Source organism: Nonomuraea sp. NEAU-A123 (assembly GCF_018603905.1).
In the GTDB taxonomy this organism is placed as follows: Bacteria; Actinomycetota; Actinomycetes; order Streptosporangiales; family Streptosporangiaceae; genus Nonomuraea.
In genome coordinates this window covers 1-57,455 of sequence record NZ_JAHFZZ010000020.1, presented here as the reverse complement: position 1 = coordinate 57,455, position 57,455 = coordinate 1, and the positions used below count along the sequence as shown (strand labels likewise).

54 protein-coding genes and 1 pseudogene (1 of these 55 running past the window's edge) are annotated in these 57,455 nt (G+C 68.4%); 41 read left to right on the top strand and 14 right to left on the bottom strand.

The annotated features are described in order from the left end of the window. From KLK06_RS43590 to KLK06_RS43565, 6 genes are all read left to right on the top strand, one after another. Positions 1–22, top strand: the final stretch of a protein-coding gene (locus KLK06_RS43590; protein ID WP_214641600.1) for a [protein-PII] uridylyltransferase. It extends 2,204 nt beyond the left edge of the window; the window shows 22 of its 2,226 coding nt (coding positions 2,205–2,226); its start codon lies off the left edge, out of view; the stop codon is at positions 20–22. A 133-nt stretch (positions 23–155) separates the two neighbouring features. Beyond that, positions 156–3,080, top strand: coding sequence for a nitrate- and nitrite sensing domain-containing protein (locus KLK06_RS43585; protein ID WP_214641599.1), 2,925 nt, complete (start codon positions 156–158; stop codon positions 3,078–3,080). 25 nt (positions 3,081–3,105) lie between these two features. Then, positions 3,106–3,528, top strand: coding sequence for a roadblock/LC7 domain-containing protein (locus KLK06_RS43580; RefSeq protein ID WP_214641598.1), 423 nt, complete (start codon positions 3,106–3,108; stop codon positions 3,526–3,528). A 26-nt stretch (positions 3,529–3,554) separates the two neighbouring features. Further along, positions 3,555–3,917 carry a DUF742 domain-containing protein gene (locus KLK06_RS43575; RefSeq protein WP_214641597.1) on the top strand — a complete coding sequence of 121 codons (363 nt, stop codon included), beginning with the start codon at positions 3,555–3,557 and terminating at the stop codon, positions 3,915–3,917. Then, positions 3,898–4,476 (top strand): ATP/GTP-binding protein, encoded by a 579-nt coding sequence (locus KLK06_RS43570; RefSeq protein WP_214641596.1) that lies wholly within the window; start codon positions 3,898–3,900, stop codon positions 4,474–4,476. Before KLK06_RS43575 ends, KLK06_RS43570 begins: the two co-directional genes overlap by 20 nt. A gap of 8 nt (positions 4,477–4,484) precedes the next feature. Continuing rightward, positions 4,485–5,237 carry a hypothetical protein gene (locus KLK06_RS43565; RefSeq protein ID WP_214641595.1) on the top strand — a complete coding sequence of 251 codons (753 nt, stop codon included), beginning with the start codon at positions 4,485–4,487 and terminating at the stop codon, positions 5,235–5,237. A gap of 130 nt (positions 5,238–5,367) precedes the next feature. Here KLK06_RS43565 and KLK06_RS43560 read toward each other — a convergent pair whose 3' ends face one another. Further along, positions 5,368–6,138, bottom strand: a complete 771-nt coding sequence (locus KLK06_RS43560) for a TetR/AcrR family transcriptional regulator (protein WP_214641594.1) — start codon at positions 6,136–6,138, stop codon at positions 5,368–5,370. 79 nt (positions 6,139–6,217) lie between these two features. Between KLK06_RS43560 and KLK06_RS43555 the strand changes: the two genes are divergently transcribed. Together KLK06_RS43555 and KLK06_RS43550 are read left to right on the top strand one after the other, a co-directional pair. Next, positions 6,218–7,141 carry an ATP-binding cassette domain-containing protein gene (locus KLK06_RS43555; RefSeq protein ID WP_284735312.1) on the top strand — a complete coding sequence of 308 codons (924 nt, stop codon included), beginning with the start codon at positions 6,218–6,220 and terminating at the stop codon, positions 7,139–7,141. 25 nt (positions 7,142–7,166) lie between these two features. After that, on the top strand, positions 7,167–7,982 hold the full coding sequence (locus tag KLK06_RS43550) for an ABC transporter permease (RefSeq protein WP_214641593.1): 816 nt from the start codon (positions 7,167–7,169) through the stop codon (positions 7,980–7,982). Between the two features lie 27 nt (positions 7,983–8,009). Here KLK06_RS43550 and KLK06_RS43545 read toward each other — a convergent pair whose 3' ends face one another. From KLK06_RS43545 to KLK06_RS43530, 4 genes are all read right to left on the bottom strand, one after another. Further along, entirely contained in the window at positions 8,010–8,945 is a 936-nt protein-coding gene (locus KLK06_RS43545; protein WP_214641592.1) for an ABC transporter substrate-binding protein, read from the bottom strand. 63 nt (positions 8,946–9,008) lie between these two features. Continuing rightward, complete coding sequence (locus tag KLK06_RS43540; protein ID WP_214641591.1) at positions 9,009–9,977, bottom strand: ABC transporter substrate-binding protein; 969 nt, start codon at positions 9,975–9,977, stop codon at positions 9,009–9,011. Next, complete coding sequence (locus KLK06_RS43535; protein WP_214641590.1) at positions 9,974–11,887, bottom strand: proline/glycine betaine ABC transporter permease; 1,914 nt, start codon at positions 11,885–11,887, stop codon at positions 9,974–9,976. Before KLK06_RS43535 ends, KLK06_RS43540 begins: the two co-directional genes overlap by 4 nt. Further along, positions 11,884–12,945, bottom strand: coding sequence for a glycine betaine/L-proline ABC transporter ATP-binding protein (locus KLK06_RS43530; RefSeq protein WP_214641589.1), 1,062 nt, complete (start codon positions 12,943–12,945; stop codon positions 11,884–11,886). The genes KLK06_RS43535 and KLK06_RS43530 overlap by 4 nt, the downstream gene beginning before the upstream one ends. Positions 12,946–13,292: 347 nt before the next feature. Here KLK06_RS43530 and KLK06_RS43525 point away from each other — a divergent pair, with 347 nt between their 5' ends. From KLK06_RS43525 to KLK06_RS43510, 4 genes are all read left to right on the top strand, one after another. Continuing rightward, positions 13,293–15,857 carry a nitrate- and nitrite sensing domain-containing protein gene (locus KLK06_RS43525; protein ID WP_214641588.1) on the top strand — a complete coding sequence of 855 codons (2,565 nt, stop codon included), beginning with the start codon at positions 13,293–13,295 and terminating at the stop codon, positions 15,855–15,857. Beyond that, the gene (locus tag KLK06_RS43520) at positions 15,854–16,276 is read left to right on the top strand and encodes a roadblock/LC7 domain-containing protein (protein WP_214641587.1); all 423 of its coding nucleotides are present in this window, start codon (positions 15,854–15,856) and stop codon (positions 16,274–16,276) included. The genes KLK06_RS43525 and KLK06_RS43520 overlap by 4 nt, the downstream gene beginning before the upstream one ends. Before the next feature lie 67 nt (positions 16,277–16,343). Next, the gene (locus tag KLK06_RS43515) at positions 16,344–16,658 is read left to right on the top strand and encodes a DUF742 domain-containing protein (protein ID WP_250906943.1); all 315 of its coding nucleotides are present in this window, start codon (positions 16,344–16,346) and stop codon (positions 16,656–16,658) included. Then, a complete protein-coding gene (locus KLK06_RS43510; protein ID WP_214641585.1) occupies positions 16,639–17,217 on the top strand; it encodes an ATP/GTP-binding protein in 579 nt (192 codons plus the stop codon). The genes KLK06_RS43515 and KLK06_RS43510 overlap by 20 nt, the downstream gene beginning before the upstream one ends. A 7-nt stretch (positions 17,218–17,224) precedes the next feature. Here KLK06_RS43510 and KLK06_RS43505 read toward each other — a convergent pair whose 3' ends face one another. Together KLK06_RS43505 and KLK06_RS43500 are read right to left on the bottom strand one after the other, a co-directional pair. Continuing rightward, a complete protein-coding gene (locus tag KLK06_RS43505; protein WP_214641584.1) occupies positions 17,225–18,187 on the bottom strand; it encodes an SIS domain-containing protein in 963 nt (320 codons plus the stop codon). Then, positions 18,184–19,335, bottom strand: a complete 1,152-nt coding sequence (locus tag KLK06_RS43500; protein WP_214641583.1) for a hypothetical protein — start codon at positions 19,333–19,335, stop codon at positions 18,184–18,186. The genes KLK06_RS43505 and KLK06_RS43500 overlap by 4 nt, the downstream gene beginning before the upstream one ends. Before the next feature lie 150 nt (positions 19,336–19,485). Between KLK06_RS43500 and KLK06_RS43495 the strand changes: the two genes are divergently transcribed. The 4 genes from KLK06_RS43495 to KLK06_RS43480 are packed head-to-tail and all read left to right on the top strand — an operon-like array spanning position 19,486 to position 23,299. Next, the gene (locus KLK06_RS43495) at positions 19,486–20,607 is read left to right on the top strand and encodes a spermidine/putrescine ABC transporter substrate-binding protein (RefSeq protein WP_214641582.1); all 1,122 of its coding nucleotides are present in this window, start codon (positions 19,486–19,488) and stop codon (positions 20,605–20,607) included. 32 nt (positions 20,608–20,639) lie between these two features. Continuing rightward, positions 20,640–21,479 carry an ABC transporter permease gene (locus KLK06_RS43490; RefSeq protein ID WP_308168710.1) on the top strand — a complete coding sequence of 280 codons (840 nt, stop codon included), beginning with the start codon at positions 20,640–20,642 and terminating at the stop codon, positions 21,477–21,479. Further along, positions 21,472–22,251, top strand: coding sequence for an ABC transporter permease (locus tag KLK06_RS43485; protein WP_214641581.1), 780 nt, complete (start codon positions 21,472–21,474; stop codon positions 22,249–22,251). The genes KLK06_RS43490 and KLK06_RS43485 overlap by 8 nt, the downstream gene beginning before the upstream one ends. Continuing rightward, positions 22,238–23,299: an ABC transporter ATP-binding protein gene (locus KLK06_RS43480; protein WP_214641580.1), complete on the top strand. Its 1,062-nt coding sequence runs from the start codon at positions 22,238–22,240 to the stop codon at positions 23,297–23,299. Before KLK06_RS43485 ends, KLK06_RS43480 begins: the two co-directional genes overlap by 14 nt. On the opposite strand, the gene KLK06_RS43475 is transcribed toward KLK06_RS43480, so the two are convergent. Continuing rightward, on the bottom strand, positions 23,281–23,898 hold the full coding sequence (locus tag KLK06_RS43475; protein WP_308168709.1) for a TetR family transcriptional regulator: 618 nt from the start codon (positions 23,896–23,898) through the stop codon (positions 23,281–23,283). The two genes, KLK06_RS43480 and KLK06_RS43475, sit on opposite strands and share 19 nt — an antisense overlap. A 119-nt stretch (positions 23,899–24,017) precedes the next feature. Between KLK06_RS43475 and KLK06_RS43470 the strand changes: the two genes are divergently transcribed. The 6 genes from KLK06_RS43470 to KLK06_RS43445 all read left to right on the top strand — a co-directional run bounded on the left by KLK06_RS43470 (position 24,018) and on the right by KLK06_RS43445 (position 31,573). Beyond that, positions 24,018–25,301: a glycosyltransferase gene (locus tag KLK06_RS43470; protein ID WP_214641579.1), complete on the top strand. Its 1,284-nt coding sequence runs from the start codon at positions 24,018–24,020 to the stop codon at positions 25,299–25,301. After that, the gene (locus tag KLK06_RS43465) at positions 25,294–26,691 is read left to right on the top strand and encodes an aminobutyraldehyde dehydrogenase (RefSeq protein ID WP_214641578.1); all 1,398 of its coding nucleotides are present in this window, start codon (positions 25,294–25,296) and stop codon (positions 26,689–26,691) included. Before KLK06_RS43470 ends, KLK06_RS43465 begins: the two co-directional genes overlap by 8 nt. A gap of 174 nt (positions 26,692–26,865) precedes the next feature. Then, positions 26,866–30,168 carry a nitrate- and nitrite sensing domain-containing protein gene (locus KLK06_RS43460; RefSeq protein ID WP_214641577.1) on the top strand — a complete coding sequence of 1,101 codons (3,303 nt, stop codon included), beginning with the start codon at positions 26,866–26,868 and terminating at the stop codon, positions 30,166–30,168. After that, positions 30,165–30,587, top strand: coding sequence for a roadblock/LC7 domain-containing protein (locus KLK06_RS43455; RefSeq protein WP_246650111.1), 423 nt, complete (start codon positions 30,165–30,167; stop codon positions 30,585–30,587). Before KLK06_RS43460 ends, KLK06_RS43455 begins: the two co-directional genes overlap by 4 nt. A gap of 22 nt (positions 30,588–30,609) precedes the next feature. Further along, positions 30,610–31,014, top strand: a complete 405-nt coding sequence (locus KLK06_RS43450; RefSeq protein ID WP_214641576.1) for a DUF742 domain-containing protein — start codon at positions 30,610–30,612, stop codon at positions 31,012–31,014. Next, positions 30,995–31,573: an ATP/GTP-binding protein gene (locus tag KLK06_RS43445; protein ID WP_214641575.1), complete on the top strand. Its 579-nt coding sequence runs from the start codon at positions 30,995–30,997 to the stop codon at positions 31,571–31,573. The genes KLK06_RS43450 and KLK06_RS43445 overlap by 20 nt, the downstream gene beginning before the upstream one ends. A 94-nt stretch (positions 31,574–31,667) precedes the next feature. Here the strand turns inward: KLK06_RS43445 and KLK06_RS43440 are convergent, their stop codons facing one another. From KLK06_RS43440 to KLK06_RS43420, 5 genes are read right to left on the bottom strand one after another with little or no spacing between them, the layout of a single operon-like run. After that, on the bottom strand, positions 31,668–32,435 hold the full coding sequence (locus KLK06_RS43440; RefSeq protein WP_214641574.1) for an ABC transporter ATP-binding protein: 768 nt from the start codon (positions 32,433–32,435) through the stop codon (positions 31,668–31,670). 22 nt (positions 32,436–32,457) lie between these two features. Continuing rightward, positions 32,458–33,915, bottom strand: a complete 1,458-nt coding sequence (locus KLK06_RS43435) for a dihydroorotase family protein (RefSeq protein WP_214641573.1) — start codon at positions 33,913–33,915, stop codon at positions 32,458–32,460. A 9-nt stretch (positions 33,916–33,924) separates the two neighbouring features. Continuing rightward, complete coding sequence (locus tag KLK06_RS43430) at positions 33,925–34,701, bottom strand: ABC transporter permease (RefSeq protein WP_214641572.1); 777 nt, start codon at positions 34,699–34,701, stop codon at positions 33,925–33,927. Then, the gene (locus tag KLK06_RS43425) at positions 34,698–35,507 is read right to left on the bottom strand and encodes an ABC transporter permease (protein WP_214641571.1); all 810 of its coding nucleotides are present in this window, start codon (positions 35,505–35,507) and stop codon (positions 34,698–34,700) included. The genes KLK06_RS43430 and KLK06_RS43425 overlap by 4 nt, the downstream gene beginning before the upstream one ends. After that, positions 35,504–36,493, bottom strand: a complete 990-nt coding sequence (locus KLK06_RS43420) for an ABC transporter substrate-binding protein (protein WP_214641570.1) — start codon at positions 36,491–36,493, stop codon at positions 35,504–35,506. The genes KLK06_RS43425 and KLK06_RS43420 overlap by 4 nt, the downstream gene beginning before the upstream one ends. Positions 36,494–37,051: 558 nt before the next feature. Here KLK06_RS43420 and KLK06_RS43415 point away from each other — a divergent pair. The 19 genes from KLK06_RS43415 to KLK06_RS60610 all read left to right on the top strand — a co-directional run bounded on the left by KLK06_RS43415 (position 37,052) and on the right by KLK06_RS60610 (position 56,871). After that, a complete protein-coding gene (locus tag KLK06_RS43415) occupies positions 37,052–39,772 on the top strand; it encodes a nitrate- and nitrite sensing domain-containing protein (RefSeq protein ID WP_214641569.1) in 2,721 nt (906 codons plus the stop codon). After that, complete coding sequence (locus tag KLK06_RS43410; RefSeq protein WP_214641568.1) at positions 39,769–40,191, top strand: roadblock/LC7 domain-containing protein; 423 nt, start codon at positions 39,769–39,771, stop codon at positions 40,189–40,191. The genes KLK06_RS43415 and KLK06_RS43410 overlap by 4 nt, the downstream gene beginning before the upstream one ends. A 65-nt stretch (positions 40,192–40,256) precedes the next feature. Next, on the top strand, positions 40,257–40,604 hold the full coding sequence (locus KLK06_RS43405; protein WP_214641717.1) for a DUF742 domain-containing protein: 348 nt from the start codon (positions 40,257–40,259) through the stop codon (positions 40,602–40,604). After that, positions 40,585–41,175, top strand: coding sequence for an ATP/GTP-binding protein (locus KLK06_RS43400; RefSeq protein WP_214641567.1), 591 nt, complete (start codon positions 40,585–40,587; stop codon positions 41,173–41,175). The genes KLK06_RS43405 and KLK06_RS43400 overlap by 20 nt, the downstream gene beginning before the upstream one ends. A 149-nt stretch (positions 41,176–41,324) precedes the next feature. Next, positions 41,325–42,869, top strand: coding sequence for a signal recognition particle protein (ffh, locus tag KLK06_RS43395; protein ID WP_214641566.1), 1,545 nt, complete (start codon positions 41,325–41,327; stop codon positions 42,867–42,869). 220 nt (positions 42,870–43,089) lie between these two features. Continuing rightward, positions 43,090–43,536, top strand: coding sequence for a 30S ribosomal protein S16 (gene rpsP, locus KLK06_RS43390; protein WP_214641565.1), 447 nt, complete (start codon positions 43,090–43,092; stop codon positions 43,534–43,536). A gap of 2 nt (positions 43,537–43,538) precedes the next feature. After that, positions 43,539–43,784: an RNA-binding protein gene (locus tag KLK06_RS43385; RefSeq protein ID WP_020546537.1), complete on the top strand. Its 246-nt coding sequence runs from the start codon at positions 43,539–43,541 to the stop codon at positions 43,782–43,784. Positions 43,785–43,852: 68 nt separating this feature from the next. Next, a complete protein-coding gene (rimM, locus tag KLK06_RS43380) occupies positions 43,853–44,353 on the top strand; it encodes a ribosome maturation factor RimM (protein WP_214641564.1) in 501 nt (166 codons plus the stop codon). Further along, a complete protein-coding gene (trmD, locus tag KLK06_RS43375) occupies positions 44,353–45,132 on the top strand; it encodes a tRNA (guanosine(37)-N1)-methyltransferase TrmD (protein ID WP_214641563.1) in 780 nt (259 codons plus the stop codon). Before rimM ends, trmD begins: the two co-directional genes overlap by 1 nt. Positions 45,133–45,268: 136 nt before the next feature. After that, positions 45,269–45,631 carry a 50S ribosomal protein L19 gene (gene rplS / locus KLK06_RS43370; RefSeq protein ID WP_214641562.1) on the top strand — a complete coding sequence of 121 codons (363 nt, stop codon included), beginning with the start codon at positions 45,269–45,271 and terminating at the stop codon, positions 45,629–45,631. Between the two features lie 141 nt (positions 45,632–45,772). Further along, positions 45,773–46,633, top strand: a complete 861-nt coding sequence (gene lepB / locus KLK06_RS43365) for a signal peptidase I (RefSeq protein WP_214641561.1) — start codon at positions 45,773–45,775, stop codon at positions 46,631–46,633. After that, positions 46,633–47,223 (top strand): signal peptidase I, encoded by a 591-nt coding sequence (gene lepB / locus KLK06_RS43360; protein ID WP_214641560.1) that lies wholly within the window; start codon positions 46,633–46,635, stop codon positions 47,221–47,223. The genes lepB (KLK06_RS43365) and lepB (KLK06_RS43360) overlap by 1 nt, the downstream gene beginning before the upstream one ends. A gap of 53 nt (positions 47,224–47,276) precedes the next feature. After that, positions 47,277–47,945 (top strand): ribonuclease HII, encoded by a 669-nt coding sequence (locus tag KLK06_RS43355; protein WP_214641559.1) that lies wholly within the window; start codon positions 47,277–47,279, stop codon positions 47,943–47,945. 39 nt (positions 47,946–47,984) lie between these two features. Further along, a complete protein-coding gene (locus KLK06_RS43350) occupies positions 47,985–48,308 on the top strand; it encodes a DUF2469 domain-containing protein (protein WP_026215037.1) in 324 nt (107 codons plus the stop codon). 949 nt (positions 48,309–49,257) lie between these two features. Continuing rightward, positions 49,258–49,611 (top strand): YraN family protein, encoded by a 354-nt coding sequence (locus KLK06_RS43345; protein ID WP_214641558.1) that lies wholly within the window; start codon positions 49,258–49,260, stop codon positions 49,609–49,611. Position 49,612: 1 nt separating this feature from the next. After that, positions 49,613–51,148, top strand: coding sequence for a YifB family Mg chelatase-like AAA ATPase (locus KLK06_RS43340; RefSeq protein WP_214641557.1), 1,536 nt, complete (start codon positions 49,613–49,615; stop codon positions 51,146–51,148). Between the two features lie 508 nt (positions 51,149–51,656). Further along, positions 51,657–53,171: a DNA-processing protein DprA gene (gene dprA, locus KLK06_RS43335; RefSeq protein WP_250906923.1), complete on the top strand. Its 1,515-nt coding sequence runs from the start codon at positions 51,657–51,659 to the stop codon at positions 53,169–53,171. Between the two features lie 1,078 nt (positions 53,172–54,249). Continuing rightward, positions 54,250–55,113, top strand: coding sequence for a tyrosine recombinase XerC (locus tag KLK06_RS43330; protein WP_214641715.1), 864 nt, complete (start codon positions 54,250–54,252; stop codon positions 55,111–55,113). A gap of 1,494 nt (positions 55,114–56,607) precedes the next feature. Beyond that, a complete protein-coding gene (locus tag KLK06_RS60610) occupies positions 56,608–56,871 on the top strand; it encodes a hypothetical protein (protein ID WP_250906922.1) in 264 nt (87 codons plus the stop codon). A 47-nt stretch (positions 56,872–56,918) separates the two neighbouring features. Here the strand turns inward: KLK06_RS60610 and KLK06_RS63285 are convergent. Next, positions 56,919–57,308: pseudogene (locus KLK06_RS63285) on the bottom strand (murein hydrolase activator EnvC); the annotation flags it as partial. Positions 57,309–57,455 lie beyond the last annotated feature (147 nt).

Sequence of the window (57,455 nt, the reverse complement as noted above, 5' to 3'; positions counted from 1 at the left end):
GGTGCTTGCGGCACTTCGATAACCAACAGCACACACGAGCTACGGGTATGTTTGCAGCGATGTGCCCGTTTTGCCTGGAAGTCGGGTGCTCTTTACCTTATGAACGCGGCCTGGACCCGCCGACGGAACGGGATGATTGAGGGGTAGCGGAAGCAGTGACTACGGGGAACTCCGAAAGCGGCCACGCCGCGAGGCAGGGCCGCGGAAAGCGGACGCTGCCCCGGCTCGGGCTGCGCAACTGGCGGGTGAGATGGCGCCTCACCGCGCTGGTCCTGGTTCCTACCATGGCGGGAGTCGTGCTCGGGGGAGCGCGCGTGGTGAGCTCGGTGCAGAGCATCGGCGACTACGACCGCACGGCACTCGCCGCGGAGCAGGCCGGCCGGATCCGCGACCTGGTGCAGGCACTCGGCCTGGAGCGTGACACCGGAGGCTGGATGGCCGCCTCCGCCAAGGTGCGCAAGAAGCTCACCGAGCCGTACAAAGAGCGCAAGCAGCGGGTCGACACGCTGGTCAAGGCCGTGCAGGCCGACATGGCGGTGATGGACGAGTCCTACGGCGACCGCGTGCTCAACGCCGTCAAGCGGGCCCGCTACGACTTCAACGTCCTGAACAGGACCCGCAACGAGGGCCAGAAGGACACCACTCGCTACGACTCGCTGCTCGACACGCTGCTCCGGCTGCACGACGAGCTGAGCCTGCTCAGCGACGACTCGCAGATCATCGGCCAGTTCCGCGCGCTGAGCGCGCTGGCGCGCGCGAAGGAGGAGGTGTCCAGGCAGCGCGTTCAGCTGCTCAAGGGCTACTACAACTCCGCCAGCGTGGACGCCAAGGAGGTGGAGCGATTCATCGCCTCCAACGCCCGGCAGCGCTCCGAGGTCGCGGCCGTCGGCCAGGAGGCCGGGCCCGTCGTCGGCCTCGCGCTGGCGAAGGCGATGACGGCGCCTGAATACTTCAACACCGAGCTGACCAAGGCCCGCGCCATCACGCTCGCCGCCGGCAAGGCGCCGGGCGTGCGGATCCGGGACAACCTGCTCGCCCAGACGGACCCCGCCAAGCCGGCACCGGACCAGTGGTTCGACGACAACGCCGTCACCATCGACATCCTGCACTCGATCGAGAGCGATCTGAACCAGAAGGTGGCGCTGCGCAGCCAGGAGCTCCGCGACTCCGAGACCCGCAACGCGATCATCGCCGCCGTGCTCATCGTAGCGCTACTGCTGCTCGTCCTGCTGTTCACCGTCGCGATCGCCCGCTCGATGGTGGCGCCGCTGCGCCGGCTGCGCGCCGAAGCCCTGGAGATCGCCGGGTTCCGCCTGCCCGATGTGGTGCGCAAGCTGCGCGTCACCGGTGACGCGCCCGCCGACATCCGCCCGATCGAGGTCGAGGGCGACGACGAGATCGGCGACGTGGCCAGGGCCTTCGACCAGGTGCACCGCCAGGCCGTACGGCTGGCGGGCGAGGAGGCCGACCTCCGCAGCAACATCAGCTCGATGTTCGTCAACCTTTCGCGCCGCACCCAGACGCTGGTGGAGCGGCAGATCTCGCTCATCGACGGCCTGGAGAAGGGCGAGCAGGACGGCGGCCGGCTGGCCGACCTGTTCAAGCTCGACCACCTGGCCACCCGCATGCGGCGCAACTCCGAGAACCTCCTGGTCCTGGCCGGGCACGAGGCCGCCCGCAGGCGCAGCCAGCCGGCCAAGCTGGTCGACGTGGTCCGCGCGGCGCTGTCGGAGGTCGAGGGCTACGAGCGCGTACAGGTCAAGGTGCACCGGACCACCTCGGTGCTCGGCAGCGCGGCCAACGACCTGGTCCACCTGGTGGCCGAGCTGGTCGAGAACGCCATCCAGTTCTCGCCGAACAACACCCATGTCGTGGTGTCGAGCAGCCTCATCGAAGGCGGCGGCGCGCTGCTGTCGGTGAACGACGTCGGCATCAGCATGACCGAGGACGAGCTCGCCGAGGCCAACCGCCGCCTGGCCGAGCCGCCGGTCGTGGACGTGTCGGTGTCGCGAAGGATGGGCCTGTTCGTGGTCGGCCGGCTGGCGCTGCGTCACGGCATCCGGGTCCAGCTCCGCAAGGGCGACGGCGCCGGGCTCATCGCCATGGTGCTGCTGCCGCCGTCGCTGATCCCCGACGGCAACCGGGCGCCGCTGCCCCAGCGGCCTGCCTTCGGGGGCCCGCCTCCGAACGGGATGCCTCCGAACGGCATGCCTCCGAATGGGATGCCCGCGAACGGGATGCCCGCGAACGGTGCGCCTCCCGCCACGCCGCCCAACGGCGTTCCCGCGCCGAACGGCACGTTCCGCTCGTTCGCCACCTTCGACTCCTTCGACGCCGGCTCCGGGCCGTCTCAGCCCTTCACCGCCGACACGGACGGCGGCGCCCACCGGCCGTCCTTCGACTCGGGCGGCTACCCGTCGTACCCGAACCAGGCCCCCTCGTATCCCGACCCGGGCCAGGCGACGCAGCCGCCCGGCCGGACGCAGCCGGGGCACCGGGCGCCGATGTACCCGAGCCAGCCCCCGTCGTACCCGGGCCAGGAACGCACCGGCGCCTTCCCCTCCTTCCCCGGGCCCGTCGGTCCCGGCTCGGATGGTGCCTTCCAGACGCCTTACACCACAGGTGAGGTGCGCCGGCCGGAGTCGCCGCCGTCGGTGGACGTCTCGCCCATGGAGCCCGGTCAGGAGGAGTTCCTGCCGATCTTCGCCGCCGTGGAATCCGCCTGGTTCCGCAGGCCGCCGGAAGAGCAGCCGGGGGAATCTTCGAGCCGGGATGAGTCAACCCCCCCACAAGCCGTACTCTCTGGGGAGGAATCGTGGCGAAACGCCGCTGACGCCGGTTGGCGGGCGGCTGCCGCCGCGAGCGATCCCAGCCTTGGGGGCACCACGTCCTCAGGGCTACCCAAGCGCACTCCCAAGGCGAACCTGGTTCCTGGCACGGCCGGCCAACCGCAGCAATCGCAGCGGCAGGCCCCGATGCCGCCGGTCTCCGCCGACCGGGCGCGCAGCAGGTTGGCCAGCTTCCAGCAGGGAGTACGGCGGGGTCGTGCGGAAGTACGTGGACAGGAGGAACAACAGTGATTGAGCGTCCTGCCGGGGAGGGCGAGTGACCACCCTTAGCCATGAAGCCCACAGGTTCGACTGGCTGATCACCGACTTCGTGCGGAACACGCCCGGAGTCGCGCATGCCGTCGTCGTCTCCGCCGACGGCCTCTGCCTGGCCAGTTCCGAGGGCTTCCCACCCGACCGCGCCGACCAGTTGGCGGCGGTGTCCGCGGGCCTGCTGAGCCTGACCGTGGGCGCGTCCAGGGTGTTCGAGGGCGGCTCGGTGTCGCAGACCGTCGTCGAGATGCAGCGCGGGCTGCTCGTCGTGATGGCGATCAGTGACGGCTCCGTGCTCACGGTGCTGGCCGGGATCGACTGTGACATGGGACTGGTGGCGTACCAGATGACGCTGCTGGTCGACAGGGCGGGCCAGGCGCTGACGCCGGCCCTGCGCGCGGAACTGCAGGCGGCCAGGACGCGGTGATGCAATGGAACTGATGGGGGAGGGCCGTGTACGGCATTGACGGAACCGGGGACGATGAGCCCCTGTTCCGTCCGTACGCGGTGACCGGCGGTCGCTCAGAGCCGCGCTACCACCTTGCGATGGAGACGCTGATCTCGTCGATGTCCATACCGGATGACGAGATGTTGATGCTCACTCCCGAGCAGGAGTCCATCATGCAACTCTGTCGCACGTTCCGGTCGGTCGCCGAGATCTCGGCCCTGCTCCGTGTCCCGCTGGGCGTGGCCCGAGTGCTCGTGGCGGACATGTCCGACGAAGGACTTGTCCGCCTGCACCAGCCACGTCTCAGCGAGGGACAGCCAGACCTCAATATGCTCGAAAGGGTGCTCAGTGGACTTCGCAGGCTCTAGCCCCGGCCTCACGTCGACGAAGATCGTCGTCGCGGGCGGGTTCGGCGTCGGCAAGACGACGTTCGTGGGGGCGGTGTCCGAGATCCTGCCGCTCACCACGGAAGCGGTCATGACCGACGCGTCCGCGGGCATCGACGACCTCGGCATGACGCCGAACAAGCAGACGACGACCGTGGCCATGGACTTCGGGCGCGTGTCGCTCGACCGTGACCTGATTCTCTACCTGTTCGGCACGCCCGGACAGCACCGGTTCTGGTTCATGTGGGACGACCTGGTGCGCGGCGCGATCGGCGCCGTGGTGCTGCTCGACACGCGGCGGCTGGCCGACAGCTTCCCCGCGATCGACTACTTCGAAGAGGCCAAGCTGCCGTTCGTGGTCGGCATCAACGGCTGGGACGGTCAGTTCCAGCACTCGGACGACGAGGTGCGCGAAGCGCTGGCGCTCTCGTCGAACGTGCCGATCGTGCGTACCGACGCGCGGCACCGCGAGTCGGTGAAGGGGACGCTGATCTCGCTCGTGGAGCACGTCGTACGCCTGCGTGCGGCGCCCGTCTCCTAGCAGGCAGCATGTGGATCGCGCTCGCCGCCGCCGTGGTGATCGGCGTGGCCGTCTGGTGGTTCCGCCGTGACGCGGCCGACGGTGGGCCGGCGGCCGAGCGCAGGCCGGGCTGGGAGGCGCGGCTGGGGGACGAGGGCGCGACCGCGTTGCTGGAGGGGCTGAGGGCCTTCGCCGACGCGGGGACGCCGGTTGACCTCGGCGGGGAGTCCGGGGTCCTGACCGTGTTCGAGCCGCCGCGGCTCATCTCGCTCGACCTGCTCGCCGACCGGTTCGCCGCCCGCGGGCAGGCGGCCATGCACGATCCGCAGACCACGGTCGGTGAGCTGATGGCGGAGTTCCTGGCCGCCGAGGAGCCGGGCGTGCTGCATCTGCGGGCAGGTTGGGCGGACGGCGGGCGCTTCGCCGACGAGGTGCGCGAGATCGTCTGCCCTCAGGGAGCGGCGGGCATCGGCGCCTGGTCCGATGCCGGTGGCCTGGGTGCGCTGGAGGTCGCTGTGCTGGGCGACGGGCTGCCGGGCACCACGATGCTGCTCGACCTGGCCCGGATCCGCGACCAGTACGACGAGTCGCGGGCGCGGCAGCCGGGGGCGCCCGGCGAGGTGGTGCTCCGCAGCCTGCTGACGAGCGTGATCGCCAACGGCGGGGCTGGACTGACCTGGACCGTGCCGCCTACGGAGCGGCAACTCGGCATCGCGCTCGCCGCCGCGGGGCCGCCGGAGCTTCGTCGCCCGTCCTCCGTCAAGGAAGTGGCCGACCGCTAGTCCCGGTACGACTGCCCCATGTATCCGCACTTCCCGCCGTACTTCGGCTGGGGTCCTTCTGGGGAGGGGGCGGCGATCGCTGGGGTCCTTCTGGTGGTGGGGGGTAGCGGTGTCGGCAGGGCGGGGGTTGTCAGGCTGATGCGGATCGGTGGCTGATCAGTGTGTCGATGCCGTCGAGGATGCGTTCCAGGCCGAATTCGAAGGCGTGGTCGGCGCTGTACGCGCTGCCCAGGGCTTCGGCTGCGGCCTGGCCGACGCGGGAGGCCGTTGGCCACTGCGATGCGTCGGCGATCCGGCTGAGGAACGGCGCGTGCGCCGCCCACCACTGCTCGTCGGTCAGCCCGGTCTGGCTCTCCGCCTGCGCGGCCTCCACCGCCCCCCTGGCCGTGCCGTGCACGAACCCGGTCACCAGGGTGATCACCGAGTCCATCTCCACGTCCGTCAGCCCGATGCCGTCGACGGCACGCAGCTCGTAGTCGTACTTGGCCGTGACGTTCGGCCCCAGCACCGGGCGGCTGGTCGCCACCTGCAGGAGCCAGGGGTGGCGCTGGTAGAGCGCCCAGTTCTCCCTGGCGACCAGTGTCAGCCTGGGCCGCCAGCCGCCTGGCACGTCCTCCGGCCTCGCGGTCTCGCCGTAGACGGTGTCGAGCATGACGTCGAGCAGCTCCGGCTTGCCCGGCACATACGTGTAGAGCGACATCGTGCCGACCCCGAGCCGCTCGGCGACGCGGCGCATCGACAGCGCCTGGAGGCCTTCGGCGTCGGCCACCTCGATGGCGGCGCGCACGATCCGGTCGACGCTCAGGTCGGGCTTGCCCCTGCGGCTGGTCCGCTCGCTGGTGCGCCAGAGCAGCGCCAGGCTGCGCGCCGGGTCGCCCTTGCCGGAGTACTCGATCGTCACACTCGTACGGTACACCGTACGGTTGCGTTTCTCGAACCGTATGTTGTACGGTACGCCGTACGGAATTAGAGGAGGCGCAATGGCGGCGGTACTCGCACAGGGGCTGCGCAAGACGTACGGCAAGAAGACGGCCCTTGACGGCTTCGACCTCGAGGTCGCCGAGGGCACGGTCTGCGGCCTGCTCGGCCCGAACGGCGCGGGCAAGACCACGGCCGTCCGGATCCTCACCACGCTCCTGCGCCCGGACGGCGGCCGCGCGGAGGTGGCGGGGTTCGACGTGGCGGCCCGCCCCCGGCTCGTACGGCGGAGCATCGGCCTGGTCGGCCAGCACGCGGCGGTGGACGAGGTGCTGACCGGCACACAGAACCTGGAACTGTTCGGCCGCCTCTACCACCTGGACGCCCGCGCGGCCCGAGCCAGGGCCGCCGAGCTGCTGGACACGTTCGGCCTGGAGCATCCGGGCCCGGTCAAGGAGTACTCGGGCGGCATGCGGCGCCGGCTCGACCTGGCGGCCAGCATGATCCTCTCTCCGCCCGTGCTCTTCCTCGACGAGCCCACCACGGGGCTCGACCCGCGCAGCCGCGGCGAGGTGTGGAAGGCGGTGCGCGCCCTGGTCTCCACCGGCACCACGGTGCTGCTCACCACCCAGTACCTGGAGGAGGCCGACCAGCTCGCGGACCGCGTCTCGGTCATCGACACCGGCAGGGTCGTCGCCGAGGGCACGCCGGGCGAGCTCAAGTCCAAGCTCGGCGGCGACCGGCTCGACGTGGTCGTCAGGGACGCGGCGCGGCTGTCCGAGGCCGCCGGGATCGTCGGCAGGGTGGCCGCCGCGCCCGCTGAAGTCGATCAGGACACCCGCCACGTCAGCGCGCCGGTGGTCGAGCGGGTCCAGGCGCTCACGGAGGTCCTGGCGGCGTTCTCGGCCGCGGACATCGAGGCCGAGGACATCGCGCTGCGCAGGCCGACGCTCGATGAGGTCTTCCTGAGCCTCACCGCCGCGTGAATCCCATCAACGACAGGAGTGCGACATGACCGAACTGACCATGGACCCGCCGTTCACCCGGCTGCGCTGGGCGCTGGCCGACGGCTGGTCGGTCGCCCGGCGTGACCTGATCCACTGGATCGCCCAGCCCATGACGATCGTGTTCGGGGTCGCCTTCCCCGTGGTGATCGCCTTGGCGTTCGGCTACCTGTTCGGCGGCGCGGTGGACGTGCCGGACGGGGCCGACTACTTCGCCTTCCTCATGCCCGGCATGTACGGCATGACGATGCTGTTCGGACTGGGCGCCACCATGGTCGCGGTCACCACGGACCTCTCCCGTGGCGTGACCGACCGGTTCCGGTCCATGCCGATGGCCCCGTCGGCCGTCCTGATCGGCCGGGCAGTCGCCGATCTGCTCAACTCGGTGCTGGTCCTGGCGGGCATGCTGGCTTGCGGGTTCGCGGTGGGCTGGCGCCCGGCGAGCCTGGGCGGGGCGCTCGGGGCCGTGGGGCTGCTGCTGTGGCTGCGCTTCGCCCTGTTGTGGGCGGGGATGTACCTCGGGCTGGTGGCCAAGGATCCGGGGGCGGTGACGGCCATCCAGACGCTGGAGTTTCCGATCGGCTTCCTGTCGAACGCCTTCGTCGCCCCGGGCACCATGCCGGGCTGGCTGGGCGCCGTCTCCGAGTGGAACCCCCTGTCGTCGACCGTCGCGGCGGCGCGGGAGCTATTCGGCAATCCCGGCTGGGGCGGCGACTCGTGGGTGGCCCAGCACGCGGTGACGATGGCGATCGTCTGGCCGCTGGCGATCACCGCGGTCTTCTTCGTCCTGTCGGTCCGCCTCTACCAGCGCCTGGACCGGTGACCCCCGGGGGTCGGCCGGGCGGCCGGCTCAACGGGGGATCCAGTCCTGCCACACGATCTTGTTCTCGTCGACCCACTTCTTGGCGGCCTGGTCGGCGGTCATCTTGCCGTTGATCATGTCGCTGGCGACCGCGTTCTGGTTGTCGTTGGTCCAGGTGAAGTTGCGGACCAGGTCGTACGCCCGGCCGCCGGTCGCGGCGAAGCTCCTGCTCACGATCTTGTCGAGCAGGTACGGCGGGTAGTCGCAGGCGACCTTGGCCGCGACGGCGTCGCAGCCTATCGAATAGGCGGGCAGGTTGATCTTGACGAGTTTGACCTTGGTGAACAGCCACTGGGGTTCGTAGAAATACATCAGCACCGGCTTCCTGTTCTTGGTCGCCGTCTGTGCCGCCTTGATCAACGCGTCTTCGCTGCCGGAGTAGACGACTCGGTAATCGAGACCGAGGTTCTTCACGAGCGCCTCGTCATAGGTGACGAACGACGGATCGCCATCGAGTACCTGACCGGAATTTCCAGATTTAGCGGTCCGAAAAAGGCTCGAATACTTGTTCAGGCTCCGCCAGTTGGTGATGTCCGGATATTGCTTGACCATCCACTGGGGGACGTACCATCCGATCACCCCTTTGTTTCCGGTGAGACCCGCCGAGATCGCGACCTTCTCGTCCTCGATGTACTTCTTCTTAAGATCATTGTGGCCCCAATTCTCGACGATCACGTCGACCTTGCCGGTCCCGAAGTCTTTCCAGGAATCCTCCTCTTTCATCTTGCGCTTCTTGACGTCATAGCCCAGCTCGTGTTCGAGCAGGTAGGCCAGCACGGCGGCCTGGGCCTCGTAGCCGACCCACCCGTGGATGTCGATGTGCACCGTGCCCTTCGACCCTGGGGCGGGCGACGGCTCTCCACTGGAACAGGCCGTCAGCAACAGGGCCGCCACCAGCGGCCCCGCGATCGTGTTGGTTCGCATGAGAGGCTCCACGACCGCGGCCCGCCGGGGGCCGCGGTCAGAGGGGGTCACGGTCAAGAGGGGTTACTTGGGGATCCACGCCTGCCACTTGGCGGTGTTGGCCTCGATCCACTTCTTGGCGGCCTGCTCGCCGGTCATGCCGCCGTTGGTCATGTCGTTGGCGACGGCGTTCTGGTCCTCGTTGGTCCAGTTGAAGTTCTTGACCAGGTCGTAGGCCTTGCCGCCGGTGTCGGCGAACTTCTTGCTCACGATCTTGTCGAGGTCCAGCTCCGCGTAGTCGCAGGCGACCTTCTTGGCGTCGGCGTCGCAGCCCGCGGTGTAGGCGGGCAGGTTCACGCGTACGAGATCGACCTTGTCGAAGAGCCAGTGCGGGGTCCAGAAGTAGAACAGCAGCGCCTTCTGCTGCTCCTGCGCCTGGGTCGCCGACTTGAGCAGGGCCGCCTCGCTGCCGCCCGTGACCACCTTGAAGTTCAGTTTGAGGTTCTTGACCAGGGCCTCGTCGTTGGTGACATAGCTCGGGTCGCCGTCGAGGAGCTGGCCCTTGCCGCCGGACTCCGACGTCTTGAACAGGCCGGCGTACTTGTTCAGGTGCTTGTAGTCGGTGATGTCCGGGTACTTGTCGGCCATCCACTTGGGCACGTACCAGCCGATGACGCCCTTGTTGCCGGTCGAGCCCGCGGACTGGGCGACCTTCTTCTCGTCGATGAACTTCTTCACCAGGTCCGGGTGGCCCCAGTTCTCGATGATGACGTCCACGTCGCCGGTCTCGAAGCCCTCCCAGGCGAGCTGTTCCTTGATCTCCGGGAGCTGGACGTCGTAGTGGAGCTCGTTCTTCAGCAGGTAGGCCACCACGTTGGCGCTGGCCTCGTAGCCCACCCACGGATTGATCGCGATCTTGACGGTTCCGGCGCTCGAGGCGCTGCCCTGGGCTTGCGGCGCGGCGGAGCCGGCCGGCTCTTCGACCTTGGCGCCACCGCATCCCGCGGCCGCGAGCCCGAGCGCGAGAAGGCCTGCGAGCAGGCGAATCTTCATGTGGTCTTCCTTCTTTGGGGGGAAGGGCGCCTGTCGGCGCCCTGCGTGATGCGGTCGAGCATGACCCCGAGCAGGACCGTCGCGATGCCGGCGATGAACCCCATGCCGAAGTCGGTCCGCTGGGAGAAGCCCACGACCACGTCGTAGCCGAGGGCGCCGGCCCCGACCAGGCCACCCACGACGACCATGGCCAGGGTCATCACGATGCCCTGGTTGGCGGCCAGCAGGATCGCCCGCCGGGCCATCGGGAGTTGCACCTTCCACAGGAGCTGGCCCGGGGTGGACCCGGCGGACGCGGCCGCCTCCACCACGGTCGCGGGCACCGCCCTGATGCCGTCCTCGACCAGGCGCACGACCGGGGGCACCGCGTAGATGACCGAGGCGAAGATCGCGGTGAACCTGGTGGTCTCGAACAGGGCGAGCGCGGGCAGCAGGTAGACGAAGGCGGGCATGGTCTGCGCGGCGTCGAGTATCGGGCGCTGCACGGCCGAGTATCGGGACGACCGCGCGGCCGCCACGCCCAGCAGCAGGCCGATGGCCAGGGTGACGAGCACCGCGACCGCGACGGTGGTGAGTGTCTGCATGGCGTGCTCCCAGACACCGAGCAGCGCGATCGCCAGCAGGCAGCCGAGTGCCGTGAGCGCCGGCCGTAACCCGCTCACCCGCCAGGCCAGCAGCAGCGCGGCGGCGGCGATCAGCCACCATGGCGCCGAGGTGAGCAGGCCCTCCAGCGGGTTGAGCAGGAGGCTGGTCGTGACGTCCTTGACGAACGTCGTGACGCCGTACCAGCTCGTCTCGGCCCAGTGCACCGCGTCGTTGACCTGGACGACGAAGTTGACCGTCCAGCCGTCGGGCCACTCGGCGGGCAGCAGCGGGGTCAGGGCCAGCCCGGCGATAGCCAGCGCGGCGGCGCCGATGAAGCGGGCCCGGCCGATCCAGCTGTGTGGATCTTTACGCGCCAAGGCGACCATCATCCGGTCGAGCAGCACCGCCATGACGACGATCGCGATTCCGGCCGGGAGCATGATGCCGACCTGCGCGCGCGACAGGCCCCGGATGATGTCGCCGCCCAGGCCCGGCGCCGAGATGAGGTTCGCGATGACGACCATCGACAGCGCCATCATGATGGTCTGGTTCACCGCCAGCGCCATCGTCGATCTGGCCAGCGGCAGGTAGACCTTGAACAGGGTCTGGCGCCCCGTGGCCCCCAGCGACGCCGACGCCTCGACGGCGGTGGGGGAGACCTGCTCGATGGCCAGCGCGGTGATGCGGATGGCCGGCGGGATCGAGTAGATCATCGTCGCGATGGCGCCGGCGGGCGCGCCGATGTGGAAGAACAGCACGAGCGGCGCCAGGTACGCGAACGTCGGCATGATCTGCATGACGTCGAGGACCGGGGTGATCGCCTTGCGCGCCCCGCGCGAGAGGCCCGCCCAGACGCCCAGCGGGATCCCGATCGCCAGCGACAGCAGTACCGAGGCCGCGACCAGGGCCAGCGTGTCGACGCTCGACTGCCAGAGGCCGAGCACCCCGAACGAGCCGACCCCGGCGACTGCCGGCAGCGCGATCCGCCACCCGCCCGCCAGCCAGGCCAGCGCGCCCATCACGCCGATGAGCCCGGGCCAGCCGAGCGCGTACAGCACGCTCTGGAAGGCCGTGTAGACCGACCCGACGAAGATCCGGATGTAGTTCAGGAAGTACAGGAACAGCGGGTTGGAGTTCCGGTGGTCGTCGATCCACTCCCGCAGGTCGGTGATCGCCAGGAACTGCGGGGCCGACTTGTCGTGTGGGAGCGTTCCCGTGTCACGGAAGACGAGGTAGGCGGCGGCGAACAGCACCACGATCCCCGCCGGGGCCGCCCACCTGGGCACACGCAGCCTGGAGGGGGTGGTGATGGCCGTGGTGCTCATGCGCCGGCCCGTACGGCGGCTGCCGAGTCCTGGCCCGAGAGGAAGGTGAGCATGTCCACCCGGTCCACGACTCCAGCCAGCTCGTCACCGTCGATCACCCGGATGGGCCGGGAGGAGGACGACGTGGCGCCGATCGCGTCCTTGATGACCGTGCCGACGGGCAGGACCGGGCCGTCGAGGGGCTCGCCGGGCTCGGGCGGCCGGCAGATCCAGCGCAGCGTGAGCACGTGGCTCCTGGGCACGTCACGGACGAAGTCGGCCACGTAGTCGTCGGCCGGCGCGCCCACCAGCTCCTCTGGCGTGCCGAGCTGCACGATCGACCCGGCCCGCATGATCGCGATGCGTTCGCCCAGCTTGAGTGCCTCGGACAGGTCGTGGGTGATGAACACCATCGTCTTGCCGACCTCGCGGTGCAGGCGGATCACCTCGGCCTGCATGTCGCGGCGGATCAGCGGGTCGAGCGCGCTGAACGGTTCGTCGAACAGCATCACCTGCGGGTCGACGGCGAGCGCGCGGGCCAGGCCGACCCGCTGCTGCATGCCGCCGGAGAGCTGGTCGGGGTAGGCGTCGGCGTGCCCCTCGAGGCCGACGAGGGAGAGGATCTCCCCGGCCCGCGCGTGCCTGACGGCCTTGGCGGCGCCCTGGATCTCCAGGCCGTAGGCCACGTTGTCGATCACGCGCCGGTGGGGGAGCAGGCCGAAGTGCTGGAACACCATGCTGACCCGGTGGCGGCGGATCTCGCGTAAGCGGGCGGGGGTGGCGCGGCCGATGTCCTCGCCGTCGATCCTGATCTCGCCCGCGCTCGGCTCGATGAGCCGGGTGAGGCAGCGGACCAGGGTGGATTTGCCGCTTCCCGACAGGCCCATGACGACGAACACCTCGCCGGGCCGTACCTCGAAACTGACGTCTCTGACGGCGGCGGTGCAGCCCGTCTTCTCTCTTAGCGCGGTGGGTTCCAGATACTTGTCATCGCACTTCAGGACCCTTTCCGCCTTTGGGCCGAAGATCTTCCACAGTCCGTTGACGTCGATGGCCGCACTGTCGGGAGAAACCCCCACAACTCGCCTCCTCGTTTGACCGGGCTCAACCTATGTCTTCGATAACGCAAATCTCAACGACGTGACCTTGAAGAGACATCGGCGCTTCTCGCCTGTAACAGCTTTGGAACGCTACAAACGCCCACAAGTGGACACTTGTTTACTTATGGGAGTATTTCTCACCTATTTTGGAACTTGAATGGGACCCCAGGTTCTCGCCTCATGCGCCACACGGCTTAAGTTTTGCCACGTTATGTTCGCTTGGCCGAGCTAGTAGGTATGTGTTCCAATTACCCCCACTTGCTGATTTTCCCCGAGGGCCTCAGTCGCCCTTCAAAAACGCCGATTTGGGCGAGAGGTTGCGTTCGGTGAGTACACAGTTGGGTGAACGGCAGGCGGACGAGGCAAACTGGCGCCTGCGCAACTGGCGTGTCCGGGCGCGGCTCGTCGCCCTCATCCTGGTCCCGACCGCCGCCGCCGTCCTGCTCGGCGGCATCCAGGTGTTCGCCTCGATGGGCGCCGCCGCTGACTACGCCCGTACGAACCGGCTGGCGCAGCTCTCCCAGCAGGTCGGCGCGCTCACCCACCTGGTCGCCGGCGAGCGCGGCCGGACCTCGTGGTTCATCGCCAGAGGCCGGCCCGCGACGGGGCTGGCCGCCGTCCGCGACCAGATGGACCTGGTGGACGAGTCCACCAGGCAGGTACGGGCGAGCGCCGAGCAACTGGTGGGGGAGGTCACCGGCCGTACCGCCGACCAGATCGAGAACATGCTGAGCCGCCTGAACGACCTGGCCGGCCTGCGCGAGCAGGCGCTCGAAGCCGACCTGCTGCCCGGAGCCTGCGTCGAGCTCTACACCACGGTGATCAACGAGCTGCTGTCGGTGCACAACGAGCTGGTCAAGGGCAGTCAGGACGACGAGCTGTTCCGGCAGACCCGCATGCTCGACTCGCTGGCCCGCGCCAAGGAGAGCATCTCGCAGCAGCAGGCATTGGTCACCACCGGCCTGGTCGAGGGGGGCCTCGACCAGGAGCAGCTCAAGCGCTTCCTCGGCGAGCTGTCACGCGAACGCAACGAGCGCAAGGGCTTCGGCGACGAGGCCACCGCCGGGGAACGCCGCTTCTTCGACGAGAGCGTCAACGGCAGATCCGCCGACCGCATGCTGTTCCTGCGCGAGCTGGTGCTGATCCGGGCCACGGCCGGGCTGCCGCTGAGGGGCCTCGACCAGGGCAACCACGGAGACGACACCAAGGAGTGGAACGACGCGGGCAACGTCGTCGTCGACTCCTTCCGCAAGGTCGAGCAGCGCCAGGCGGCCGGCATCCTGACCCGCAGCCAGGCGCTCAGCGCGGACGAGCGGCAGCGCGCCCTGGTCGTCGCGTGCGCGGTGCTCGCGCTGCTCATCGCCGTCCTGCTGATCACCACGGGAGTGGCGCGCTCGCTGGTCCGGCCGCTGCGCCGGCTGCGCGGCGAGGCGCTGGAGATCGCCGGCCGGCGGCTGCCGGAGTTCGTCCAGCACCTGCGCGAGTCGCGCGACGGCGCGCTCAACGTCGAGGTGCCGCCCATCGGCATCTTCTCCAAGGACGAGGTGGGAGAGGTCGCGCGCGCCTTCGACGAGGTGCACCGCGAGGCCGTACGGCTGGCCGGCGACGAGGCGCGGCTGCGCTCGAACGTCAACGCGATGTTCGTCAACCTGTCGCGGCGCAGCCAGACCCTCGTCGAGCGGCAGCTCACGCTGATCGAGCGGCTGGAGCGCGGCGAACGCGACGACACCCGGCTCGGCGACCTGTTCAAGCTCGACCACCTGGCCACCCGCATGCGCCGCAACAGCGAGAACCTGCTGGTCCTGGCCGGCCAGGAGGCGGCACGCAGGTGGAGCGAGGCGGTCGAGCTGATGGACGTCGTACGCGCGTCGCTCGGCGAGGTCGAGAGCTACGACCGGGTCAGCGTCCAGGCGCAGTCGGAGGCCGCCATCGCCGGCCAGGCGGTCAGCGACGTCGTCCATCTGCTCGCCGAGCTGGTCGAGAACGCGGTCTCGTTCTCCTCGCGCGACACCAAAGTGATCATCTCCAGCGGCCGCATCGACGGCGGCGGGCTGATGATCTCGGTCACCGACCACGGCATCGGCATGAGTCCGGAGGAGCTGACCGAGACCAACTGGCGGCTGGCCAACCCGCCGGTGGTCGACGTCTCGGTCTCCCGGCGGATGGGCCTGTTCGTGGTCGGCCGGCTCGCGCTGCGGCACAGCATCAGGGTGCAACTGCGCCGCCAGGACGTCGGCGGGCTGACCGCCATGGTGCTGATCCCCGAAATGCTGCTCACCACGGTCCCCGGGTCGATGCCGGCCCCGGAGCCGCCGCCGTTCGTGCGAGTGCCGATGCAGGCCACCCCGGCGATGCCCGGCCTCGGCCACCCGTCGTTCGACCCTTCCCTCGACCAGCCGTTCGAGCGCCCCTTCGAGCGCTCGTCCCATCAGTCCCTTGAGGCCCTCGACATGGCGCCGTCGCCCTCATCCTCGTCGTGGTTCAGCTCGCGGCACCCGCACACACACTCGGTGGAGGTGCCGATGCCCGACCTGGCCACCCCGTCACCGCAGGCGGAGAACGAGTTCCTGCCGGTCTTCGCCTCCGTCGAGTCGAGCTGGTTCACCAAGCCGGAACCGGATCGTCGCGACCCCGCCTGGTCCTCGCCGGCCGACAGCGGATGGCAGGCGGCGGGCGCGATCGGCGAGCCCGCCCGGAGCGGGACGACCTCGTCCGGACTGCCCAGGCGGACGCCCAAGGCCAACCTGGTGCCGGGCTCCGCCACACCCCCGCCGTCGCCCACCCCCGCGCCCGCGCCCCTGGTCTCGCCCGACCGGTTGCGCCGCAGGCTCGCCAACTACCAGCAAGGCGTGCGCAAGGGCCGCGCAGAGTTAGAGGAGGACCCAGGATGAAGAATCTGAGCCAGGCGGCCAGGGACATGAACTGGCTGGTCAGCGGCTTTGTGGAGCAGGTGCCCGGGGTGGCGCACGCCGTGGTGGTCTCCGCCGACGGTCTGCCGGTGGCCTTCTCCCGCGGCTTCCCCCAGGACCGCGCCGACCAGCTCGCCGCCATCGCGGCCGGACTGATCAGCCTCACCCAGGGCGCCGCGCGGGTCTTCGAAGGCGGCGACGTCACCCAGACCCTCATCGAAATGCGGCGCGGCCTGCTCCTGGCCATGGCGATCAGTGATGGTTCGTGCTTGGCGGTGCTGGCCGCACCCGATTGCGACATGGGCCTGGTGGCCTACCAGATGACGATTCTGGTCGAGCGCGCGGGGCAAGTGCTCACGCCCGCCGTCCGCGCGGAACTCTCGGCCGCGCGTACCTGGTGATGGGAGTGGACTGTTGGCAGCGTGGCATGACCGCGAACCGGAGCCCGAGCGGAGCTCGTTGGTCCGGATGTACGCCGTCACCGGCGGGCGAACCGCCCCACGCGGTGGCCTTGCGATGGAGGCGCTTGTATCCTCAGCGACGTCGATGCGGCTCGGCATGGCGTACACCCGGGAATACCGGGCGATCAGCGAGCTGTGCCGGCAGGTCCGGTCGGTCGCGGAGGTGTCAGCTCTGCTGCGGGTCCCGCTCGGTGTGGCGCGGGTCCTGATCGCCGACATGGAGTCGGAAGGGCTGGTCCGCGTCTACCAGCCGCAGCTTGAGGCGGGCGTTCCTGACAAGAGCCTGCTCGAAAGGGTACTCAGTGGACTTCGCAGGCTCTAGCGGGCTCACCTCGACGAAGATCGTCGTCGCGGGCGGGTTCGGCGTGGGCAAGACCACCTTCGTCGGAGCGGTGTCAGAGATCATGCCGCTGACCACGGAGGCGGTGATGACGGACGCTTCGGCGGGCATCGACGACCTCGCGCACACGCCGGGCAAGACGACCACGACCGTGGCGATGGACTTCGGGCGACTGTCACTGGATCGTGATCTGATCCTTTACCTGTTCGGTACGCCCGGTCAGCACCGGTTCTGGTTCATGTGGGATGACCTCGTCAAGGGCGCGATCGGCGCGGTGGTCCTGGTGGACTCCCGGCGGCTGGCCGACAGCTTCCCGGCGATCGACTACTTCGAGAACGCCGAGCTGCCGTTCATCGTCGGGCTCAACGGGTGGGACGGGCAGTTCCCGCACGTGGAGACCGAGGTGCGGGAGGCGCTCACGCTCTCGCCGCACATCCCGATCGTGCGTACCGACGCGCGGGTCCGCGAGGCGGTCAAGAGCACGCTGATCTCGCTGGTCGAGCACGCCCTCACCGCCCAGTCCGCGTCCGGCGCCCGCTGAGGCCCGGTCAGGACGCGGCCGACCACCAGTAGGCGGCGACCAGCTCCGCCACCAGCGTCTCCGTGAGCAGGGCCACGTCCGCGTCGCCGTCGTGCGCGTAACGGATGGCGGCCGTGGCGTCCTTGACGTCTCCGCCGACGGTGACAACCGTCGAGCCGCGCTGCCGTACCCAGTCCATGGCCTGGTCCTCGTAGCGGGAGCCGGGAAAGAGCAGGGCGCGGTAGTCGAGGGTCTTGGTGAGGTAGACGTCCACGTGGGACCAGTCGCCCGTCTCGCAGGCGTCGGCCGGGCGGCGGGGGCCCTCGCGGAACATCAGCGCCGACTGCTCCGCCGACGACAGGCGCTCCGCGGGCGCGACGGTGTAGACGCCGTGCGGGCCGTCCAGCAGCTCCAGGGCCAGGGCCAGCCACTCGTCCCTGCGGTCGAGGAGGTCGGCCGACGCCTCGGCGCTCCGCCGTACCAGATCGGGCAGGTCGCGCCCGGCGCCCGTGAGGCGGGACTCCAGCGCGAGCAGGAGGGCGAGCGTGTGCTGGAACGTACGGCAGGACACGCCGCCCCGCTCCTCGCCCGCGTGCATGGGGACGACCAGGTCGGCCGCCTCGGCGAGGGCCGAGGCGGGATGGTTGGTGAGCGCCGCCACGAACGACGGGCCGCCCGCGTAGCGGGCCACCGCGTCGAGCGTCTCGCGGCTGGTACCCGTCGCCGAGATGGGCACCACCAGCGTCTCCGGGCCCGCGGGGTACGAGGCCGTCGTGGAGGCGTAGTCGGCGTAGGCGTCGATGCCCGCGGCGCGCAGGCGCAGCGCCGCGACTCCGGCGGCGTAGCGGGAGCTGCCCATGCCGAGGAACAGCACGCGCCGGACGCCGTCCGGCAGCCCCTCGAACGGATCGGCGGTCGCCAGCGCGTCCGCCAAGGTGGCGAGGGCCGCGGGCTTGGCCTCCAGGTCGGCCAGGTAGAGCTCGGAATTCACGGGGTCTCCTCGGGGTAGCGGGCGCGCAGGACGCCCATCGGGGCGTAGCGCCAGCGGGGCAGGTGCCGGGCGGCGTAGACGAGCTCCCGGCACTCCTGCTCGATCTCGAACGGGCGGAGCAGGGAGCCGTCCAGCAGGTCCGGCCGCCCGCGCTCGGCCAGGCGGTCTCGATAGACGGACAGCAGGCGCTCGCGGGCCTCACCGGCCCAGCGGAGCGCCTCGCGCGGCGGGGTGCCGCGGCGCTTGATCGCCACCTGGGCGACGTGTTCCAGGCTGGTGGCGAGCTGGGCGACGTCTCTGGCCGCCGGCTGGTACGGCGCGGCCTCCGTGACGGTGGGGTTGCCGTCGAAGTCGATCACGGCGTAGCCGCCGGTCCACTGGAGGATCTGGCCGACGTGGAGATCGCCGTGGATGCGGATCAGGGGCGTGGTGATGGGCCCGGCGAGCGGGGCCAGCTCGGCTCTGAGAGCGTCGGCCTTGCCCGCCAGCCACTCGCCGTCTTCGCCGCCCGTCAGAGTGAGGGCCTCGGCAAGCGCGCCCTTCGCCCTTTCCGCCAGTCCGAAATCCGTTGTAACGGCCGGGGCAGTTGTGACGATGGAGGAGGGTGGGAAAGTGGAGAGTGCCAGGTGGAGGTCGGCGGCCAGGCGGCCGAGGGCGTCCGCGAAGGCGGTGCGGCCCGACTCGGCCTCATCGGCGCACCACTCCCAGCCGTCCCTGGCCCCCGGCAGGTAGCCCGTGACCAGAGCGAGCAGCGTCTCGCCCGCCCCGTCCACGCGTGTCAGCGCGGCATACGGCGGAGCCGTATCCTGGAATCCGGCCCCGGCCAGGTGGGCGAGCATCTCGGGAGCGGGATGCGGCATCGCCGCCGGAGGCGTCAGCCACTTGACCACCACCCGCTCGGCCACGATCACCGAATAGTTCGTCTGGTCGACATGTGACCCGAAATCCCGCTCGGCCGGCACCCCAGTGTCGTGATCCGTCGCACTGTACGAGAGGCTGGGCAGGGCGGAGAAGCGGCGGACGGCGAAGGGCGGTGGCACCTCACCCCCACCCACGAGCGCCGTCACGAGCGCGGCGGAGACGCCGCGATCTTGTGCTGTGAAGGGCTTCTCACCGAGAGAGAGCAACCGCTTCCATATTGAATTCATGTTCAACAGCTAGACCAAACATCCAGGTAACAGTGTCCGCAAAAGTCTTGCTCATGTTGATTTCTGCTGCAACACTCCTGCTCTGGTCCGCCGTGCCCGGTTGGTCGCGCGACCCCTCTCGTCCATTGGAACCCTGAAGGAGTAGCGGCCGTGTCCCGTACCCGGTTCACCCGTCGTCTTCCGGCTGCCGTAGCGGTGGTCGGCCTCGCGCTCGCCGTCGCGGCGTGCGGTGGTGAGTCGACCAACAGCGCAGCCTCGGCGCCGGCGGCGACGGCCGACCAGCTCAACCCGAACGCCGACCTGTCGAAGCAGTCGGTCAACGTGACGGTATGGGACGGCTACACGCCCAAGGAACTGCCGCAGAAGGTCAAGGACAAGCTCAAGTTCCCGCTGAAGATCACGTTGCACGCCACCAACGAGGAAGCGATGGCCAAGCTGACCGCCAGTGGCGACAGCGGCATCGACGTGGCGTTCGTGTCGGGCCAGTACGCCCAGGCGCTCAACGAGCAGGGTCTGCTGGAGCCGATCCACCCCGAGCTGATCCCGAACCTGTCGAACCTCTACCCCGAGGCCACCCAGCTCTCCTACGACAAGGGCAACAAGTACTCGGTGCCCTACACCTGGGGTACGACCGGCATCTGCTACCGCAGTGACCTGGCGAAGACGCCCCCGACGAGCTGGAAGGACCTCCTGTCGCCCCCGGCCTGGGCCGACAAGAAGGTCACCATGATGACCACCGAGCGCTGGCTGGCCCTGCCCGCGCTCAAGGCGCTGCACTACTCGGTCAACACCGACAAGGACGACGAGATCGCCGCGGCCAAGAAGCTCCTCGTCGAGGCCAAGCCGCACCTGCTCGGCTACGACGACACGACCTTCGGTGACAAGCTCAAGTCCGGCGAGGCCGTGATGGTCGAGGCGTGGGACGGCTGGTGCCCGACCACGGACGAGAAGCAGAACATCAAGTTCGTGGTGCCGAAGGAGGGCAGCGACCTCTGGGTGGACACCATGGTGATCCTGAAGTCCTCCAAGAACAAGGAGGCGGCGCACGCCCTGATCAACTACATCCTCGACCCCGAGATCCACAGCTGGGCCGCCGCGAACATCAACTACAAGGTGCCCAACAAGGCCGCCATGGACAAGGTGACCATCCCCAAGGGCTCGTTGCTGGGCATCAAGCCGGCCGAGCTGCTCAACGGTGAGTCGATCATCGACCTGGGTCAGGCGTCGCTGAAGTACACGCGCATGTCGACCGAGATCACGGCGCAGTCGTAGTCGCAGTGAAAGCACAACCTGAAACCCGGCCGGTGTCTCCTTCGAGGGGGCGCCGGCTGGGTGCGTTCGTTTTCCTGTCACCCGGGCTGACCTACCTGGTCGTGCTCCTCCTGGTGCCGCTGGTGCTGGTGCTGAGCTACACGCTCTTCCAGCGTGGGCGGTTCGGCGGCGTCGTCTACGAGGTCACCGGCGAGAACTTCAGCCGCCTGCTCGACCCGCTCTACCTCGGCGTGGTGGGCACCTCGCTGAAGCTCGCGGGGCTCACGACCCTCATCGCGCTGCTGCTCGGCTATCCGACGGCGTACCTGATCGCACAGCTGCCACGTAAGTGGAAGACGGTGGCGCTGGTCGCCGTCGTGCTGCCGTTCTGGACGAACTTCATCATCCGCGTCTACGCCTGGATCATCCTGCTCAACGGGCCCGGCCTGCTGAACTCGGGATTGAAGGCGCTGGGGCTCGGTCCGTACGAGCTGCTCTACAACCAGGGCGCCATCGTCCTCGGGTTGCTCTACTCCTACCTGCCGTTGATGGTGCTGCCGCTGTACGCGGCGATCGAGCGGCTCGACCCGCAGTTGCGGGAGGCGTCGGCGAACCTGGGCGCGTCGGGGTTCACCACGTTCCGCAAGGTGACGCTGCCGATGACGGTGCCGGGCGTGCTGACCGGGTGCCTGTTCGTGTTCGTGCCGAGCTTCGGCAACTTCGTCATCCCCGAGATGCTCGGGGGCGGCAAGTCGATCATGGTGGGCAACCTGATCCGCACCGAGTTCCTGCGGGCCCGTGACTGGCCCTTCGGCTCCACCCTGGCGCTGGCCCTGGTGGCGGTCCTGGTGGTGCTGCTGATCGCGCAGTCGTGGGCGGCCCGTCGTGGGTAGGTCGAAGTGGCTGCACGTCCCGTTCTGGGCCACGTACGTCTTCCTCTACGTGCCGATCATCGTGCTCGTCGTGATGTCGTTCAACTCCGGCAAGTCGGCGTACACCTACGAGGGCTTCAGCCTCAAGTGGTACGGCGAGCTGGCCCAGGACGAGCGGATCAGGGACGGCCTGGTCAACACGCTCATCGTGGCCGTGGGCTCGACCGCCTTGGCGACCGTGCTCGGCACGCTGCTGGCCGTCGGCCTGGTCAGGCACACGCGGTCGAAGACGCTCGACGCGTTCGCCCTGATGCCGGCCGTACTTCCCGACCTGGTGCTGGCCATCGGGCTGCTGGTCTTCTACGGGATGATCCAGCTCACGCTGGGGCTCTATTCGGTGATCCTCGCGCACGCCGTCTTCTCGATGGCGTTCGTCGCCGCGGTGGTGCGCACCAGGCTGACGAACGCCGACACCTCGCTGGAGGAGGCCTCGCGTGACCTCGGGGCGGGGCCGGTCGTCACGTTCATGAAGGTGACGCTGCCGCAGCTCGCGCCGGGCATCATCGCGGGCGCGCTGCTGGCCTTCACGCTGTCGCTGGACGAGTTCGTGATCGCCTTCTTCACGATCGGCAACACCGAGCAGACGCTGCCGATCGTCATCTATTCGATGATCCGTTTCGGGGTGACCCCGAAGATCAACGCGCTGGCCGCCATCCTGCTCCTGGTGAGCTTCACGGCGGTGATCGCGGGACAGCGGATCACCAAGATCGGGGAATCACGTGCTACAGATTGACCGGATCACCAGGCGGTTCGGTGATGTCACCGCGCTCGACGGGGTCTCCTTGGAGATCCGCCAGGGCGAGTTCTTCGCTTTGCTGGGGCCCTCCGGCTGTGGAAAGACCACGCTGCTGCGCATCCTGGCCGGGTTCGAGACGCCCGACGGCGGCACGGTGACGCTCGACGGTGAGGACCTGCTCGCCAAGCAGCCGAACCGGCGGCCGATCAGCCTGATGTTCCAGTCGTACGCGCTGTTCCCGCACATGACCGTCGCCAAGAACGTGGCCTACGGACTGGAGCGCGAGAAGCTGCCGCGCCAGGAGATCAAGCAGCGCGTCGCCGAGGTGCTGGACACCGTCGGCCTGTCGGAGCTCGGCGCGCGCAAGCCCGCCCAGCTCTCCGGCGGCCAGCGCCAGCGCGTCGCGCTGGCCCGGTCCATCGTCAAGCGCCCGCGCCTGCTCCTGCTCGACGAGCCGCTCTCCGCGCTCGACAAGAAGGTCCGCGCCGACATGCAGCTGGAGCTCAAGCGGCTGCAGCACGAGGTCGGCATCACCTTCGTGGTCGTCACCCACGACCAGGAGGAGGCCATGTCGCTGGCCGACCGCATCGCGGTCTTCGAGCGGGGCGGCGTGCGCCAGGTGGACGAGCCCGTCGAGCTCTACGAGCGGCCCCGCACCCCCTTCGTCGCCGACTTCGTCGGCGCCAACAACCTGTTCGAGGGTACGGCCGGCGGCGCGGAGGGCCTCAGGAGCACCGACTTCGGCCTGCTGCCCGGCACCCCGCTGGAGGAGCTCGAGACCGGCGCCAAAGCGCTCCTCGGCGTCCGCCCGGAGAAGGTCGAGCTGCGTGACGAGGCGGCCGCGCACGGCCTCAAGGGCACCGTGCTCGACGTCAGCTTCTACGGCGGCGTCTCACACATCTCGGTCGACCTGCCCGGCCACCTCAAGCCGGTCCTGGTGGCCGTGCAGGGCGCCAGCGCCGTGCAGCAGGGCGCCAAGGTCAAGCTGCACTGGCGCCACGACGACGCCGTCATCATCCCGGCGGGTCAGGGAACGGCTCGATGAGCCAGCCCGTGGCCCGTCGCCGTACGCGCGTAGGAGAGGATCAGCTCGGCCGCCGCCTGCGGGTCGATCACCGGGTGCCGGGCGGTGATCCGGTAGCCGTAGGCGTCCTCCAGGGCCACCAGGTTGCGCGAGATCGTCAGCGAGTCGGAGCTGAGCTTGAACACCCCGAGCGCGGCCCCCGTGTCCAGGATCGACTGGTACATCGACACCTGCCGGTCGAACAGGGAGGTGAGCAGCACGCCGTACACCCTGTTGCGCCCCGCGGCCCCGCCGAGCTCGTTGAGCAGCCTGACGTCGGGATCCAGCGGACCGGTCGGCAGCCCCGACCTGATCGTCATGACCAACTTCTCCGCCGGGTCGGTGAGCGCGATGAGCTGGCGCAGCCGCTGCTCGTAGAACCGCTCCATCCCGGCGTGCTGCGCCTCGACCAGCAGCTCGCTGAGGTCGGGGTAGTGATAGAGCACGGCCCCGGAGGTCAACCCGGCCTCCTCGGCCACATGCGAGAGCTGGACGCGGTCGATGCCGTAACGGATGATGGCCCGCCGGGCCGCCTCGATCAGGTCGATGCGCCGGTCGCTGCGGCTCTTTCGCTGGGCCACAATCACCGCCTTGTTTGTCTGCCGTTCAGGAAGCCGTGACCATAGTGCCTTGAAGTTGGCGTCCCCGCTAGATGAGTATTTGAATTCCCCTTCAATTGATAGTCACCTCGGAGTGCTCGATGTCCCTAACCATCCTGTTCATGCCGGAAAGCGCCTACGGGCCCACGAACAACAGCATCGGCATCGGCGACATCCTGCGTCGCCGCGGTCACCGCGTCGTCTTCGCCGCCGAGGCGTCGTGGAAGGGCAAGCTCGAAGCGCTCGGTTTCGAGGAGGACCTGGTCGACCTGGCGCCGCCGGCCGAAGGGGCCGAGGAGCAGGACGCGGGGCAGTTCTGGAAGGACTTCATCCGCGAGACCGCCCCTGAGTACCGCAAGAGCACGCAGGAGCAGCTCGAGACGGTGACCAAGCCCATCTGGGACTCGCTCATCGACGGGGTCAAGTACTGCGAGCCGCAGCTCAAGGCGATCATCGAGCGGGTCCAGCCGGACGTCATCGTCGAGGACAACGTCATCACCTTCCCGGCGCTGCTCACGACCGGCAAGAAGTTCGTCCGCATCGTGTCCTGCAACCCGCTGGAAGTGCGCGGCGACGACGTCGCCCCGGTGTTCTCGGGGCTGCCCGCCGACCACCGCGGGGAGTGGGACGCCTTCCGCGCCGAGTACGACCGCACCCACCGCGAGGTCTGGAGCGCCTTCAACGCGTGGTGCGTCGAGCAGGGCACCGAACCGCTGCCCGACCTCGACTTCATCCACGAGGGCGACCTGAACCTCTACGTCTTCCCGGAGATCCTCGACTACACCGACGCCCGGCCGCTCGGCCCCACCTGGCACCGCCTCGACTCCTCGGTCCGTGAGACCGACGAGAATTTCCAGCTGCCCTTCCAGCGCAACGACGGCGCGCTGGTCTACTTCTCGCTCGGCTCGCTCGGCTCCTCCGACGTGGAGCTGATGCAGCGGGTGATCGACGTGCTGGCCACCACCCCGCACCAGTTCATCGTCTCCAAGGGCCCGCTGCACGAGGAGATCAAGCTGGCCGACAACATGTGGGGCGCCGAGTTCCTGCCGCAGACGAAGATCATCCCGCTCTGCGACCTGGTCATCACGCACGGCGGCAACAACACCACCACCGAGGCGCTGCACTTCGGCAAGCCGATGATCCTGCTGCCGCTGTTCTGGGACCAGTACGACAACGCCCAGCGCGTGGACGAGCTCGGCTACGGCGTGCGGCTGTCGACCTACGCCTTCACCGACGAGGAGCTGACGGGCGCGCTCGACCGCCTGCTCGGCGACGCGGAGCTGCGCGCCCGGCTGGCCGCCGCGGGCGAGGAGATCCGCGGTCGCGACGGTCTGCGCAAGGCCGCCGACCTGATCGAGAACCTGGGCCTGAAGTCCGATGCGTGAGCTGATCAACCCGGCGACCGGGCTCGTCTGCGACATGGTCCCCGACACCCCGGTGGAAGACGTGGCGGGGGCGGTGGGGACGGCGCGCGCCGCCTTCGAGGAGTGGTCACAGGCCACCCCGGGCGAGCGTGCGCGGGTGCTGCTGCGGCTGGCCGACCTGGTCGAGGCCGACGCCGAGGAGCTGACCCGGCTGGAGGTCGAGGAGACGGGCAAGCCCGCGGCGGTCTTCAGGGACGGCGAGCTGCCGTTCGCGGCCGACAACCTGCGCTTCTTCGCCGGGGCCGCCCGTTCGCTCGAAGGGTCGGGCGCCGGGGTGTTCAGCCGCGGCTACACCTCGGTCATGCTGCGCCGCCCGCTCGGCGTGGTGGGCTCGATCGCGCCGTGGAACTTCCCGTTCGTGATGGCCGTGTGGAAGCTCGGCCCGGCCGTCGCCGCGGGCAACGCGGTGGTCATCAAGCCGGCCCCGCAGACGCCGCGCAGCACGCTGCGCCTGGCCGAGCTGTTCGCCCAGGCAGGCGCGCCGGCCGGCCTGGTACGGGTGGTCACCGGCGGCGCCGAGGTCGGCGAGGCGCTGGTCACCGATCCGGGTGTGGACATGGTCAGCGTCACCGGATCGACGGAGACCGGCCGGGCCGTCATGACCGGCGCGGCCAAGACGCTCAAGCGGGTGCACCTGGAGCTCGGCGGAAAGGCGCCCGCGCTGGTCTTCGAGGACGCCGACCTGGAGGAGACGGCCCGCGGGGTGGCCATGGGCGCCACCTACAACACCGGTCAGGACTGCACCGCCGCCACCCGCGTCTACGTGGCCCGGCAGGTGTACGACGACACGGTGGAGGCCATCAGGGAGACGCTCGCCGGCATCACCGTGGGCGACCCGTGGGACCCCGCCACCGACGTCGGCCCGCTGATCTCGGCGGCGCACCGCGACCGGGTGCACGGCTTCGTCTCCGGCTCCGGCGGGCGCGTCGTACAGGGGGGAACCCCGGTCGAAGGGCCCGGTTCGTATTACCTACCCACACTTGTTAACGAAGTGTCACAGAACAGCGATATCGTCCAAGGGGAACTTTTCGGCCCCGTCCTCGTGGTCCTGCCGTTCGACACCGAGGACGAGGCCGTCATGCTGGCCAACGACACGCGTTATGGCCTGGCCTCGTCCGTGTGGTCTCGGGACGTGGCCAGGGCGATGCGGGTCTCGCACCGCCTCGACGTGGGTGTGACCTGGATCAATGATCATCTGCCGATAGCCAGCGAGGCCCCGCACGGTGGGGTCAAGGGCAGTGGTTTCGGCAAGGACATGAGCCAGGAGGCGGTGCAGGAGTACTCGGTGACCCGTCACCTGATGGTCAAGCACGCGGCGCCGGTAGAGCGAGACTCCTTCCGGCCCGCCTGAAAACACGTACGGCGAAATGCGACCTCGAAGGCACGTTTGGTCGCATTTGATGGGATATGTTCGGTTGGCCGATCTGGTACGGGTTGTGTTCCAATTACCCAGCCCGCAGAAATCCCATGCGCCCCAAGCGTGTCAGATTTTCGAGCACGTAACGGCGAGAGGTTGCGAGAGTCAGTGAGGACGGATAACCCCAGGCACACCAGGTCCGGGGAGCACACAGGCGGACGGTTCCGGCTGGCGAACTGGCGCGTGCGCTCCAGGCTGGTGGCGCTGATCCTCATCCCCACCATCGTGGGTGTGCTGCTCGCCGGGGTCCAGCTGGCGAACGCCATCGGCACCAGCGCCGAGTACCGCCGGCTGACCACGGTCGCCGAGCTGGTCCAGCGCGTCGGCGCACTGTCGCATGAGCTCGCCAAGGAACGCACGCTCACCGCGTGGTACATGGCCGACCGCCGGCGTCCCAGCCGGCTGAGTCAGCTCAAGGCACAGCGCCAGGCGTCCGATGCCGCCAAGCAGCGGGTGCTCGCCGGCACCACGGCCATCGACGCCACCTACACCACTCGCGTCAACGACGAGGTCTTGGAGATCCGCCGGTGGCTCACCGGTCTCGACGGCCTGCGCAAGTCGATCGCGGGTGAGGCGAGTGTGCCGCCCCGAGCCGCGCTCCGCACCTACTCCTCCATGATCGACGTGCTCGAGAACCTCCAGGGCGACCTGGGAGACGGCATCAGCGACGACCGCCTGCAGGGCGACGTGGCCGCGCTGACCGCCCTCGACCGGACCAAGGAGGAGGTCTCGCGCCAGCAGGGCATCCTCATCGTGGCGCTGGTCGAGCGGCGGCTCGACTACGACGACCTCTCCGACTTCCTCGGTTCCTGGAACAACCAGCAGGCCGTGCAGACCACCTTCGAGACGGAAGCCACCGCCGCCGATCTCACGGCGTACCGGAAGAGCGTACGAGGCCAGCAGATCGACCGCGCGGACGCGATGCGTCAGCGCGCCCTGGCCCAGTTGCGAGAGTTCCAGACCATCAAGGACCTGGACATCACCACTCGCCGTGACATCCAGCTCTGGTACGAGAGCACCACGCTGGCCGCCAACGCCATGCGCAAGGTCGAGGACGGCCTGGCCACCAGGATCGTGGCCACCACCCGCGAACTGAGCGACACCGAGCAGCGCAGCGCCATCATCTCCGGCGCGACCATCCTGGTCCTGCTGCTCCTCGTCCTGGTGATCACCACCCGGGTGGCCGGTTCGCTGGTCCGCCCGCTGCGCCGGCTGCGTGCCGAGGCGCTCCAGGTGGCCACCACCCGGCTGCCCGAGACCGTCCGCCTGCTGCGCGAGTCCGGCGACAGCGCGGAGGTGCCCGACGTGCCCTCCGTCGGCGTCAACACCCGCGACGAGATCGGGGAAGTGGCCCGGGCCTTCGACGAGGTCCACCGCGAGGCGATCAGGCTGGCCGGCGACGAGGCCAAGCTGCGTGCCAACGTCAACTCGATGTTCGTCAACCTCTCCCGGCGCAGCCAGACGCTCGTCGAGCGGCAGCTTCAGCTCATCGAGGGACTGGAGCAGGGCGAGGAGGACGAGAACCGGCTGGCGAACCTGTTCCGGCTGGACCACCTGGCCACCCGCATGCGCCGCAACAGCGAGAACCTCCTGGTCCTCGCCGGCCAGGAGGCCGCCCGCAAGTGGAGCGAGCCGGTGCCGCTGGTCGACATCGCCCGCGCCTCGCTGTCCGAGGTCGAGAACTACGAGCGGGTCCAGATCCAGATCCCGTCCGGCATCGAGATCGCCGGCCCGGCCGTCACCGACGCCGTGCACCTGCTCGCCGAGCTGATCGAGAACGCCATCTCCTTCTCCCCGCGCGAGAGCAAGGTCCAGGTCACCAGCACGCCCATCGAGGGCGGGATCCAGGTGACGATCAACGACCTGGGCATCGGCATGTCGGCCGACGAGCTGGCCGAGGCCAACTGGCGGCTGGCCAACCCGCCGGTCGTGGACGTGGCCGTCTCGCGGCGCATGGGCCTGTTCGTGGTCGGCCGCCTGGCGCTGCGCCACGGCATCAGGGTCCAGCTCGGGATGAAGGACGCGGGCGGCCTCGCCGCGCTCGTCATGCTGCCCGACATGCTCATCGCCGGCCCCCAGGGCGCGGTGCCTCAGCAGCGCGGCCAGTACGAAGCCTTCACCACCTTCGACCCGAGCATGATCGAGCCGTCCTCGACGAACGGCTCGGGCGTCTACGGCGGGCCGAGGACCGACACCCCCGACATCCGCACGTCGGGCAACGCGCCGGTCGACACGCAGTGGCCGGGCTCGCTGCCTCTGCCGGGTGGCGGCGGCCAATGGCCGCCGTTCGGCGAGGAGCAGCCGCCGCGGCAGCAGCAGCCCGACGAGCAGCGCTGGCCGTCCTTCGCCGACGACCCGCCCCCGGCCGCCGCGCAGGACCAGCGCTGGCCGTCGTTCGCCGACGAGGCGCCCCCGGCCGCCGCGCAGGACCAGCGCTGGCCCTCCTTCGCCACAGAACCGCCGCCGCCCGCGCAGGACGAGCCCCGCTGGCCGTCCTTCGCCACGGAGCCGCCCCCGCCGGTGCAGGAGACGAACTGGCCGCCCTACGCCTCGATCGAGGAGCAGCCGCCCAGGTCGCCGTTCGTCGAGCACCCCAAGGCGCCCTACGGTGGCGACTCGCAGCCGGGCTTCGGGTTCGAGGAGCACCGCTGGCCGTCGTTCGCCGACTCGCCGATCCCGCCCGTCGAGCCGTTCACGCACAACGGTCGCGGCGCGTTCAACCCGTTCGGTCCCGGCGAGTACTCCTCGAAGGATCTGACCGGCCCGCTCCCGGCGGTGCGCAACACGCCGAGCGACGACTTCCTGCCGATCTTCTCGTCGGTCGGCTCCGACTGGTTCCGCCGGCCGGAGCCCGAGCAGGCCAAGCCGTACCAGGAGCAGGGCTTCGAATCCTCCGCGCAGGAGGAGACCCAGATCGGCGGGATACCGGCCGTGCCGCCCGCCGGCCCGCTCACCACGCCGCACGCGGCCCAGCCCTTCGCGCAGCCGCCCGCCCAGCAGTACGCGCAGCCCTATGCCCAGCCCCTTGTGCCACCGGCCGCCGCGCCACCGCCGGCGGCGACGCCGGCCGCCGCGTCCGCCGGGACGACGGACAAGCCGGCGCTGCCGCAACGCGTGCCGGGCGGGTCCGGCGTGAGCGCCTCGTGGTCCTCGCCCGCCGACACCGGCTGGCAGGCCGCGCAGGCCGCCGCCGAGCCGGCCAAGGGCGGTACGACGGCTTCCGGCCTGCCGCGGCGCGTGCCGAAGGCCAACCTGGTGCCCGGTACGGCCAGCCTGGCGGAACCGCAGCCGACGTCACCGGCGCCGCAGATCTCTCCCGATCGTCTGCGGAGCCGGCTGTCCAGCTTCCAGCAGGGGGTTCGGCAAGGCCGCGCGTTCACCCGCGGAGATGACAATGAGGAGGAGCAATGAGAGAACTGAGCCAGGGAGCGCGTGGCATCAGCTGGCTGATCACCGATTTCGTCAACAACGTGCCCGGTGTCGCGCACACCGTCGTGGTGTCGTCTGACGGGTTGCCGTTGGCTTTCTCCGAGGGGTTTCCCAAGGACAGGGCCGACCAGTTGGCAGCGGTCGCCTCGGGTGTGATCAGCCTGACGCAAGGCGCGGCTCGTGTGTTCGAAGGCGGTATGGTCACCCAGACCGTCATCGAGATGCAGCGCGGACTTCTGATGATCATGTCAATCAGCGATGGCTCCTGCCTCGCTGTGCTCGCCGCGCCCGATTGTGACATGGGCCTGGTCGCGTACCAGATGACGCTGCTCGTAGAGCGGGCGGGCCAGGTGCTCACCCCGGCCGTACGCGCCGAGCTGCAGGCGTCCCGCCCGCGCTAGCGGACGGTGACAGGAGAAGAACATGGTGTCAGGTCAGGGTTGGGCTGGTGATAGCACTCCGCCGCATCCGTCGGCTCCCCGTCCGCAGAAGCCGAGTTCCCTTGTACGGCCCTATGCCGTAACAGGGGGCCGTACGGCCCCGCGGATGAAGTTTGCCATGGAGGCGCTCGTGTCCTCCGTGACCTCGGAATATCAAGACATTTCACTTCTAAGTCCGGAGTATCAGGCGATCATTCAGCTCACCCGGAACGTCAGGTCGGTTGCCGAGATCTCCGCCCTTTTACGGCAGCCTCTTGGGGTAGTCCGGGTGCTGATCGCCGACATGGCGTCGGAGGGCCTGATCCGCGTGCACCAGCCTGCGCTGGACGCGGGAAAGCCGGACCTCAACTTGCTCGAAAGGGTGCTCAGTGGACTTCGCAGGCTCTAGCCCCGGCCTAACCTCGACGAAGATCGTCGTGGCCGGCGGCTTCGGCGTGGGCAAGACGACGTTCGTGGGTGCGGTCTCGGAGATCCTGCCGCTCACCACGGAGGCGGTGATGACGGACGCGTCGGCGGGTGTCGACGACGTCTCTCTCACGCCCAACAAGACGACCACGACCGTCGCGATGGACTTCGGCCGGGTCTCGCTCGACCGTGACCTGATCCTCTACCTGTTCGGCACGCCCGGACAGCACCGGTTCTGGTTCATGTGGGACGACCTCGTCAGGGGTGCGATCGGCGCCGTGGTGCTGGTGGACACGCGGCGGCTGGCCGACAGCTTCCCGGCCATCGACTACTTCGAAGAGGCCAAACTGCCCTTCGTCATCGGCATCAACGGCTGGGACGGGAGCTTCCAGCACCAGGAGGAGGAGATCCGGGAGGCGCTGTCGCTCAACCCGCACACCCCGATCGTCCGCCTCGACGCCAGAGTCCGGGACTCGGTGAAGGGCACTCTGATCACGCTGGTCGAGCACGCCCTGACCCGCCACTCCCACACGCCGGCCTGACTTCCTCTTCACCAGTGCCGCCGGGCGAGACGCCCGGCGGCACTGGTGATTTCGGCTCAGCCCGCCGTACAGGAGGCGGTGCGCGGAGGCGTGCTCAGACGGACGCCACGCCGCGCACCAGGCGGCCCACCTCGGCGCGCAGATGGACGAAGTCCGGGTGCTCGCGGGTGGTGATCTGGTCGCGGGGGCCGGGGAGCGCCACCTTCAGGTCGCCCACGACGTGCGCGGGCGCCTTGGACAGCACGACGACCCGGTCGCCGACGTACACGCTCTCGTCGATGTCGTGCGTGATGAGCACGATCGTCATCTGGTGATGCCCGCGTACCTTCAGCACGAGGTCCTCGAGGTCCTCACGCGTCTGCGCGTCGACCGAGCCGAACGGCTCGTCCATGAGCATCAGCGTCGGCCGGTAGGCCAGCGCGCGGGCGATGGCCACGCGCTGCTGCATGCCGCCCGACAGCTGGAACGGGTACTTGCGCCCGGCCTCGGCCAGCCCCACCGACTCCAGCGCCTCGTGGGCGGCCTCGCGGCGCTGCTGCTTGGTCATGTCCTTGCGGCGCAGCGGCAGCGCGACGTTGTCCGCCACCGACATCCACGGGAACAGCGAGCGGCTGTAGTCCTGGAAGACGACGGCCAGGTTGGCGGGCGTCTGGCGGACCAGCTCGCCCTCGACCCGGACCTGCCCGCCGGTGGGCTTGATCAGGCCGGCGATGGAGCGCAGCAGGGTCGACTTGCCGCACCCGGAGGGCCCGACGATGCACAGCAGCTCGCCCTCGGCGACGCTCAGGTTCAGTCCGTCGATGGCGTGGTGCCGGGTCGGCCCGTCACCGTAGACGTGCGAGAGGTTGTCTATCTCAAGCAAGAGGTTTCCTTGGGGGTGAAGGTCAGCCCAGCGGTCTGGAGATGTACTGGCCCACCGGGGGGCCTACGATCTTGCCCGCGTCGAGGACGTGGTTGCCTCTGACGAACGTGTCGGTGACCTTCGCGGTCAGCTCGAAGCCCTCGAACGGGGTGTATTCCTGCGTCGACTCCGACTCGGAGGCGCGCACGGTCCATGTGCTCCCGGTGTCGACCAGGCAGATGTCGGCGTCGAAGCCGGGCGCGATCGTGCCCTTGGTCCGCAGGCCGTACCTGCGGGCGGGGTTCCACGCGGTGAGGGCGGCGATGCGCCCGTAGGGCAGGCCGCGGCGGCGGCCCTCGGTGATCAGGCCGGGCAGTAGGTACTCGGCGCCGCCGAACCCGGCCTTGGCCAGGAACACGTCGTCGGCCGGAGCTCCGAACTTGAGCTCCTCCCGGCAGCAGGCATGGTCACTGACGACCCAGTCAACGGTGCCGTCGAGCACGTACTCCCACAGCGCCTCGACGTCCTCGCGCGGCCTGATGGGCGGGTTCACCTTCGCACCGATCCCGCTGGCCGTCTCGATGTCGGCGAGAAGATGTCCGATCGTGACCTCGCGGCGGAAGTCGATGTGCGGGAAGGTCTTGGCCATCCGCACGGCCGCGTCGAGCGCCTTGCGGGACGACAGGTGCAGCAGGTTGATGTTCGCCAGGCCGGTCTCGTGGGCGAGGTAGGAGGCGATGAAGACCGCCAGCCCCTCGGAGTGCGGCGGCCGGGAGGCGCTGTAGGCGGCGAGCCCGCTCAGGTCGCCGGCGTCCTCCACCAGCTTGGTGTAGGCGGTCATGATCTCGGCGGTCTCGCAGTGCAGCGACAGCGAGATCTCGCTGGCCAGCTCGGGGAAGCGCTCCCTGGCCTCCTGCACGCCGCGCATCACGAACTCGAAGTGCCCGTAGTCGTAGCGCTCGCCCTCGGGCAGCATCAGGAACTTGCTCTGGTCGGCCGAGCGGCCGTGCAGCCCGTGGCCGCCGTAGAACATGAAGATCTTGAACGAGGAGACCCCGAACTTCTCGATCAGGTCGGGCAGCTCGCCGATGTGGGTGCTCGACATGGGCGCGAGGTGGAAGCCGTAGTCGATGTACGCCTGTCCCTCCGCCTGCTCGCGCACCTGGGGGAAGAACTCCGCGTAGGGCCCGCCCTTGTTGAGGTAGTACTGGCCGGTCCGCATGTAGGTGAGCGCCGTGGTGACCCCACCCTGGGCGCTGGCCATGCTCTCCGAGGCGGCGTCGGCGGGCAGCGGGTTGTAGATGCCCCAGTGCTGGTGGGCGTCCACGACGCCGGGGAAGGCCAGCTTCCCGTCGCCGTCGAGCACCTCCTCCACACCCTCGGCGGACAGGCCGGCCCCGACCTGCTCGATGCGCCCACCGGTCACGGCGATGTCCGCGACGACCGGTTCGTCCCGGTCGTGGGTGACAACTCGCACGTTCTTCAGCAACAGGTCAGTCACATCCGCCTCCTACGCGGTACGGCGAGCGCCACGGTGCCATGTGAGCATCGGACGCTCGACCATGAGGAACAGGGTGTTGAACACGTAACCGAGCACGCCGAGGACGACCACTCCTCCCCAGAGGGCCGGCATGTCGGAGTTGGCGCTCGCGATGGTCAACAGGTAGCCGATGCCGTCGGTGCTGCCTTTGAGCTCGGACACGATCATGAGGATCAGCGCCAGCGAGACGCTCAGCCGCAGCCCCGCGAAGATCTTCGGTGAGGCGGCGGGCAGGATGATCCGGAACAGGCGCAGGCTCGCCGGGACGCCGAAGACGGTCGCGGTCTCGATCTGGAGACGATCCACGTTACGCGCGCCGTCGATCGAATTCAGCAGGATCGGCCAGACGATGCCGAAGACGATGGTGGCCACCTGTAGCTGCGTGCCCATGGTGAAGAGCACCAGGAATACGGAGAACATCACAGGTGGCGGCACGGCCCGGGCGAACTCCACCAGCGGGTCGATGTAGTCGGCCAGCCAGGCGGCCCTGCCGATCGCGACACCGAGAGCTACCCCGACGGCCACAGCCACGCCCCACGAGCCGATCAGCCTGACGATGCTGGGGAGGAAGTTGTCCACCGCCTCGTCGGTGAGAATGAGCGGTCCGGAGAACCACATCTCGTACATGCGCGACACGATGACCGTGGGCGGGGGGAAGTAGGGGCTCTCCACCGCCTTGGTGATCAGCTCCCACGCGATGAGGACCACCGGCACCAGCCAGAGCCGTTTGATCAGCGTCTTGATCATGCGTTCCGCCACTTGAAGAGCCGCCGCTCGGCACGCAGCAGCAGGGTGTTGACGACCAGCCCGATGACGCCCGACCACAGCAGCACCGCGATCACGTCGATCATCGCCTGATCGCCCAGGCCGGTGCTCGCCTCGATGAGGAAGGCGCCGATCCCGCCGGAGCCGCCGACGACGTACTCCACGCTGATGGCGAGGATGAGCGAGATCGAGGCGGCCAGCCGGATGCCGGTGAAGATGAACGGCGCGGCGCTCGGCAGCGACACCCGCCAGACGACGGCCGCTGAGCCGAAGCTGAACGAGCGCAGTGTCTCCGTGGCCAGGGGGTCGACGTCACGCACGCCGTAGAGGGTGTTGATCAGGATCGGCCAGGACGCGGCGTAGACGATGAGCGCGACCTTGGCGTTGATCTCGGGCTGGAAGATGAACAGCGCCAGCGGGATCAGCGCCACCGAGGGGATCGGCCGCAGGAACTCGACGATCGCGCGGGTCATCTCCTCGACGACGGGCAGGGTCCCGAGCAGCAGGCCCACCGGGACGGCCAGCAGGACGGCGAGCGGCAGGCCGATGACGGCGGCGAGCAGCGTGGAGGACAGGTCCTCGAGGTACTCGGGATCGAAGGCCAGGCCGACCACCCTGGCCAGGCAGGTCGAGGCCGGCGGCAGCCACTTGAACAGGCCGGTCCTGCTGACGAGCTCCCAGACAAGCAGAAAAACCGCCACACCGATGGCGTGGCGGACGAGTTTTCCGACCCTGGCGCGGGCGAGCGGGGAACGCCCGCCGCGCGTCAGCGTTGAGGCAGCGGTCATCCCTGCGAAGTAACGATCATCGAGGCGACGTCGATCTTCTGCTGGATGAAGCCGTACTCGAGCATCAGGTCCGCGACTCGCTGAATGCGCTGGGCGTTCAGTGAGGTCGGGTAGTTGCCGAGGTTGATCGTTGCAGCGACGTTAGCCGGGATCTTCGTGTAGGTCGGCAGGATCTTCGTCACGGCGCTGCGGTCGGTGGCGGCAACGTTCTGCGCCTTGGCCATGGCGCGCTGGAATGCGGCCATCGTCTTGGGGTTCTTGCCCACCCACTTCTCGGTTGCGGCCCAGCCGGTAATCGGCAGACCCTCCGTGGGACCGGACATCGTGTCGAGCAGCATGGTCGCGCCGACCTCGTTCTTGGCCTGGCTGACGTACGGGTCTGTCATCCAGACCGCGTCCACGCTGTGCTTGTCCAGTGCCGTGATCCAGTCGGTGGTCGGCACGACGACGTACTTGACGTCGGTCTTCGGGTCCAGCCCGGCGATCTTGAGGTGGGGGTTCATGGTGAGAACACCCAGACCGACGAGAGCGTTGACGCCGATCTTCTTACCCTTGAGGTCACCGACGTTCTTGATGGGCGAGTTCTTCGCCACCATGATGCCGAAGGCCCCGGGGGCTCCCTGGTAGGAGTCCGCGATGTACTTGAACTTCTCCAGGCCGGAGCTCTGGATGGACAAGATGGTGGCGTAGCTGCCCAGCACCACGTCCATGCTGCCGTTGCCGAGCTTGGGCAGCACGGCCTGGGGGGCCTGGATGGCCTCTTGCTTGACGTTGAGGCCCTGCTCCTTGAAGAATCCGCGCTCCATCGCGATGAACAACGGGGCTGAGTCCGCCCCGGGGTACTGTCCGATCAGGAGGTCTGTCTTCTCAAGACCATTGGCATTGGTGGTGCCTCCGGTCTTGCTATCTGAGCTGGAACACCCCGTAATGACAAGGGTGGCCACAAGTCCAATCAGGGCGGTGCGCCCTAGTGCACCGAACCTCATGTCGCGTCTCCTTCGAACGGGGGGTGATCGACGACGGTCGCACCCTAGCGCAGCTAACTCTTGCGCATGGTCCCCCGATTCTGGAAATTAACAATATATATGTGGAAATGATGATCACCATGTAGGTTTGAGATGATTGTCCGAATCGACGGAGTGAGACCCGGGCGTCCACCAGGAACATGTGGTGAATGTCCGGTTTGGTACGTTTTGCGAAGAGATAGGTTGACTGCGACCTTTGCGGTATTGGCCGATCTCCTGTTGTTGTGCTCAAATAAGCTCTCGCCCCATGGGTGCGTCGGCGTCACACGGCAAACACAATGCATGACGTGATCCTCTTGCACCAGACCATCAGAGGAGAGGTTGCGGAGGCCAGTGAGGAACGCATTCCCCCCAGCAGGTGGGGATCCCGGCTTAACTGCTGAAGCGCCCGCTCCTGCGGCGCTTCACGCCAAGTCAAAGCCCAAAGCACGGGCCGGGCGTGCGAAGAAGACGGGTGGCTTCGCGCTGCGCAACTGGCGTGTGCGCTCGAAGCTGCTCGTTCTGGTTGTCATTCCCACCTTGGCGGCCCTGGTCCTGGGCGGCTTCCGCGTAGCCACCTCGATCAGCAGCGCCACCGAGTACGAGAGAGTCAACGACGTCGCCATCCTGGCGAGCCAGCTCACTGAGCTCGCCGACGAGGTCGAGCACGAACGTGACCTCACCGCCAGCTTTGTCGCCCTCGGCCGCCCGGCGGCCGGCAAGGCCAAAGTCAGCGACCAGTACGTCACCGTCAACAAGCTTCGTGACGGGGTGCGAAGCGGTGTCGACGCGCTCGCCACGTCCGACAGCCCGCAGCGCGCTGAGGCCGTTCGCATCAAGAACCGTCTGGACGAGATCGACCAGTCACGCAAGGCGTCGGTGGACTCGCAGCTGAACGTCAGCTCCGTCATCGACCTGTACGACCGGAGCATCTCCGACTTCATCGCGCTCAACGACAACATCGACCAGGGTGCCGCCGACAAGGAGCTCGCTGACAGCGTCTCCGGCTTCGCCGCTCTGTCCAGGGCCAAGCAGTTCGTCTCCAAGCAGCGCGCGCTCCTCGCGGCCGCGCTGGCCGCCAAGCGGTTCAGCAAGGAAGACCTTGATTCCTTCATCGCCGCCCGCGCCCAGCGCAACAGCGAGCTGGCGACGTTCAGGGCCCAGGTGCCGCTGAACATCCGCCAGGCGTACGACGACATCGTCAGCGGCCAGGCCGTCGACAAGGCGGAGCTGATCCAGGCCCGCGCCCTGTTCCTGCAGGACTCGGGTGCGCTCCTGGTCGACCCGGCCCTCGGTCTCCAGCGCAACGGCGAGGAGTGGTTCGACGCCGTCAGCAAGACGATCGACGGCATGCGCAAGGTCGAGCAGCAGGTCTCCGACTCGATCCTGCTGCGCAGCCGTACCCTGCAGGGCCAGGAGCAGCAAGGCGCGATGATCATCGCGATCGCGATCGCCATCCTGCTCATCCTGGTACTGGTGGTCACGTCGCTCATGGCGCGCTCGCTGAGCGGCCCGCTGCGCCGGCTGCGCAGGGAGGCGCTGTTCATCGCCGGCCGCCGCCTGCCGGAGACGGTCCAGAAGCTGCGCGAGTCCGAGGCGACCGGCCCACCGGAGGTCGAGCCGATCGGCGTCATGTCCGAGGACGAGATCGGGGAAGTCGCGCGGGCGTTCGACGAGGTACACCGCGAAGCCGTACGGCTGGCCGGTGAGGAGTCCCGGCTCCGTAGCAACGTCAACGCGATGTTCGTCAACCTCTCCCGCAGAAGCCAGACTCTGGTCGAGCGGCAGATCACCCTGATCGACGGTCTGGAGCAGGGCGAGCAGGACGAGAGCCGACTGGCGAACCTGTTCAAGCTGGACCACCTGGCCACCCGCATGCGCCGTAACAGCGAGAACCTCCTGGTTCTGGCCGGCCAGGACCCGCCGCGCCGCTGGAGCCAGCCGGTCAAGCTGGTCGACGTGGCCCGCGCCTCCCTGTCGGAGGTCGAGAACTACGAGCGGGTCGTCCTGCAGGTGCCCGACGGCGTGTCCGTCGCGGGCCAGGCCGTCAACGACGTCATCCACCTGCTCGCCGAGCTGGTGGAGAACGCGCTGTCGTTCTCGCCGCGCGAGACCCGCGTGACGGTCTCCGGCAGCCGGATCGACGGCGGCGGCGTCATGCTGTCGATCACCGACTCCGGCATCGGCATGACCCAGGACGAACTGGCCGGGGCCAACGACCGCCTCACCGACGCGCCCATCGTGGACGTCTCGGTGTCGCGCCGCATGGGACTGTTCGTGGTCGCCAGGCTGGCGCACCGGCACGGCATCCGGGTGCAACTGCGCCCGCACGGCTCCGGCGGCCTGACCGCCATGGTGCTGGTGCCCGAGAGCCTGCTCGGCAGCCAGTCCCCGGCTTACACCGGCACGCAGGGCGCCATGCCCGTGCGTGAGGAGACCTACGCGGCCCCCGCGCCGGCTCCCGCCGCTCCCGTCGCTCCTCCGCAGTGGCAGGGTGGCGGCTACCAGATGGGCCCGGGACATCCGTCCTACCCGTCCAACCCGGAGTCCGCGGGCGCCTGGCCGTCGATGCCCCAGTGGCCGTCCGACGTCAACGGCTGGCCCGCCGACCCGCGTGCCAGCAGCGGCGGCTACGACACCGCCGACGTCTGGGTGCCGTCGCGCGGCCAGGGCGGTGGCGGCGGCGGTGGCAACTGGTCCGGCGACAACGGCCTGCCGAAGCGGCCGCCGGCCGGTGACCAGCCGCCGTTCCAGCCGCCCCAGAACTGGAGCTTCGGCGACAGGGCTGTGGAGTCGAGCCCGCCGCCCAGGCCGAGGTACGACTTCCCGGAGACGGAGTCTGCGGCCACCGGTCCCATCCCGGTGGTGAAGCCGGCGTCGTCGGGCGACGAGTACCTGCCGATCTTCGCCTCGGTGGAGTCGGCCTGGTTCGAGCATGGTGAAAGCGGCGCGAGCTGGGGTTCCTCCAAGGCCGATGCCGGCTGGAGCGCCGCTGAGGCCGCGGTCGAGCCGGTGCGTGACGGCGCGACGGCCTCCGGGCTGCCCAAGCGGGTGCCCAAGGCGAACCTCGTGCCGGGTTCCGCTGACACCGCCTCCGCGCCGAAGGGCGTCGCCCCGATGCCCTCTGTCTCGCCTGACCGCGTCCGCAGCCGCCTGTCCAGCTTCCAGCAGGGCTTCCGCGCGGCACGTGACGACATCAGCGAGGGCAGGGCGTACCCCGCCGGCTCGAGGCCTGTTGATAGCAGAGAGGAGGGCGCATGAACGATCTGAGCCACGCGGCACGCGGAGTCGACTGGCTGATAACCGACTTCGTCAGTACCGTTCCAGGCGTCGCCCACGCGGTCGTTGTCTCGTCCGATGGTCTGCCGCTCGCGGCCTCTTCGGGGTTCCCCGTAGACCGGGCTGATCAACTGGCCGCGATCGCGTCCGGGCTGGTCAGCCTGACGCAGGGAGCGGCCAGGGTCTTCGAGGGCGGTGCGGTCAACCAGACCATCGTCGAGATGCAACGCGGGCTGATGCTGATCATGTCGATCAGCGACGGCTCCTGCCTGGCAGTGCTGGCGGCCCCTGACTGCGATATGGGTCTGGTCGCGTACCAAATGACGCTCATGGTCGATCGTGCCGGTCAGGTACTTACTCCGGCGGTGCGCGCAGAGCTGCGCGCCAGCCAGACCAGGTGATGTAGGTGACGGACCCAAGGTGGAACAGCGGTGGCTGGGAGCCCCAACCCCATCCCCAGCCGCAGCTGAGTTCAGATCCCGCGTCGCCGGTCCGTCCTTACGCTGTGACGGGAGGACGGACCGCGCCCCGGGTCAAGCTGGCCATGGAGGCCCTGGTCTCGTCCGCGACGGCCGAGCACCGGGAGTTCTCCCACATCACGCCGGAGTATCAGGCGATCAGCCAGCTCTGCCGGCAGGTCCGGTCGGTGGCCGAGGTGTCGGCCCTGTTGCGGATCCCGCTCGGTGTGGTGCGCGTGCTGATCGCCGATATGGCGGCCGAAGGTCTGGTACGCGTACACCAGCCAGCGCTGGAGTCGGGACGGCCAGACGTAAACCTGCTCGAAAGGGTGCTCAGTGGACTTCGCAGGCTCTAGCCCCGGCCTCACCTCGACGAAGATCGTGGTGGCCGGTGGCTTCGGGGTGGGCAAGACGACGTTCGTCGGCGCGGTGTCGGAGATCATGCCGCTGACCACCGAGGCCGTCATGACGGACGCCTCGGCGGGCATCGACGACCTCGGTATGACGCCGCTGAAGTCCACCACCACCGTGGCCATGGACTTCGGCCGGGTCTCGCTCGACCGTGACCTGATCCTCTACCTGTTCGGCACGCCCGGACAGCACCGGTTCTGGTTCATGTGGGACGACCTGGTGCGCGGCGCGATCGGCGCGGTGGTGCTGGTGGACACGCGGCGGCTGGCCGACAGCTTCCCCGCGATCGACTACTTCGAAGAGGCGCAACTGCCGTTCGTGGTGGGTGTGAACGGGTGGGACGGGTCGTACCCGCACAGTGACGCGGAGGTGCGCGACGCTCTCACACTGGCGCCGCACATCCCGCTGGTTCGGCTGGACGCCCGGTCGAAGGACTCGGTGAAGAGCGCGCTCATCAACCTGGTCGAGCACGCGCTGACGGTCCGGATGGCGGTGCCGGGCTGGAGCGGTAGCTGACCTCGCCTGCCGCCTGGCAGGCTGCCGTCCGGGATGTCGTCGTCTGGGGCATGCTGACAGACCGGATGGCCGAGCCAGGCTGGAAGGGCTGCCGGAGCGGATAGGCTGAACCATTAGACCAACATTCGCTTCGAGGACTGGCCTACCACGTGTTCGAGACGCTTTCCGACCGGCTGACATCGGTCTTCTCCTCCCTCCGCTCCAAGGGTCGGCTGTCCGAGGCCGACATCGACGCCACCACCCGCGAGATCCGCATCGCGCTGCTCGAGGCCGATGTCGCACTCCCGGTGGTCAAGGCGTTCGTCGCCCAGGTCAAGGAGCGCGCCCGCGGCATCGAGGTCTCCCAGGCGCTCAACCCGGCGCAGCAGGTCGTCAAGATCGTCAATGACGAGCTGATCGAGATCCTCGGCGGCGAGACGCGCCGGCTCCGCTACGCCAAGACCCCGCCGACCGTCGTCATGCTCGCGGGCCTGCAGGGCGCCGGTAAGACCACGCTGGCGGGCAAGCTCGCCAAGTGGCTGCGCGAGCAGGGCCACGCGCCCATGCTCGTGGCCGCCGACCTTCAGCGCCCCAACGCCGTGCAGCAGCTCCAGGTCGTGGGCGAGCGCGCGCAGGTGGCCGTCTACGCGCCCGAGCCCGGCAGCGGCGTCGGCGACCCGGTCGAGGTCGCCCGCCGGTCGATCGACGAGGCCAAGCGCGCTCAGCACGACGTGGTCATCATCGACACCGCCGGCCGCCTGGGCATCGACCAGGAGATGATGCGGCAGGCCGCCGACATCCGCGACGCGGTCTCGCCCGACGAGATCCTGTTCGTGGTCGACGCCATGATCGGCCAGGACGCCGTGACCACGGCCCAGGCGTTCATGGAGGGTGTCGGCTTCGACGGGGTGGTGCTCACCAAGCTCGACGGCGACGCCCGCGGCGGCGCCGCGCTGTCGGTCAGGCACATCACCGGCCGGCCGATCATGTTCGCGTCGACCGGCGAGAAGCTCGAGGACTTCGACGCCTTCCACCCCGACCGGATGGCGTCCCGCATCCTCGACATGGGTGACATCCTCACCCTGATCGAGCAGGCCCAGAAGACGTTCGACGAGGAGCAGGCCGCCAAGATGGCGGGCAAGCTCACCTCGGGCGAGAGCTTCACGCTCGAAGACTTCCTCGAGCAGATGATGATGGTCCAGAAGATGGGGCCGATCAAGAACCTGCTCGGCATGATGCCCGGCATGGGGCAGATGCGCGACCAGCTCAACTCCATCGACGACCGCGACCTCGACCGCATCGCGGCCATCATCCGCTCGATGACGCCGGGCGAGCGCCAGGACCCGAAGATCATCAACGGCTCCCGCCGGGCCCGCATCGCCGCCGGCTCCGGTGTGACGGTGAGCGCCGTCAACAACCTGGTGACGCGCTTCTACGACGCCCAGAAGATGATGAAGCGGATGGCGGGGGGCATGGGCATCCCCGGCATGCCGGGCGGACGGGGCAAGGCGACCAAGGCTCAGAAGAAGAGCAAGGGGCGGCGCGTGAGCGGCGACCCGCGTAAGGCCGCTCTGGGCAAGGCGGATTCGGCGCCCGTCGAGCCGCCGCCGTCCAAGGGTGGCCTGCTCGGCAACCTGGGCGGGAAGCTGCCTCCGGGTATGGAACTGCCGCCGGGCTTCGACCCCAGCAAGTTCAATCTCCCGGGCGATAAGTAGCAACTTTCCGGATATTTCCGGTTTTACGAATGCGGCGACCCGCGTCTGTGGGTCGTGTGCAGTGCCGCGCGTCTGGCACAATGACATGTTGGAACACCGTGGCCAGGTGGGTGCCCTCTCACCTCCCGCCGGTCATGCCTGTCCCTGGAGCGGACTCCCATCGTGCCCCACTCGATGAGATGCCGTTCACCCACGCTCGAATGCAGGAGAGACCACACCAGTGGCAGTCAAGATCAAGCTCAAGCGTCTCGGTATGATCCGCAACGCTCAGTACCGCATCGTCATCGCCGACAGCCGCACCAAGCGTGACGGCCGGGCGATCGAAGAGATCGGCGTGTACCGCCCGAAGGAAGACCCTTCGGTTATCCAGGTCAACGCCGAGCGCGCGGCCTACTGGCTCGGTGTCGGCGCGCAGCCGACCGAGCCGGTGCTCAAGCTGCTCAAGCTGACCGGTGACTGGCAGAAGTTCAAGGGCGAGCCTGCCCCTGCGCCGATGAAGTTCGCCGAGCCGGCGCCCGACCGTCACGCCATCTACGAGGCCGCGGCCAAGGAGGCGCTGTCCGGTGGCGACACCGGCACGGCCGCCACCACGCCGCGTAAGGCTCGCAAGAAGGACGAGGCGACCGAGGCCGCTCCCGCCGAGACCAAGACCGAGGGCGAGGCCTGAAGATGCTCGAGGAGGCTCTCGAGCACCTCGTTAAGGGCATCGTCGAACATCCAGACGATGTCCGGGTCCGCGCACGCCGCATTCGCAGCGGGCGCGTCCTGGAGGTCCGGGTGCACCCCGAGGACCTGGGCAAGGTCATCGGTCGCGGCGGGCGCACCGCCAAGGCGCTGCGCACTGTCGTGAATGCCCTGGCCGACGGGAAGTACGTCCGGGTCGATCTGCTCGACCTGGACGAAGCCGTCCGTTAGCGTCAGGTTTCCGCGCCCTCATCGGTTCTTGCCGATGGGGGCGCTTGCGTTAGAAAAGGTAGGTTCAGGTGCAGTTGGTCGTCGGCCGGATAGGCCGCCCGCACGGAGTACGCGGCGACGTGACCGTGGAGGTGCGCACCGACGATCCCGAGCTGCGCTTCCCCGTCGGCGCCGCCATCGCCACCGATCCCGCCGACCGGGGGCCGCTCGTCATCGAGAGCCGCCGCTGGCACAAGGGCGCGCTGCTCATCACCTTCGCCGGGGTCAGGGCACGCGACGCCGCTGAAGAGCTCCGCGGCACGATGCTGGTCATCGACTCCGCCGAGGTGACGCCCTCCGACGACCCCGACGAGTTCCACGACCACCAGCTCATCGGGCTCACGGTCATGACCGCCTCGGGCGAGGCCGTCGGCGAGGTCACCGACGTGCTCCACCACGGCCAGGACCTCCTGGTCGTACGGCGAAGCGGGCAGGACGACGCGCTCATCCCGTTCGTCAAGGCGCTGGTGCCCGAGGTCGATCTGAAAGGCGGCCGGCTCGTCGTCGACCCGCCCGAAGGGCTGCTCTGATGCGGCTCGACATCGTCTCGATCTTCCCTGAATACTTCGCGCCGCTCGACGTCTCCCTCATCGGCAAGGCCCGCGAGCGCGGCACCCTCGACGTACGGGTGCACCAGCTCCGCGACTGGGCCCACGACGTGCACAAGACGGTCGACGACACCCCCTACGGTGGCGGCCCCGGCATGGTCATGAAGCCCGAGGTGTGGGGCGAGGCCATCGACGCGGTGACCGAGGGCGGCTCGCCACGCCTGATCGTCCCGACGCCGAGCGGACGGCCGTTCACCCAGGAGCTCGCCCAGGAGCTCGCGGCCGAGCCCTGGCTGCTGTTCGCGTGCGGGCGCTACGAGGGCATCGACTCGCGCGTCATGACCGAATACGGCATGCGCCTGCGCGTCGACGAGATCAGCATCGGCGACTACGTGCTGGCCGGAGGCGAGGTCGCGACGCTGGTGATGGTGGAGGCCATCGGCCGGCTGCTGCCCGGCGTGCTCGGCAACGCCCATTCGGCCGTCGACGACTCCTTCGCGCCGGGGGCCATGCAGAACCTCGTCGAAGGGCCGGTCTTCACCAAGCCGCCGGTCTGGCGGGGGCACGAGGTGCCGCCCGTGCTCCTGTCCGGGCATCACGGGAAGGTCGCGCGGTGGCGGCGTGACGAGGCGCTCCGCCGTACCGTCGCCAACCGGCCCGAGCTGGCCTCGGCGCTCGATCCCGAGACGCTCGACAAGCACGACCGGCGGCTGCTGGAGGAGCTCTCGTTTCGCTTCCAGCCGGAAGATATGGCAAACTGAAGCGCTACCGACCATCATGTGGTTGGTCTGCCATGCCCGGGGACAGTCCCGGGTTCATCGAATCAGCAGGCGCGTCCGCCGCGAGCTCAGGCCGGGTGGACCTCCGCGTGCTCGCGAGGACTTGAGGACAGCTCTCATGCACACGAAGATCCAGGAGCTCGAGAAGGCGACCCTGCGCGGAGACGTGCCGGACTTCCGCCCCGGTGACACGCTCGAGGTTCACGTCCGCGTCGTTGAAGGAAACCGCTCCCGCGTCCAGGTCTTCAAGGGCTTCGTGCTGCGCAGGCAGGGCAGCGGCGCCCGCGAGACCTTCACGGTCCGCAAGGTCAGCTACAGCGTCGGCGTCGAGCGGACCTTCCCCGTGCACAGCCCGATCATCGAGAAGATCGTGCTCGTGACCCGTGGTGACGTGCGCCGCGCCAAGCTCTACTACATGCGCGATCTGCGCGGCAAGGCCGCTCGCATCCGCGAGAAGCGCGAGGCTGTACCCGCCAAGTGACACAGTCCTTTCCGAATGGCCCGCGTCCTGCGCGGGCCATTCGGCTTTGCAGGGGCATTTCTTTTATGTGGAGCGACTCGGGCGCGGGTGTAACGTCGGTCGAGACTTGTCGAGCCGGTGCATCATCTAGGCTCGTCAGCGATGACTAGCGAGAGCCAGGAGCACGGCGCGCCGCGCCGCCCTGTCAAGGACGAGGTGGACGTGGTCGCCGAAGAGACTGAGAAGCCAGCAAAGGGCGACAAGAAGGACAAAAAGGGGTCGTTCTGGAAGGAACTTCCTGTCCTGGTCGTCGTGGCGCTGGTGCTGGCCCTGATCATCAAGACGTTCGTGATCCAGGCCTTCTACATCCCGTCGGAGTCGATGGAGAACACTCTCCTGAAGAACGACCGGGTCCTGGTCAACAAGATCGTCTACCACACGCGCGACATCGAGCGCGGCGACGTGGTGGTGTTCTCGGGCGTCGACTCGTGGGACGGCGAGTTCGAGATGGAGGAGCCGTCCAACCCGGTCACGGCGTTCTTCCGCTGGGTCGGCACCGCGTTCGGCGTGGTGCCCGGCGAGAAGGACTACATCAAGCGGGTCATCGGCGTCGGCGGCGACCACGTCAAGTGCTGTGACTCCAAGCAGCGCATCACGGTCAACGGCGTGGCGATCGACGAGGGCAGCTACCTCTATCCGGGCAACGTGCCCTCCGACAAGTTCTTCGACATCACGGTGCCCGAGGGGCGGCTGTGGGTGATGGGTGACCACCGCTCGGTGTCGCTCGACTCGCGCTCGCACACGGGCGATCCGGGTGGCGGCTCGATCCCCGTCGGCCAGGTGGTGGGGCGGGCGTTCGTCATCGTGTGGCCGTTCAACAGGGCGACCACGCTGTCCATCCCCGACACGTTCGAACAGCCGGCGTTGCAGGCGCTGGGCGACTCCGTCCCGCTGGTCGCCGGGTTCGCGGGAGCTTTCCCCTTGGTGCTGATCCGTCGGCGCCGCCGAAGCAGGAGGCGTTGATGTCCTTCACCAAGAAGGCGGCGGCGGTGGAGAAGAAGAAAAAGGGCGGTTTTCGCGAGACAATCCTCCTGCTGATCCTCGGTGTCGGCATCGCGCTGCTGCTGCAGATGTTCGTGATCGGCTCGTTCTACATCCCGTCGGAGTCGATGGAGAACACCCTGCTGATCAACGACCGGGTGTTCGTCAACAAGCTCTCGGGCAAGCCCGAGCGCGGCGACATCATCGTGTTCAAGGGCTGGAACGGCGAGGACACCATCAAGCGGGTCATCGGCATCGGTGGCGACAAGGTGGCCTGCTGCGATGCCAAGAAGCGGGTGACGGTCAACGGCACGCCGCTGGACGAGGCGTCCTACCTCTATCCGGACGACTTCCCGTCGGGCGACTCGTTCAAGTACACCGTGCCGCCCGGCAAGTTGTGGCTGATGGGAGACCACCGCAGCGCCTCGGCCGACTCGCGCAGCCACGTCGAGGAGCCCGGGGGCGGGTTCATCTCGGAGGACGCGGTGATCGGAAAGGCGGTCATGCGCTACTGGCCGCTGTCGCGAGGCCTGATCTTCATGCGTCCTGACACTTTCGACAAGGTCAAGTAGAGCCGCCTTCCGGTCGCGGTTTGCGGCGATTGGGGCGTACGCTGCCTCTTGTCATGACAGTTGCGTTCCGCCCTCGGCCCAGCGTTGTCCGGCGTGATTCCGGGCTCTATGCCTATGAGCGGGCCCTGGCCCGCCGAGGCCTGACCCCGATCGCCGGGGTCGACGAAGCGGGCCGGGGGGCCTGCGCGGGTCCGCTGGTGGTCGCCGCGGCCATCCTGCGCAGGCCGATCGACGGGCTGAACGACTCGAAACTGCTGGTGCCGGCCGTACGAGAACGGCTCTATGACCTGATCATGGATTCGGCGCACGTCGGGGTGGTCGTCATCCCCCCGGCGGAGATCGACGCGCGGGGGCTGCACAAGAGCAACGTGGCCGGAATGCGGCGAGCCGTCGCACGGTTGACCTGTGTCCCGGGGTACATCCTCACGGACGGCTTCCCCGTCCCGGGCCTGCCCGCGCCCTCGCTGGCGGTGTGGAAGGGGGACCAGGTGGCCGCGTGCGTGGCCGCGGCCTCGATCGTGGCCAAGGTGACCAGGGACCGCATGATGGTCGCGCTGGACACCGAGTTCCCGGGCTACGGCTTCGCCGAGCACAAGGGGTACGTCACTCCAGGACACAGACTGGCTCTGGAGACGAACGGTCCTTGCTCCCACCACCGTTACTCGTTCGTCACGGTGGCCAGGGAGATGGGGGAAAATGAAATGGGGGCCGGGGTTGCCTGACCAGGCGAACCGGGAGACCGGTACGACAGGAGGACCGCGATGAGCGCAGAGGATCTCGAAAAGTACGAAACCGAGATGGAGCTGCAGCTTTACCGCGAATACCGCGATGTCGTCGGGCTGTTTACGTATGTCGTGGAGACGGAGCGGCGCTTCTACCTGACCAACTCGGTAGATCTCGACGTCCGGACCGCGGAGAACGGGGACGTGTTCTTCGATGTGAAGATGCAGGATGCTTGGGTTTGGGATATGTACCGGCCTGCACGGTTTGTGAAGAATGTGCGGGTGGTTACGTTCAAGGACGTCAACGTCGAGGAACTGGCGAAGGCCGACCTGGAGATGCCGAAGGAGGGCTTCTCGGGGTAGGTGCTGTTTGACGGGCGTTGAGGACCGGCCTTTGGATTGCGGGGCTGGGTTTATTGCGGATGGTTGTTGGGTGGGGCGGGTGGTCGCGGTGAGTCGCCACCCGTGAAGGGCCGCGACCCACGGCCATCCACCGATCCGCCCACTCGACCGAGCACCGGCGTGCCCCGCTCGGCCACCCGCTCATACACTCGGACGTCCACTGACCCGCCGCCCGCTCGGACGTCCGCTGGTCTGCCCGCGCGGCCACCTGCCGGTCTGCCCACGGGGCCACCCACATAGGACCCCGGCTCGGTGCCCGGGCCCACCCACCGGGCCGCCCCCGGGGGTACCTGCCGGGCCGCCCACAACGGTCCTCGACCCACAGTTCACCCACCGGAGGCCACCCGCGGTCATCCACCGGAGCCCCTGCCGCGGCCCAGACCTCCGAGCCGCCCACGCGCGACTACCCACGAGACGGCCCCACGGATCGTGAACTGCGGGCTGCCTGCGGCCGCCTATCGGACCGCCCTTCCGCAACCACCAGCCGGGCTGCTCACGCGCGATCACCCACAGGACGGCCCCACGGCTTGTCCACTGCGGGCTACCCGCAACCACCCGCCGGGCTGCCCTGCGCCCACGCGGTCCTCCACCGCCGCCCGCTGGGCCCTGCGTAGCCATCCGACGAGCCTCCCCACACCCGCACTGGGGGCCACCCATGGCCATTACCCGGGTTCTCCCACGGACCATCCACCGGGCTCTCTCGCAGGCTTCCTCTGTTCGGCCCTCTGTCCGGCTCTCCCAGCGCAGCTCACTCAGCGCGGTGCAGTTCACGCAGCGCAGTGCCGGACGCCCGGATCCGCCCCGGACTTATCCACAACCCCGCGCCAACACCCCAGGTCTATCCACAGAACCTCGCTCGGCCCGACCGCCCCACCCCCGATACGCGAAAGTCAGGCCCCGGAGGTGCCACATGGCCGCGAGGAACGACCTCGGCAAACACGGCGAGCAACTCGCCGTCAACTACCTGGAAGCCGAGGGAATGACCATCATCGAACGCAACTGGCGCTGCCGCCACGGCGAGATCGACGTCATCGCCGAAGACGGCCCCAACCTGGTCGTAGTAGAGGTCAAGACCAGATCCAGCCGATCACACGGCACAGCCCTGGAGTCGGTAGGGCAGGCCAAACTGGCCAGACTCCGCATGCTGGCCGCCAAGTGGCTCACAACCCAACCCCGCACCTTCGACACGGTCAGAGTCGACGTGATCGCCCTGGAGCGTTTCGCCGGCGACTACTCCCTGCGCCACGTACGGGGGGCGATCTGAGATGGCAGTAGCGAGAACCCGCAGCGTGGCCCTGGTCGGTGTCAAAGGCCGCAGCGTCGAGGTGGAAGCCGATGTGGGCAACGGCCTGGCGGGGATCCACCTCATCGGCCTCCCGGACACAGCACTCAGCGAGGCCAGAGAACGGGTCAGATCGGCGATGGTCAACAGCCATTATCCCTGGCCCGACGCCCGCATCACGGTAAGCCTCTTTCCCGCAAGCCTCCCCAAACGGGGCAGCCAGTTCGATCTCGCTATAGCCGTCGCGATACTGGGCGCAGCCGGAGTGATCCCCGCCGACCGGGTCGCAGAGCCGTTCTTCCTCGGCGAGCTCGGCCTCGACGGACGCCTGAGACCCGTACGAGGCGTTCTCCCGTCAGTGCTGGGCGCGGCCGAGCACGGGGACGTCACGGTGGTCATCCCCGCCGCCAATTTGGCGGAAGCGGCACTGGTGCCCGACGTCAAGGTGGCACCCTTCGCCGACCTGCGCCAGCTTGTCGAATGGCTACGAAGGGGAGACGACCCGCCAGAGCCGCACATCCAAGACATCCCAGAGCCGCAGCCGACGACCATCCAGCCCACGGTCGACCTGTCCGACGTGGCCGGCCAGCCGGTCGCCCGCCGAGCGCTCGAGATATGCGCCGCCGGAGGCCACAACATCTGGATGCTCGGCCCGCCCGGCACAGGCAAGACCCTGCTCGCCGAACGCCTGCCCACACTCCTGCCTGACCTGGAGCTCGACCACGCGCTCGAAGTGACGGCAATCCATTCGGTGGCAGGCATCCTGCCAGCCAGCAGCCCGATGCTGAGCAGGCCGCCGTTCGTCAGCCCCCACCACACCGCCACGGCGGCAGCCATCGTCGGCGGCGGCAGCACCGTCATACGCCCAGGCGCGGTCTCCCTCGCCCACCGGGGAGTCCTGTTCATGGACGAAGCGCCCGAGTTCCCCCGCCACATCCTCGACTCCCTCCGCCAGCCCCTTGAGACCGGTCGCGTGACGGTGTCCAGGTCAGCGGGCTCCGTCACCTTCCCAGCCCGCTTCATGCTCGTACTGGCCGCCAACCCATGCCCCTGCGCCCAGCCCCAGGACCAGGGAGAGAACTGCCAGTGCTCCCCGACGATGAGACGCCGCTACCTGGCCAGACTGTCCGGCCCGCTTCTCGACCGCATAGACATGAAGGTCACAGTCGCCCGTACGTCCAGACGCGAACTCATGGCAGACCGCCAGTTCGTCGAACCAAGCAAAACCGTGGCCGAACGCGTACTGGCAGCCCGCGAACGAGCCGCCAAACGCTTGGCCGGCACCGCCTGGCGCGCGAACGCCGAAATCCCGTCCGCCGCCCTCCACGCCGATTACCGCCCATCAGAGGCCGCCATGAAGTGCATGACGGCCGCCCTGGACTCGGGCACCCTCAGCGCTCGCGGTCTCGATCGCGTCCTACGAGTCGCGTGGACCCTTACGGACCTGGCAGGAAAACCCCACCCCGAATACACAGAAACATCGACAGCACTCGCCTTGTGGCTGGGGGTGAACACGTGACCACCCCATCCGCCCCGCAGCGGCCACCGCGTTCCAGCGCCCCGCCAGCGCCACATTCCAGTGCCCCGCCGCCACTGCGTTCCAGTGCCCCGCCGGCACCGCGTTCCCGCGTCCAGCCACCACCGTGTCCCCGCGCCCAGCTACCACCGGGCTTCTGCGCCCAACTGCCGCCCAGCTCCCGGGCGCAGCGACCATCCGGCTCCCGCGCCCGGCTGCTGTCCAGCAATCTGTCACCCATCCCGCATGCCCGGGACCGGGGCCAACAACTCCTCAGCCGTTCCTGCCCCAGACCATCACGCAACCCATGCGTCGCAGACGCACATCAGCCATATCACCCACCCGACCTCAGCCCATATCGCCCCTCCTTCACTCGGCTCCATTGCCGAGCCCAGCTCCATCTCCGCCATCCCCGGAGCCCTGAAATTCGCCTTACCTCCATGCGGTTCGCGCCCGTCATGAAGGCATCCCCACCGCCGGTCACCAAGATTCCCAACCCTCAGGAGCGTCGATGACGAGAGCAGAAGTGGAGGCAAGAGCCGCCCTCATGCGTGCAGCCGACGCCGGGGACCCCACCATGGGCCGTCTCATCGCCTGCTGCGGGGTTGAGGCAGCAATCGACGCTGTACGCACGGAGACCCTCCCGCCCGACTTCATCGCCCAGGAAACCCAGGACCAACACATCACAGACCTCACGCAACGAGAGCTAAAGGACCAAAGCAGGCACCAAGTCACAGAACTCACTCCGCAACACATCGCAGACCTCAACCAGCGACAGCTCCCGATCTCGAGCCAGCAACACAAAGAGGACCCCGCCCAGGGACACGTAACGAACCCCGGCGAGCAATGTGGAACGACCCTCACCCAGCAACGAATCTCAAACCCCACCCAGCGGCACATCACAGACTCAGGTCAGCAAATCGGAGCAAACCTCACTGAGCGGCGCATAACAGACCTCACCCAGCGACTACGCGCCTGGAACGCCCGCCTGGCGTCGGCCGACCCCATAGCCGACCTCGCCGAAGGCGAGCGAAGCGGAGCTAGATTCATCATCCCCGGCAGTCCGGAATGGCCCACGCAACTGGACCAGCTCGGACCCCGCCGCCCCCTCGGCCTGTGGCTCCACGGCTCGGCCGACCTGCGCTTCTCCTGCCTGCGATCGGTCGCCGTCGTCGGCGCACGGGCTGCCACGGCGTACGGCGCGCACGTCGCGGCCCAGTTCGCCGTGGGATTCAGCGACTCAGGCTGGACGGTGGTCTCAGGCGGTGCATTCGGCATAGACGGCGCGGCACATCGCGGTTCCCTGGCCGCGGACTCTCCCACGGTCGTCGTCCTGGCCTGCGGCGTCGACGTCACTTACCCGACCGGACACCACGAACTGTTCGCCGCCGCCCGCGACCAGGGCGTAGTGGTCAGCGAGTGCCCTCCAGGCGTCCACCCCACCCGAGCGCGCTTCCTCATCAGGAACCGCTTGATCGCCGCCCTGTCCCGAGGCACCGTCGTGGTGGAGGCGGCACTCCGCAGCGGCGCACTCAACACGGCCGGTCACGCCTTGTCGCTCCAACGCCACCTGGCGGCTGTACCGGGCCCGATCACCTCCACCATGTCGGCCGGCTGCCACCGCCTGCTTCGTGAACGCAAGGCCGTCTGCGTCACCTCACCCGAAGAAGTGATCGAACTAGTAGGCGCGATAGGAGACGACCTTGCCCCCCAATCACGAGGCCCGGCCGTCCCGCGAGACACGCTGAACGAAACGACCAGCCGCGTCCTCGACGCCATCCCCGCACGCGGCGCCGCAGGCCCAGCATCCATCGCGGTAGCGGCAGGAGTCTCCCTGGACGCGGCCCTGAGCGCACTGGGCGGCCTGGCCGCCGCGGGCTACATCGAAAGAGTGGACAAGGGCTGGCGCACCCGCAAAGCGCCGTCGAGTACGTACCAGAAGGCCAACGAAGCGGCCCCACCACGGCAGTACCCCTCAGACCAAACCGACTATGACGATCTCCCACCATCCCCCGACGATCCGTGAACTCCCGAGCAGCCCACACCGATGTCCCGCCGAGCCACCCACGGCAGTAACCGGGGCGGTCCGGCGATCGTCGGAAACGCCACCACAGCCAGGATCGGTCGGTGCCGTCACTTGCGGGAAGAATTCCTCTCCAACTGTCTGGCCATCGATCGGTCGGCACTCCCGCCTCGATAGATGACATCCCGCCAAGGGGCGTAATTTCCACGGCCAAGATCAAGATCCGAGACTCTCAGAGCGCCAGATGATCGTCCCTCGATGCCTCGCGAGGGACGTCATCCTCCCGAATAACCGCAGACCGGTATGCAAAGCTGGAGAAGCAAGGCAGGGCCAAGACGAGATACGGGTACAAACCCACACCGTGAAAGCGGAAGAGACGAACCCGAAACAGCAGACCGCAGATACGGCGCGATGAGCGATCCCAGGTACGTTCGCGCCGCTCGGGTGAGCCGGCTGAGCTCATGGCACCGGAGGAGACCGAGCTGATCGGCACAGACAGGCCACCCAAGCTGGTCAGAGGACACGAACCAAAGAGACGGATCAGCGGGCGGACCATCCAGGTCGGTTGGTGGACGCGCCCCATCCATTTGGCCGGCGGCTGCGGGCTGGTGGGAGTGGTTGGTGGACGTGAGCTGGTCGGTGGAACTGGTGGGACGGAGCTGGTCAGCGGGGCGGGACCGTCCAGGTCGGTTGGTGAATGGCCTATCCGTTTTGGGTCGGGGGCTGCGAGTTGGCCGGCGAACCCCGACCGATGGGACCAGTCAGCGACCCGACTCATGAAACCGGTCAGCGGCGGCCGCCTAGTGGGTCTACCCGCATCAGTGGGCCAATCGATGGGCAGCCGTAGAGCTGGGTTGGCGAAGAGGCGTGGGCTGGTTCAGCGCAGGCGAGCCGGTAGGGCTGCACGGACACTGTTAAGGCTGTACGGACGCGGTAGGGCTGTACGGACACCGGTAGAGCTGTACGGGCAGAAGGCAGGGCGCGCTTGACTTCGATCACCTGGTGCGCGGCTCCAGAAGAGGTTGGCGTCTACGAGAGGGAGGCGATTGTGGCCGACGAGCGACTGGGAGCGGACGAGGTGATGGCCGAGTTCGGCAGGTACTTGCGGTTCGAGAGAGACCTCTCTCCGCACACAGTCCGCGCTTACCTCTCCGACGTCACGGCCCTGTTCGACCACCTGAACAGCCGACTCCACGGCCTCGATATCGGTACGTTGCGCGAATGGCTGGCCGAGCAGCATGCCGACGGTAAGGCGAGGGCCACGCTGGCGCGCAGGACCGCGTGCATCCGCACCTTCACGGCCTATTGCCATCGCAGAGGCTGGTTGCCAGATGACCCCGGCTTGCTGCTGGGCAGCGCCAAGGCGCCACGCCCGCTGCCTGCCGTACTCGATCAGCAGCAGGCACAGGCCGTCCTCGAAGCGCCGTCGACGGGAGAGCCCAAGGAACTGCGGGATCAGGCCATCCTGGAGCTGCTGTACGCCACGGGCGTGCGGGTGAGCGAGCTGTGCGCACTGGACGTCGATGATGTCGACCGGGATCGACACGTCATCAGAGTGCTGGGCAAGGGCCGAAAGGAACGGTCGGTCCCGTTCGGATTGCCCGCACTTCGGGCCCTGGACAAGTGGTGCGTACACGGACGGCCTCTGTGGATCCGTGCAGGCTCAGGAGCGGCGGTGTTCCTTGGGGTACGAGGCGGTCGAATAGACGCGGGCACCGTACGACGGGTGGTGCACGCTCGGCTGCGCGAGGTCGAGGGAGCGCCGGACATGGGCCCGCACGGGTTGAGACACAGTGCGGCGACGCACCTACTCGAGGGTGGCGCCGACCTCCGCAGCGTCCAGGAACTCCTCGGGCACGCATCCCTGCACACGACCCAGATCTACACCCATGTCTCAATCGAGCGACTCCGCACGGCATACCGCCAGGCCCACCCCAGGGCGTAAACGGACACCGACGCGGCGCCCAACTGGGGCACCGGAGTTCGTAGCCAGCCGCCCTGCTCAACACGATCCTCGGGTGGCGCACCGACGATGACAGCATGGTCGGAGAACACACCATCGGCTTCACCCGCTCCGCTCTGATGCGTCTCGGTAGCAGGCTAATCGGGAAGACCCGACGGCGGTGGCGACGTATGCACCGCACTATTGGCTTCACCTGGTCGGCTCTGATCCGCCTCGGCAGCAGGCCAGCCGGGAAGACTCGGGGGGTCCGACAGCGGTAGCGACGGTATTCACAAGCTCTATCTGCGCGCCAACGGGATCATCTGAACCGAATTCGCCTACTGGACGGTGGCGCGTCCACCTCTCGTCGTTCCCCGATCGGGTATCGCGACCAGTGCGGTCAGTTGGGGCCGGCGCCTCCCGCCCGGCGAATCTGCGCGGCCGAGGCGAAGACGGCGTCGATCTACTCAGCGGCTTGGCGGAGGAGGGCAGCAGGATCCTCCTCCGGGCGCCTTCCGGCAGCAGCTTCGTCGCCTCCGGCAGTCTCAAGGGGGAAGTGCTGCACATAGCCGCAAGCGCGAAGCAGAGCGGCGTCGAGTGCGCAGGCCGGCCAGCTTGGCGCCGACCGAGCTTCCTCCCTCTGCGGCTGCAAAGACGTGGGTCCCTCGTCGCAGGATCCGGCATATGGACCGGCGGCAAGTGGGTCATGGCTAGGCACGAGAACCTCTTCAACGAACAACGCGGTTCTGTCGACGACGGGAAAACTGCTCTGGCACCAATGCCGAAACGAGTGCCAGGGCCGAGATCGAGCCGTCGTTGACAGGTTCACGTGGCGCTGATCAGGCACCGTTCTGGTTGCCGTAAAGCAATGCCCCTGCCGTGACTAGTTGGATGACGTGCCCTGGGGTGGTGTAACTTCTGGCGATCTTCGCGAGGCATCGGGGGAGGATCACCTGGCGCTTTGAGAGTCTCGGATCTTGAGCGCGGCAGTGGAAACTACATCACTCGGCGGGACGTCATCATCACCAGTTGTGCCTCACGCGTTGGCGATTCCGTGGCTGGCGCGATCTACTTCCCCGCCCGAGATAACGCCACTTGCGCTGCTGTTTGCGGTGCTGGCCTCTCGTGGCGCCATGTTGCTGCGTGCGTGTACATCGAATACGGCGGATCAGGGTGAACAGCAGCAGCGCGCTGAACAGCCCGCCCGCGCTGATGGCTGAGATGGCGAGTGTTGAGGCGGAACGTGTCACGAAGCGGAAGGCCGGTTCGGGGGCCGCGTGCTCGGGAGTTTGGCCCGAAAGGGTGGGGTTGAGAGCAGGGGCGGGATCTGACCGAGGCACCGATGTTGGGGGGAAGGTAGCCGAGGATGTTGTCGCTGAGGGACCCGCGCTGACGGATGTTGTTTGGAGGTGCGCGGTGCTCGGGAGTGATGGTTGCGGCGAAAGAACGAAGGCGTTCAGGTCGCTAGGACCGTCTGGGGCATAGGGACCGTCAAGGTTGTCCAGGGCGTTCGGATCACCCAGGGCGCTCCGGTCCAAGGTGTTCGTGCTGCCCGTGCTGCCCGTGCTGCCCGTGCTGCCCGTGCTGCCCGTGCTGCCCGTGCTGCCCGTGCTGCCCGTGCTGCCCGTGCTGCCCGTGCTGCCCGTGCTGCCCGTGCTGCCCGTGCTGCCCGTGCCGGCCAGAGCGTCAGGGGCATCCAAGTTCCAGTACGGGAGTAGGCGGATGTGGGCTCGGCCTAGGAGGACCAGAGGGTTGAGGTAGTGGGTGCCGCGCAGGAGGCCCCAGTGGAGGCAGGATTCGCGGCAGTGGCCTGTTGGGGGTTCGATGAATCCGAGGCGGGTGCCGGGCGTTACGCGTTGGTCTTGGCGTACTGATGCGTTGACGGGCAGATACGTCGTGCGTAGGCCGTTCGCGTGTTCGACGGTGACCACACCGCGACCGGCGAGGGGGCCGGCGAAGCGGACGATGCCTGGGCCTGCGGCTACGACAGGTGTGGTGGGGGCGGCGGCGAGGTCGATGCCTCGGTGGCCTGACAGCCATGGCTCGGGTGGGGGTGTGAAGTGGCGGAGATTTCTGGGGTGTCCGTCCAGCGGCCATCGCCAGGTGGGACGGTCCGCGGTAGCGGGGCTTGCGGGTGTCAAGGGGATGGCGAAGGCGAGGAGGGTGGCCAGAAGGGCCAGCGGGCCTGAGGGCGCCACTCGCCGATGGGAGTTCGTTGGCGGGGGATGGGTCGGCGTGCTGGCGTCGGGGGGACAAGGGCGGATTGTGGAGTTTTGGTGGGGGGAGGGGAGCGGGGAGTTGGGACTGGGATGGGTGAAGGGGGATGGTGGCTGGGGCTCTGGGTG

Excerpts from the sequence above, each read along its gene's own strand:
- KLK06_RS43565 (WP_214641595.1), top strand. The coding sequence starts at position 4,485 with ATGTGGATCGCGCTCGCCGCCGCCGTGGTGATCGGCGTGGCCGTCTGG.
- KLK06_RS43555 (WP_284735312.1), top strand. The coding sequence starts at position 6,218 with ATGGCGGCGGTACTCGCACAGGGGCTGCGCAAGACGTACGGCAAGAAG.
- KLK06_RS43550 (WP_214641593.1), top strand. The coding sequence starts at position 7,167 with ATGACCGAACTGACCATGGACCCGCCGTTCACCCGGCTGCGCTGGGCG.
- KLK06_RS43545 (WP_214641592.1), bottom strand. The coding sequence starts at position 8,945 with ATGCGAACCAACACGATCGCGGGGCCGCTGGTGGCGGCCCTGTTGCTG.
- KLK06_RS43540 (WP_214641591.1), bottom strand. The coding sequence starts at position 9,977 with ATGAAGATTCGCCTGCTCGCAGGCCTTCTCGCGCTCGGGCTCGCGGCC.
- KLK06_RS43535 (WP_214641590.1), bottom strand. The coding sequence starts at position 11,887 with ATGAGCACCACGGCCATCACCACCCCCTCCAGGCTGCGTGTGCCCAGG.
- KLK06_RS43520 (WP_214641587.1), top strand. The coding sequence starts at position 15,854 with ATGAAGAATCTGAGCCAGGCGGCCAGGGACATGAACTGGCTGGTCAGC.
- KLK06_RS43515 (WP_250906943.1), top strand. The coding sequence starts at position 16,344 with ATGTACGCCGTCACCGGCGGGCGAACCGCCCCACGCGGTGGCCTTGCG.
- KLK06_RS43500 (WP_214641583.1), bottom strand. The coding sequence starts at position 19,335 with ATGAATTCAATATGGAAGCGGTTGCTCTCTCTCGGTGAGAAGCCCTTC.
- KLK06_RS43470 (WP_214641579.1), top strand. The coding sequence starts at position 24,018 with ATGTCCCTAACCATCCTGTTCATGCCGGAAAGCGCCTACGGGCCCACG.
- KLK06_RS43465 (WP_214641578.1), top strand. The coding sequence starts at position 25,294 with ATGCGTGAGCTGATCAACCCGGCGACCGGGCTCGTCTGCGACATGGTC.
- KLK06_RS43455 (WP_246650111.1), top strand. The coding sequence starts at position 30,165 with ATGAGAGAACTGAGCCAGGGAGCGCGTGGCATCAGCTGGCTGATCACC.
- KLK06_RS43450 (WP_214641576.1), top strand. The coding sequence starts at position 30,610 with ATGGTGTCAGGTCAGGGTTGGGCTGGTGATAGCACTCCGCCGCATCCG.
- KLK06_RS43430 (WP_214641572.1), bottom strand. The coding sequence starts at position 34,701 with ATGATCAAGACGCTGATCAAACGGCTCTGGCTGGTGCCGGTGGTCCTC.
- KLK06_RS43425 (WP_214641571.1), bottom strand. The coding sequence starts at position 35,507 with ATGACCGCTGCCTCAACGCTGACGCGCGGCGGGCGTTCCCCGCTCGCC.
- KLK06_RS43420 (WP_214641570.1), bottom strand. The coding sequence starts at position 36,493 with ATGAGGTTCGGTGCACTAGGGCGCACCGCCCTGATTGGACTTGTGGCC.
- KLK06_RS43410 (WP_214641568.1), top strand. The coding sequence starts at position 39,769 with ATGAACGATCTGAGCCACGCGGCACGCGGAGTCGACTGGCTGATAACC.
- KLK06_RS43385 (WP_020546537.1), top strand. The coding sequence starts at position 43,539 with ATGCTCGAGGAGGCTCTCGAGCACCTCGTTAAGGGCATCGTCGAACAT.
- trmD (WP_214641563.1), top strand. The coding sequence starts at position 44,353 with ATGCGGCTCGACATCGTCTCGATCTTCCCTGAATACTTCGCGCCGCTC.
- rplS (WP_214641562.1), top strand. The coding sequence starts at position 45,269 with ATGCACACGAAGATCCAGGAGCTCGAGAAGGCGACCCTGCGCGGAGAC.
- lepB (WP_214641561.1), top strand. The coding sequence starts at position 45,773 with ATGACTAGCGAGAGCCAGGAGCACGGCGCGCCGCGCCGCCCTGTCAAG.
- lepB (WP_214641560.1), top strand. The coding sequence starts at position 46,633 with ATGTCCTTCACCAAGAAGGCGGCGGCGGTGGAGAAGAAGAAAAAGGGC.
- KLK06_RS43355 (WP_214641559.1), top strand. The coding sequence starts at position 47,277 with ATGACAGTTGCGTTCCGCCCTCGGCCCAGCGTTGTCCGGCGTGATTCC.
- KLK06_RS43350 (WP_026215037.1), top strand. The coding sequence starts at position 47,985 with ATGAGCGCAGAGGATCTCGAAAAGTACGAAACCGAGATGGAGCTGCAG.
- KLK06_RS43345 (WP_214641558.1), top strand. The coding sequence starts at position 49,258 with ATGGCCGCGAGGAACGACCTCGGCAAACACGGCGAGCAACTCGCCGTC.
- KLK06_RS43340 (WP_214641557.1), top strand. The coding sequence starts at position 49,613 with ATGGCAGTAGCGAGAACCCGCAGCGTGGCCCTGGTCGGTGTCAAAGGC.
- dprA (WP_250906923.1), top strand. The coding sequence starts at position 51,657 with ATGACGAGAGCAGAAGTGGAGGCAAGAGCCGCCCTCATGCGTGCAGCC.
- KLK06_RS43330 (WP_214641715.1), top strand. The coding sequence starts at position 54,250 with ATGGCCGAGTTCGGCAGGTACTTGCGGTTCGAGAGAGACCTCTCTCCG.